Below are 56,049 nucleotides of genomic sequence, written 5' to 3'. Positions count from 1 at the left end.
ACCCACCTCGGGGCCGTCGTCGCCGAGCCGCACCTGCGAGATCCTGCTGTCCGTCATCGGGGCCTCTCCGACGCCAGGGCGCGCCCGGCGTCCGCGTAGAAATCGATCTTCCGGTTGAGCACCGCGAGCGTGTCCTGGAGCTCCGCGATCCGGGCGAGCACGTCCCGGCGGGTCGCCTCCAGGAGTTCGTACCGCTCGGCGTAGGTATGGTCTCCGGCGCGCACCAGTTCCGCGTAGCGCACCATGTCGGCCACGGGCATGCCGGTGAGCCGGAGCTTGCCGACGAGGTCGAGCCAGTCCAGGTCGGCGTTGCAGTAGCGGCGCTGGCCGGTGTGCGAGCGGTCCACATGGGGCATCAGCCCGATCCGCTCGTACCAGCGCAAGGTGTGCGCCGTCAGACCGGTGAAGGCGACGACCTCGCTGATCGTGTAACTGTCCTGCCCGTCGGGGCGGGGGTGCCGCCCGGGCGGTACGCCGCAGATGTCGGTCCCGTTTTCGGCCGCCTCGGCCAAGGTCTCGATCACCGTCATGGCCCCCACGCTAGGGCCTTCGAGTGCACTCCAAGCAAGCGGAATGTAATGAAAATGGCGAGACCCGGACGACGGGCTGTGGCTAGCGTGCGGGACATGAGTCTCGTACGCCGGGCCGTGCCCGAGGACGCCGAAGAAGTGCTGCGCCTGCGCCAGGTGATGATCGATTCGGTCTTCTCCTCCGACCCCTCCGACTCCTCCACAAAGTGGCACGCGGAGTCCCTACCGGCCCTGCGCGGCCGGCTCGCCGATCCGGACGGCGGCTTCGCGGCGTTCGTCGTGGACCATCCGGAGCGGCCGGGGGCGCTGGCGGCGCTGGTGGCCGGGACGATCGAGTACCGGATCGGGCGGGCCGGCAATCCGCACGGGCGGGTCGGACACGTCTTCAGCGTGGCCACCGATCCGGACGTGCGCCGCCGGGGCTATGCCCGCGCCTGCATGGAGGAGGTGCTGGGCTGGTTCCGGGAGCAGGGCGTCCCCCAGGTCGACCTGAACGCGTCCGCCGAGGCGGAGCCGCTGTACGCGTCCCTGGGCTTCGTGCGCAAGCCGGACCCCTCGATGCGGCTGCAGCTGTGAGCCGCATAGGCTCGGGGCATGCCCCTGCAGAGCCTGGCCCTGATCACTGACTGGCCCGTCCCCACCGCCGCCGCGGCGGTCGTCCGGGCGGACGGCACCGTGCTCGGGACGCACGGTCCGGTCGAACACCGCTTTCCGCTGGCCTCGGTGACCAAGCCGCTGGCCGCGTACGCGGTGCTCGTCGCGTACGAGGAGGGGGCCATCGAGCTGGACGAACCGGCCGGGCCGTCCGGGGCGACGGTACGCCATCTGCTCGCGCACACGTCCGGGCTGGCCTTCGACGAGCACCGGGTGACGTCGGCGCCCGGAGAGCGTCGGCTGTACTCGAACGCCGGGTTCGAGGTGCTGGGTGACCATGTTGCGAAGGCGACGGACATCCCGTTCGCCGAGTACGCCCGGCAGGCGGTCCTCGAGCCGCTCGGCATGACGTCCACGACCCTCGACGGCTCCCCGGCGAAGGACGGCGTCTCCACGGTGGCGGACCTGGCTCGGTTCGCGGCGGAGGTGCAGGCGCCGCGGCTGCTGGATCCGCGCACGGTGGCGGAGGCGATGACGGTGCAGTACCCCGGGACGAAGGGGGTGCTGCCCGGCTACGGCCACCAGAACCCGAACGACTGGGGACTGGGGTTCGAGATCCGCGACTCCAAGTCACCGCACTGGACGGGCAGTTCGTCGTCCCCGCGGACCTTCGGCCACTTCGGCCAGTCGGGCACGTTCCTGTGGATCGACCCGGACGCGGGGGTGGCGTGCGTGGCGCTGACGGACCGCGCCTTCGGCCCGTGGGCGATCGAGGCGTGGACGCCGTTCACGGACGCGGTGCTGGCGGAGGTACGGGGCTGACGACGCCCTCGGTCACCATGCGCTGGAGGCGCTCAGAGAGGCCGGTTGCTCGTCAGCTCCAGGGAGATGCGGTGAGCCAACTGGTGTCCTGGGCCCACGACGACGGGTTGTCCCAGGCGTTGGAGCCGCCGTTGCCGGCTATGTAGGCCGTGAATTTGTAGTGGCGGATGTACTTGGCCGGGTAGTTGAAGGACTGCAGGGAGTAGCCCGTGCCGCTGTTTCCCGGCTTGGAGCAGAAGGTGGCGTCGGCGGCGAACTGGCCGGTGCCGTCATTGGGCTGGAGATGGAGCTGGAACGCGTAGTGCCTGAGGTAACTGCCGGGTGTGTTGGCCGACTCGAAGGAGACGCAGTTGCTGTTGGCCAGGCCGGCGCGGACGATCCAGGTGGCGTCGCCCTTGTCGGTGGCCGAACTGCTGGAGGTCACCGGCGCGATCACGACCTTGTCGTCGCTGGTGTCGTGCTGCAGGTAGTCGCCGGTGCAGCAGGAGGTGGTGGCCTGCAGCGAGACCTTCGCGCCCGGGGTGAAGGGGGTGGTGGTGCTGTAACCGGCCGCGGCGACGTCGGCCTGGACCGCGGCGTCGGTGGCGTCGGAGGGGTAGCCCCTGACCATGGCGCCCTCGTAGAAGGTGCCCGCGCTCGCGTTGCGGTTGGTCTGGCAGCAGTCACCGCCGCTGCCGAGGATGATGGCGCCCTGCTTGTGCATCGGGTTGTACCCGGTGGGCAGTGAGCCGCTGTAGAACTGGGTCAGGCTCCCGGACTGCGCGTTGGCGCCCTTCAGCGCCATCTGGGTGGTGCCGTTGTTCTTGAGCATCGCGGTGACGAAGTGGCTGGTCTCGGAGACCTGGTTGGGATTCCACGCCTTGCTGCCACCGACGAACAGGCCGTTCTCCAGGTCCGCCTGCACCCACGGCCCGGTTCCGCTGCACCCGCCGAACCAGCATTCCGTGCTGAAGTTGATCGCGTCCATGGCACCGTTGCCGTCGGCATGGTGGTCGATCTCCGTGTTGCCGTAGTCGAAGCAGCAGCCGCCGTTGACGTGGGTGCCGCTGGTGACCATGTACTCGCCCTCGGGTGAGCTGCCGGTCGGCACGCCCCCGGTGGAGCTGTAGGCGAAGTAGCTGTTACCGGGGTTGATGTAAAGCGCGTAAGCCTTCTGGCCGCCCACGCTCAGCGGTTCGGTGTTCGCGGTGGCCGCCGTGTCGGCGCCGCCGGTCCCGCCGGGTCCCTGGTAGACCAGGGTGTTGCCGCCGCCGGTCTGGTCGTAGACGCGGGTGATGGTGCAGGTGGTGCCCGCGCAGAAGGAATCCTGCGCCGCGGCGTTGGCGACGCCTCCGGCGGACAGTACCCCGACGTCCTGCGACGTACTGTCCGACGCGCGCTGCACCTGGTAGAGCGGGCCGTTGTAGGAGGCGAACAGCGCGCGGGTGGTGCTGTGCGCCGCGACGCACGGCGTGCCGCCCGCCGCGTAAATGTCGCAGGGCCCTTGTGTAGCGGCGTGCGAGGCTTCGCTGAAGGCGATAAGGCCGGTGAAGGCGAGCGCCACCGCGGCCAAGGAGACAACGAGCCTCCGGCGCAGTCGGCGGAACATGAGCAACGCAGGCACCAGAACTCCCTTGTTCATCGATATGGGGAAAACAAGCCGCGCCCCGACGGGGTTCGCGGTGGGCTGATGGGGGCCTGAGGGCGGGCGGACGCGTCCGGGCCTGCGGATTTGCCGCCTCGTTTTCTCGAATTGTTAGCGCTAACAATTCGAGGGAACGAGGCGGCTGTCACTCGGCCGTTCGGATCAAGCCATGACTATCGGCGAACTCCAGAGGGGCGTCAAGACATTGAACCGTCCGAACCGTTCGCTCCAGGAGGGTGGACACGACGGACCCCATACGCAGGCGGCGGTCGCAATCTGCCCGTGCAAGTCCTGTCTCTCGGCTCGCCGGAAAGCCCGGAGGTCGACCCGTCTACGGCGCAAGCGCTGCGAAGTTCCGGCTCGCGAATCATGCGAGAGGTATTGACGCCGTTCACCGGTTCTCTATGATCCAGTTTGCTCGACACTTCGACCTTTGTTCGGCATAACGAACATTCCGCCGCCACCACATCGACAGTCCGCGCAGCCTCCGACGGGGCCGACCAGGACCGCTCACTCACGGATTACGAGGTCCCCATGCACAGACGAAGGTGCAGCCGCAGACATGTGTCTGCGGTGCTCGCCGCCGCGGTTGCGGCCCTGGTCTACCAGGGCAAGTCCCCCACCACACCGGTGAACACCCCCTACGAGCAACTGCCGTACCGGCCGGGTCTCCTCACCCTGCAGCGCTGACCTGCCTGATCCACGGTGATCGCGATCGGGTGCGGTCCGCCGGCGCGTGGACGAGCGGCTTACACCTGCGCGGCGCCCTGCCGGCTCAGGTCTCTCCCCCTGCACATCCGGACCCGGACGCGGCACCCCGGCGATCAGCGATCCGTCATCTCCCACACCAGCAGATCCGCCCCCGTCACCGCCACCACCTCCAGGTCCTTGGCGTCCGTGATCCGCGCCGCGTCCCCCGGCCCCAGCTCCTCCCCGTCCAACCGCACTTCGCCCCGCACCACGTGCACATACACATACGCCGCGTCCGGCACCGCCGTCCGCTCCCCCGCCCCCAAGCGCCGTACGTGCAGCATCGCGCCCGCCTCCGGGACCGCATACGGGGTCGAGTCGGCGATACCGTGGACCACCTCGTAGACCGGGTCGCCACCCGGTTCGCGGGGGGCAAGCCACATCTGGACGAAGACCAGCGGAGCCTGCCCGTCGTTGCGTTCCACGTGGCGGACGCCGGCGCCCGCGCTCAGGCGCTGGACGTCGCCGGGGCGGATCAGCGACGTGTGGCCCGTGGAGTCGCGGTGGGTCAGCTCGCCCTCCACCACCCATGTGACGATCTCCGTGTGGCTGTGCGGGTGCTCGTCGAAGCCTGCGCCCGGTGCGAGCCGCTCCTCGTTGCAGGCGATCACAGCGCCGAAGCGGAGATTGTCCGGGTCGTAGTGCGGGCCGAAGCTGAAGGCGTGCAGGGACTCGATCCCGGCGGCAGGGTCCCCTCCGCGGTAGCGCTCGCCGGCGCGCCGTACGTCCGTCACGGTCCCCACCGTAGCCCCGCACCTCCCGCGGTCAGGGACCCCCGCCACACGGTCCCGTCCCGATAAGGCAGTCTTGTCCCCGTGCCCGAACCCGAATCCCGCCTCACCGAGCCCGCAGCGCATTCCATCCATCCGCACGCCGCGACCCTGAAGCGGCTGGAGAAATCGTCCGGAAGCCTCGCCGCGCAGGCCATCGCACGCATGGACGAGACGCTGCCGTGGTACCGGGCGATGCCTCCGGAGAACCGTTCCTGGATCGGGTTGGTGGCTCAGGCGGGTATCGCCGCGTTCACCGAGTGGTTCCGGCACCCCGACGCCCCGCAGGCCATCTCCACCGATGTGTTCGGGACCGCGCCGCGCGAGCTGACCCGGGCGATCACGCTGCGGCAGACCGTGGAGATGGTGCGTACCACCATCGAGGTCATGGAGTCCGCCATCGACGAGGTGGCCGCCCCCGGTGACGAGTCCGTGCTGCGCGAGGCGCTCCTCGTGTACGCGCGGGAGATCGCCTTCGCCACCGCGCAGGTCTACGCCCAGGCCGCCGAGGCCCGCGGCGCCTGGGACGCGCGCCTGGAGTCGCTCGTCGTGAACGCCGTGCTGAGCGGGGAGGCCGACGAGGGGGCCGTCAGCCGGGCCGCCGCACTTGGCTGGAACTCGCCTGAACATGTGTGCGTGGTGCTGGGTACGGCGCCCGACGGTGACAGCGAGTTGACGGTGGAGGCCATTCGACGGGCTGCCCGGCATGCCAAGTTGCAGGTGCTCACCGGAGTGCTCGGCGACCGGCTCGTGGTCATCGCCGGCGGCAGTGACAATCCGCTCGCCGTCGCCAAGTCGCTGATCGGTCCGTTCGCCGCCGGTCCGGTCGTCGCCGGGCCGATCGTGCCCGATCTGCTCGCCGCGACCCGGTCCGCGCAGGCCGCCGCCGCGGGCCTGAAGGCGTGTTCTGCCTGGCAGGACGCACCGCGCCCGGTGCTGGCGGACGATCTGCTGCCGGAGCGCGCGATCGCAGGCGATCCGAGCGCCCGCGAGCAACTGGTGGAGGAGATCTACAGACCGCTGGAGGAAGCGGGCTCGGCGCTCCTGGAAACACTCAGCGTTTATCTGGAGCAGGCGTCCAGTCTCGAAGGCGCCGCGCGCATGCTCTTCGTTCACCCGAACACCGTCCGCTACCGGCTCCGACGTGTGACTGACGTCACCGGTTGGTCGCCCTCTGATGTACGCTCCGCGTTCACGCTGCGGATCGCACTGATCCTGGGGCGTCTGGCCGACGGTGATCCCCAGACCTAGTCTTTTGTCGGGGGCCCACAAAACCCCCTGCGGTTCTTCGTCCTTGTCCCCACGGGCGGCCCCGGCCGTCCCCAAGAGAGAGTGTGAGAGTGCTCGTACTCGTCGCTCCCGGCCAGGGCGCCCAGACGCCCGGCTTCCTGACCCCCTGGCTCGACCTCCCCGGCGCCGCCGACCGCGTCGGCGCCTGGTCGGAGGCCATCGGACTGGACCTCGTCCACTACGGCACGCAGGCCGACGCCGACGCCATCCGGGACACCGCCGTGGCCCAGCCCCTGCTGGTGGCTGCCGGGCTGCTGTCCGCCGCGGCACTCGGTACCGACACATTTGCCGCTGACGTGGCGGGGGCCCCCGGCGCCGTCGCCGGGCACAGCGTCGGTGAGATCACCGCGGCGGCCTTCGCGGGCGTCCTCGGCGACACCGCCGCGCTGACCCTCGTCCGCAAGCGGGGCCTGGCCATGGCGGACGCCGCCGCGATCACGCCCACCGGCATGTCGGCCCTGCTCGGCGGCGACCCCGAGACGACGATCCCGCACCTGGACAAGCTCGGCCTGACCCCGGCGAACGTGAACGGAGCCGGGCAGATCGTGGCCGCCGGCACCCTGGAGCAGCTCGCCGCCCTGGAGGCGGACAAGCCGGAGGGTGTGCGCCGGGTCGTTCCGCTGAAGGTGGCCGGCGCCTTCCACACCCACCACATGGCCCCGGCGGTCGACGCCCTCGCGCACGCCGCCGAGGCGCTGACGCCCGCCGACCCGCAGGTCACGTACGTCTCCAACAAGGACGGGCAGACCGTCGAGACCGGTGCCGAGGTGCTCAAGCGCCTGGTCGGCCAGGTCGCCAACCCGGTCCGCTGGGACCTGTGCATGGAGACCTTCGAGAAGCTGGGCGCGACCGCGCTGATGGAGGTGTGCCCCGGCGGCACCCTCACCGGCATCGCCAAGCGCGCGCTGCCGGGCGTCAAGACCCTCGCCCTGAAGACCCCCGACGACCTCGACGCGGCTCGCGAACTCATCGCCGAGCACAGCGCCTGATCAGGAGAGCGAGAGCATGTCGAAGATCAAGGCACGCAAAGGCGCCCCCTACGCGCGCATCCTCGGCGTCGGCGGGTACCGTCCGGTCCGGGTGGTGCCGAACGAGGTGATCCTGGAGAAGATCGACTCCTCCGACGAGTGGATCCGCTCCCGCTCCGGCATCGAGACCCGGCACTGGGCGAACGACGAGGAGACCGTCGCCGCGATGTCGATCGAGGCGGCCGGCAAGGCGATCGCCGACGCGGGGATCGCCGCCGACCAGATCGGCGCGGTCGTCGTCTCCACCGTCTCCCACTTCAGCCAGACCCCGGCCGTCGCCACCGAGATCGCCGACAAGCTCGGCACGAACAAGGCCGCCGCCTTCGACATCTCGGCGGGCTGCGCGGGCTTCGGCTACGGCCTCACGCTCGCCAAGGGCATGGTGGTGGAAGGTTCCGCCGAGTACGTCCTCGTCATCGGCGTGGAGCGGCTGTCGGACCTGACGGACCTGGAGGACCGGGCCACCGCCTTCCTGTTCGGCGACGGTGCCGGCGCGGTCGTCGTGGGTCCCTCCGAGGAGCCGCACATCGGCCCGACCGTGTGGGGTTCGGAGGGCGACAAGTCCGAGACGATCAAGCAGACGGTGCCGTGGAACGCGTTCCGTCTCGGCGACGTCTCCCAACTCCCGCTGGACAGCCAGGGCAACGTCAAGTTCCCGGCCATCACGCAGGAGGGCCAGGCGGTGTTCCGCTGGGCCGTGTTCGAGATGGCGAAGGTCGCCCAGCAGGCGCTGGACGCGGCCGGGATCACCCCGGACGACCTGGACGTCTTCATCCCGCACCAGGCCAACGTGCGGATCATCGACTCGATGGTGAAGACTCTGGGGCTGCCGGAGCACGTCACGGTCGCCCGTGACATCCGCACCACCGGCAACACCTCGGCCGCCTCGATCCCGCTCGCGATGGAGCGGCTCCTGGCGACCGGCGAGGCGAAGAGCGGCGACACCGCGCTCGTCATCGGCTTCGGGGCGGGTCTCGTGTACGCCGCGACGGTCGTTACCCTCCCCTAGGCACTCCGTGCCGGATCATGCGGTCCGGTGCGGGAACTGCACAACCTGCCGCTGACGCGGTGGGCGCACACATCTGGATATCTACGAAGGAGCGCCTGACATGGCCGCCACTCAGGAAGAGATCGTCGCCGGTCTCGCCGAGATCGTGAACGAGATCGCCGGGATCCCCACCGAGGACGTCCAGCTGGACAAGTCCTTCACCGACGACCTGGACGTCGACTCGCTGTCCATGGTCGAGGTCGTCGTCGCCGCCGAAGAGCGCTTCGACGTCAAGATCCCCGACGACGACGTCAAGAACCTCAAGACGGTCGGTGACGCCGCCGAGTACATCCTCAAGCACCAGGCCTGATCGACCGATCACCTGGGCAGACAGCCAGGCGCCGGGCCGGTGGTCCGGTCGCCGGGCCGTTGCCCCGCCACCCGGCGGTGGCGCCGCTGAATCCTCGTATCCGTTGGAGAAAGAATTCCCGTGAGCTCGACCAATCGCACTGTGGTCGTCACCGGTATCGGCGCAACCACACCGCTGGGTGGCGACGCGGCCTCTACCTGGGAGGGCCTGGTCGCCGGCAAGTCCGGTGTCGGACCCCTGGAGCAGGAGTGGGCCGCCGAGCAGGCGGTCCGCATCGCCGCGCAGATCGCCGTGGAGCCGTCCGAGGTCATCCCACGGCCCCAGGCCCGCCGTCTGGACCGTTCGGCGCAGTTCGCGCTGATCGCGGCCAAAGAGGCCTGGTCGGACGCCGGATTCACCGCCAAGGCGGGCGAGGACGCAAGCGTCGACCCCGACCGGCTCGGCGCGGTCATCGCCTCCGGCATCGGCGGTGTGACCACCCTCCTCGATCAGTACGACGTGCTGAAGGAGAAAGGCGTCCGCCGTGTCTCCCCGCACACCGTGCCGATGCTGATGCCGAACGGCCCGTCCGCGAACGTGGGTCTGGCCGTGGGCGCCCGCGCCGGTGTGCACACCCCGGTCTCCGCCTGCGCTTCGGGCGCGGAGGCCATCGGCTACGCCATCGAGATGATCCGCACCGGGCGCGCCGACGTGGTCGTCGCCGGCGGTACGGAGGCGGCGATCCACCCGCTGCCCATCGCCGCGTTCGGCAACATGATGGCGATGTCCAAGAACAACGACGACCCGCAGGGCGCCTCGCGTCCCTACGACGTCGACCGTGACGGCTTCGTCCTCGGTGAGGGCGCGGGCGTCCTGGTCCTGGAGTCCGCCGAGCACGCCGCCAAGCGCGGTGCCCGCGTCTACGCGGAGGCGGTCGGCCAGGGCATCTCCGCCGACAGCCACGACATCGTGCAGCCCGAGCCCGAGGGCCGCGGCATCTCGCACGCCCTGCACAACCTGCTGGACAACAGCGGCCTCGACCCGGCGGAGATCGTGCACGTCAACGCGCACGCCACCTCGACGCCGGCCGGTGACATCGCCGAACTGAAGGCGCTGCGGAAGGTGTTCGGGGACCACGCGGACCACATCGCGGTCTCCGCGACCAAGTCGATGACCGGGCACCTTCTCGGTGGTGCGGGCGGCGTGGAGTCGGTGGCGACCGTGCTCGCGCTGTACAACCGGGTGGCGCCGCCGACGATCAACGTGCAGAACATCGACCCGGAGGCCGAGGCCAACGCGGACGTCGTCCGTGGGGAGGCCCGGAAGCTGCGGACCGAAGGCCGGATCGCCGCGCTGAACGACTCGTTCGGGTTCGGCGGCCACAACGTGGTGCTGGCGTTCCGGACGGTCTGAGAAACGTCCCGCCGCCAGGGCCCGAGACCCTGCGCATGAGGGGCCCCACCGGCCGGTGGGGCCCCTCATGTCGTGTGCGGAGGTCTTCAGACGACCTGGTGCAGCCAGCGCACCGGCGCTCCCTCGCCCGCGTACCGGAACGGTTCCAGTTCGTCGTCCCACGGCTTGCCCAGGAGCCGGGCCAGTTCCGCCTCCAGGTCGCTCTCGCCGCGCTGGGAGCGGATGAGGGCCGCGCGCAGCCGGTCCTCGGGGATCAGGATGTCGCCGTGGATGCCGGTGACCGCGTGGAAGATGCCCAGGTCGGGGGTGCAGCTGTAGCGCTCGCCCTCGGCGGTCGGGCACGGTTCCGCGGTGACCTCGAAGCGCAGCAGCTGCCATCCGCGCAGCGCGGAGGCGAGCTTGGAGGCGGTGCCGGCCTCGCCCTGCCAGGAGAACTCCGATCTCCAGGTGCCGGGGGCGGCGGGCTGCCGGATCCAGTCGAGGTTGACGCGGGTGCCCAGCACGCCCGCGACGGCCCACTCGACGTGCGGGCACAGTGCGCGGGGCGCGGAGTGCACGTACAGGACTCCACGTGTCGTCACCTGAACCTCCGGGCAGAGCGCCACATCTTGTAACTTTACGGAACGGGCGTGGCAAGGGCGGCCACGGGGCGAGGCTACCGTGCGGCGGGCCGAGGAGTGTGACGTACCGTCGGTCCCGTTGCCCGTGAATGCCGAGGTTTCACCCAAGGGGACGCGGGCTTGACCCAGCGTGTTCGAAGCGCTGCCGAACGAGGGGACCAGGGATGGGGAAGCGAAACCACCGCTTCAGGGCCGTCGCCGCGGTCGCCGCCGCGGTCGTCCTGGGGCTCGCCGGATGCGACGCCTCGGGTGGCGACGGGGGGCGGAGCACCGCGCCGTCGTCGCGGCCGTCCCCGAAGCCGGTGTGGAACCGCTCCCCCGACTCGATCGCCGCCGTCGGCGACTCCATCACGCGCGGCTTCGACGCCTGCACCGTGCTGTCCGACTGTCCTCAGGTGTCGTGGGCGACGGGCACCGACACCGGCGTCGACAGCCTGGCCGTACGGCTGCTCGGGGCGACCGGGGCCACGGAGCGCAGCTGGAACTACGCGGTGACCGGGGCGCGGATGGCCGACCTGGCCGGGCAGGTCGCGCAGGCGGTGCAGCGCAGGCCGGAACTGGTGACGGTGATGGTCGGGGCCAACGACGCCTGCCGCTCCTCCACCTCGGCGATGACCGCGGTCGACGACTTCCGCGAGCAGTTCGAGGACGCGATGGCCGTCCTGCGCCGGTCGCTGCCCAAGGCGCAGGTGTACGTCTCCAGCGTGCCGAACCTGATGCGGCTGTGGTCCGAGGGCCGCACCAGTGCGCTCGGCAAGCAGGTGTGGAAGCTGGGCATCTGCCCCTCGATGCTGGGCGACGCGGACGCGCTGGACGCCGCGTCCACCCAGCGGCGTGCCACGGTGCAGTCGCGGGTGGAGGAGTACAACCGGGTCCTGAAGGAGGTGTGCGCGAAGGACCGGCGGTGCCGCTTCGACGGCAACGCGGTCTTCGACTACCGCTTCGGGCCCGCGCAGTTGAGCCCCTGGGACTGGTTCCACCCCAGCAGGAACGGTCAGGCACGACTCGCCGAGATCGCCTACCGTGCCGTCACCGCCGAGGATCCCGTGACCTAGGGTTTCCCACATGAGCGAACTTTTCGGCACGCTTTCCGACGGCACGGCGGTCCACCGCTGGACGCTGGAGCGGGGCGGGGTGCGGGTGCGCGTCCTGTCGTACGGCGGGATCGTGCAGTCGGCGGAGGTCCCGGACCGGGAGGGGGGCCGGGCGGACGTCGTGCTGGGCTTCCCGGATCTGGACGGCTATCTGCGCCATCCGGAGCCTTACCTCGGGGCTCTGGTCGGGCGTTACGCCAACCGCATCGCGGGCGCCCGCTTCCCGCTCGACGGCCGGACCTACGCGCTGGAGCCGAACAACGGTCCCAACTCGCTGCACGGCGGGTCGCGGGGCTTCGACAAGCGGGTCTGGGACATGGAGCCGGTGGAGCACGGCGTCCGGCTGTCCCGGGTCAGCCCGCACGGTGAGGAGGGCTTCCCGGGCCGGCTGGAGGTCTCCGCGACGTACACCCTCGACGCGGACGGCGCGCTGCGGATCGTGTACGAGGCGGTCGCGGACGCGCCGACCGTGGTGAACCTGACGAACCACTCGTACTGGAACCTGGCCGGTTCCGGGAACGCGGGCGGCCACGAGCTGAGCATCGCGGCCTCCCGGTACACCCCGGTGGACGCGGACCTGATCCCGACGGGAACGCAGGAGACCGTCGAGGGCAGCCGCTTCGACTTTCGGGAGTCCCGGAAGGTGGGCTCCGGCTACGACCACAACTTCGTGCTCGACAAGGGTGTGACGCGCACCCCGGCGGAGGTCGCCGAGCTGCACGACCCGGCGTCCGGACGCCTGCTCACCGTGTCCACGACCGAGCCCGGCCTGCAGCTGTACACGGCGGACCACCTCGGCGCCCCGTTCGCCCCCGGCGACGGCATCGCACTGGAGACCCAGCACTTCCCGGACTCCCCGAACCGCCCGGACTTCCCGAGCACGCGGCTGCGGCCGGGCGAGGTGTACCGGTCGGAGACGGTGTACGGCTTCTCGGTGCGCTAGCGGCCCGGCCCGAACGAGCGACGAGCCCCGGCCCGGCCGTCAGGTTCCGGACCGGGGCTGTTCGTCGAGGGACTCGGTCCCGTGTCAGACGTTAATCGTCGTCGTGACCCGGTGGTCGGCGATCGAGCGCCCGGCCCGGATTTCGTACGAACCCTTCACAACCGTCCACGCCTGCGTGCGCTCGTCCCAGACCTCGACGGCGCGGCGCGCCGGCTCGACGACGGCCTCGGCGCTCTCCCCCACTGCCGCCCCGACGACCGCGAAGCCGGACGGCCGGCAGGCGGGGCGGTCCGGGTCCGGGAGGCGGCGGCGTATGTGCCGGGGGCCGCCGTCAGGGGTGGTGGCTGATCCGCTCGGCCTGGGAGTCCTCCTCCGTCTCCCCGGCGTTCTCCTCGCCCAGCAGGTCCCGGGCCAGCAGCGTGGCGCCCGCGACCGCGCCCGGCATCAGGAAGACGGCGACGAACGGGACGAGGAAAGCGAGGCCGAGGGGTGTGCCGAAGCCCCAGACGAGCAGCTTGCGGGAGCGCAACAGGGTGAGGCGGTCGCGGAGTTCGACGCTCCGGCGCTGCAGCGCCACGGCGGTGAGTTCCTCGGTGAGGAAGAAGCCGGTGACGAAGAAGCCGATGACCGGGACGACGGTCTGGCCGACGAACGGCAGGAAGCCGAGGGCGAAGAGCAGGACGCCCCAGAGTGTGGCCCGTACGAGGACACGGAGGCTGTCGCGGGCCGATATCCACATCTCCCGGTGGAGGGGCAGGTCCGACTCGGCCGCCGTGCCGTCCGGGGAGACGTCGCGGTCGACCTTCTCCGAGAGGTTCTCGTAGAAGGGCTGGCCTATGAGGAGGGTGAGCGCGGTGAAGGTGAGGACGGCGAGGAGGAGGGCGAGGGCGAACAGCACGACGGTGAGGAAACCGCGGAAGAGCCCGAGCCAGGGGTCCGGCCAGCCGTCGGCGAAGGGGGTGGCCCAGGTGACGAGGTCGTCGCCCCACAGGGCGAGTGCGACGAGCGCCGCCGCGTACAGGACGAGGGTGATCAGCCCCGGCAGGATGCCGAAGCCGTACTGTTTGCCGTGGCGGGCCACCCAGCGTTGGCCCTTGAGGAGATAGCCGAGTCCCGCGCCCAGATCATGCATGGGAAAACCCTATCGACGATCGGCCTATTGATTGTCATGGCGGCGTCACCGTCGCCGTGATGCCGTTGTCACCATCGCCTGTCATGCACAGTTTCACCGTGGTCTGTCATGCACAGTTTCACCGTGGTCTGTCATGCCGGTGTCACCGTCACCACGACCGCCCGCTCCGCCGCCGGGCTCATCGCCGCCGACACCCGTACCGCCGTCGCCCTGGTGACGCGGCCCGCGCGCGCAGCCGCCGCCAGGAGCAGCGGCTGGATCTGTTCCAGGCCCGTGACGAGGAGTTCCTCGCCCGCCAGCAGGACCGGGTGGGCCGCCTTCGTCGTCGCGGCGGCCGCTTCCGTGAGGTCGGCCAGGGGAGGCAGGGCCGCCCGGACCAGGGTCGCCCCCGTGGCCGCGGCCCGCCCCGTCAGGTCCTCCTGGAGCGGCAGCAGGGGGGCCAGAGCGGCCGTCAACGCGTCGGCCATCCGCGTGAGTTCGGGCGCCGAGTCCCGCAGGACCTCCGCCGCCGCGCGGACCAGCGGGGTCAGCGCGAGAAGCGTGCCCGCCGCGAGGCCGGCCGCCGCGGGCAGCAGCGGGGCGGTGGCCTCCATCAGTTCCCCGACGACCGCCGCGACCTCCTCCATCGCCGGTTCGACGGCGTCGAGCACCGGCAGCAGGCCCTCGCCGAGGGCTGCCAGCAGGGCCTGCGCCGGTTCGCTCACCGGGTGCACGGCCAGCGGCGCGCCGGTGGCGCCCAGCCGGGTCAGGGTGTCGACGATCCGGTAGAACGCCTCCTGCGCCTGCGGCGACCCGCTCGCGTCCGCCAGCTCCTCCGTCGTCCGCCGCAGCATGCGCAGCGTCTCGGCGCCCGAACCGTCGCGCGGATCGAGGGTGTTGACGGCGATCCTGGTGATGTTCCCTGCCGTGTCCAGGAGCTGGCCTGCGACGTCGGTGGTGCCGCGCGCCAGGCGCACCACGTCGTGCCAGCGGGGAAGCGTCGGAATCGGCGACATGGGCGGCCCTCCTCGCTCCTCAGCATGCCCGCTCGGGGCCGCCGGGGCCGCCGAGTTCGGACATCCGTCACCGCGGGGCCACCGTCCAGTCTCCCGGAGGCGGTCATTCCCCCCAGGCGGACGGCATGGTGAAGGCCGCACCCCACGTCCAAGGGCGCGGCCTTCGCCGTACGCAACGACCGCGGTCAGGCGGGCGTCACGGTGCGTGCGGGTGGTTTTCCGCCGGTCAGAGCTTGACGATCATCTTGCCGACGTTGTCGCCGCGCAGGACGCCGAAGAACGCCTCCAGGTTGTTCTCGATGCCCTCGACGACGGTCTCGCGGTACTTCAGCTCGCCGGAGCGGACCCAGGCGCCGACCTCCTCGACGAACTCCGGCTGCAGGTCGTAGTGGTCGCCGACCAGGAAGCCCTCGATCCGGCCGCGGGTCTGGATGAGCCGGGCGAGGTTCCTCGGGCCGGGGGCGGGCTCGGTGTTGTTGTAGACGGAGATCATGCCGCAGACGGCGATGCGGCCACCGCCGTTGAGGGAGCCGATGGCGGCCTCCAGGTGGTCGCCGCCGACGTTGTCGAAGTAGACGTCGATCCCGTCGGGGGCGGCGGCGCGGAGCTGCTCGCTCACGGGGCCGTTCTTGTAGTTGAAGGCGGCGTCGAAGCCGTACTCCTCCAGCAGCAGCTTGACCTTCTCGTCGGAGCCCGCGGAACCGACGACCCGGGAGGCGCCCTTGAGCTTGGCGATCTGGCCGACCTGGCTGCCGACGGCGCCCGCGGCACCGGAGACGAAGACGGAGTCGCCCTCCTTGAAGGCGGCGGTGCGCAGCAGGCCGGCGTAGGCGGTGAGCCCGGTCATGCCGAGGACACCCAGGTACGTGGACAGGGGCGCGGCCTCAGGGTCGACCTTGACGGCGTTCTTCGCGTCCACTGCCGCGTACTCGCGCCAGCCGAAGAAGTGCAGCACGTGGTCGCCGACGGCCAGGCCCGCGGCGTTGGAGGCCACGACCTCGCCGACCGCTCCGCCCTGCATGACCTTGCCGAGCTCGAAGGGGGCGACGTAGGACTTGGCGGCACTCATACGGCCACGCATGTACGGGTCGACGGAGAGGTACTTGTTCCGCACCAGCACCTGACCCTCGCCCGGCGCCGGGACCTCCGCGTCGACCAGGGCGAAGTCCTCGGGCTTCGGCCAGCCGACCGGTCGGCTGAGCAGGTGCCATTCGCGGTTGATCATGACTACGCCTTTCGGATTTACTTCAGTACCTAAAACAACCATGCGCCTGAATATTTCAGCATGTCAAGTAACCGGGTATCCTGAAGCGCATGGCCACTCCGCGGAAGATCCCTCGCCCCGACGCCCTGACCATGGAAGTCGTCGAGCTCATCGGCGAGGTGGTGGCCCGCTTCTACGAGGACTACGAGACCGCGGCCGGCGAGCACGCGCTGACGGGCGCACAGGCACGCCTGCTCAGCCTTCTGTCGCTGGAGCCGCTGCCGATGCGCAAGCTGGCCCAGAAACTGAAGTGCGAGCCGTCGAACGTCACCGGCATCGTCGACCGCCTGGAGTCCCGCGGCCTGGTCGAACGCCGCCCGGACCCGGCGGACCGCCGTGTGAAGCTGGCCGCGGCGACGGACGACGGGCGCCGCGTCGCCCGCAGCCTGCGCGAGTCACTGCGCTTCGCGAGAGAGCCCTTGGCGGCGCTCACCGAGGAGGAGCGCCACGTGATGCGGGGGCTGTTGCAGCGGATGCTGACCTCGGGCACCCAGGGACACTGAGAACGAGTGGTGCCGCAGGCCCTGTCGGCCCTGCGCGCCACCGGGGCGCAAACGGAGGAGCGGCCCGGTGCACGGCGTGCCCCGGACCGCTCAGACTGGGTACGTCCCTTGGGGGATCAGGTCTTCCTGCGAGTCGTCATGAACCGCTGGACCAGGATGAACACGCACAGCAGCACACCGGTTGCGATCTTCGTCCACCAGGAGCTGAGCGTGCCCTCGAACTGGATGATGCTCTTGATCAGGCCCAGCACCAGCACACCGAACAGGGTTCCCAGCACGTAGCCGGAGCCACCCGTCAGCAGCGTGCCGCCGATCACGACCGCGGCGATCGCGTCGAGTTCCATGCCGGTGGCGTGCAGCGGGTCACCGGACTGGATGTACAGGGTGAACAGGAGACCGGCGAGCGCCGAGCAGAAGCCGCTCACCGTGTACACAGCGATCTTCGTGCCGCCCTGCGGGAGACCCATCAGCATGGCCGACTGCTCGTTGCCGCCGATGGCGTACACCCGGCGCCCGAAGCGCGTGTAGTGCAGGACGTAGAACGCCACGGCGAGGACGACCAGCGCGACGATCGCACCGATCGACAGGAAGCCCACTCCCAGCGACACCTGCGCCTGGGCCATGCTGCTCACCGAGGAGTCGCTGATGGAGATCGACTCCTTGCTGATGACCAGGCACAGGCCGCGGAAGAGGAAGAGGCCGGCGAGGGTCACGATGAAGGGCTGGATCTCGAAGTTGTGGATCACATAGCCCATCAGGAAGCCCCCGAAGGCACCCACGGCCAGCGCCATGGGGATCACGAGCGGCAGCGGCACCCCCTGGCGCTCCACCAGCCAGGCCGTGAACATCGTCGTGAAGCCGATCATCGAGCCGACGGACAGGTCGATGCCGCCGGACAGGATGACGAAGGTGGCGCCGACGGCCGCGACCAGAAGATAGCCGTTGTCGATGAACAGGTTCAGGAAGACCTGCGGTTCGGCGAACCCGTAGTACTGGTAGCGGCTCAGGCCCACGCCGTACATCGCGAGGAAGAGCAGTGCCGTCGCCACGACGGGCAGGCGCTGGTCACCGAGCAGGCGCCGGGCCTTGGACGGGGTACGGCTGTCCGGCGCGGTGGGGCTCTGGGTGGTCGCGCTCATCACGACACCTCCATCTTGGGAGCGGCGTCGGCCGTCGCGGCGGTGTCCGCCGGGGCCGCGGCCGGCGTGGCGCTCCCCTTCGTGCCGAACCTGGCACCGAACAGCCTGGTGCGGAACTTCGGGGACTGCAGCAGGCAGACGACGATGACGACGGCGGCCTTGAAGACCAGGTTGGTCTGGGTCGGCACACCGATGGTGTAGATCGTGGTGGTCAGGGTCTGGATGACAAGGGCGCCGACCACCGTGCCGCCGACGGAGAACCGGCCGCCCAGGAGCGAGGTGCCGCCGATCACCACGGCGAGGATCGCGTCGAGTTCGATCCACAGGCCGGCGTTGTTGCCGTCCGCGGCCGAGGTGTTGGAGCTGATCATCAGGCCTGCGATGCCGGCGCACAGCGCGCAGAACACATACACCATGATCTTGATGCGCAGGGACCTGATGCCCACCAGGCGGCTGGCCTCGGCGTTGCCGCCGACCGACTCGACGAGCAGACCGAGTGCCGTGCGGCGGGTCAGCGCGACGGTGACGGCCACGACCACGGCCACCACGAAGATGGAGAACGGCAGCGTCAGCCAGTAGCCGCCGCCGATCAGCTTGTACGGGTCGCTGTTGACGGTGATGATCTGGCCGCCGCTGATCAGCTGGGCGACACCGCGACCGGCGACCATGATGATCAGCGTGGCGATGATCGGCTGGATGCCCATCCTGGCGACCAGGAAGCCGTTCCACAGACCGCAGACGACCGCGGCCAGCAGGCCCAGGCCCATGGCGAGCAGCACCCCTGACAGGGCGTTCTGGTCGGCCTGGTGGCTGATGTACGAGCAGGCCAGCGCTCCGGTGATGGCGACCACCGCGCCGACGGAGAGGTCGATGCCGCCGGTCGCGATGACCAGGGTCATGCCGACCGCCACCAGGATGAGGGGCGATCCGAACAGCACGATCGAGACGAGGCTGCCGTACAGGTGGCCGCCCGACATCCGGACGGAGAAGAAGTCGGGCGTGAAGGGAACGTTGACGAGCAGCAGGAGGACAAGGACCGCTACCGGCCAGAAGAGGTGGTGTTGGGTCAGCGCTCGCCATCGGGAAGGGGTGGTCACTGGTGCTCTCCGCTCGCGATGGTCTCCAGGATCCGGCTGGTGGTGATCTCGGGCCCGTTGGCGATCTGCGCCACCAGCCGGCGGTCGCGCAGCACCCCGATGGTGTGACTGAGCCGGAGTACCTCCTCCAGCTCGGCCGCGATGTACAGGACGGACATGCCGTCCTCGGAGAGTGAGACCACGAGCTTCTGGATCTCCGCCTTCGCCCCGATGTCGATGCCGCGCGTCGGCTCGTCCAGGATCAGCAGTTTCGGCTGGGTGATGAGCCAGCGGGCCAGCAGCACCTTCTGCTGGTTGCCGCCGCTGAGCTGTCCGACCCGGGCCTCGGGATTGGCGGGGCGGATGTCCAGCGCCTTGATGTACTTGGCGACGAGTTCGTCGCGCTGCGAGACCGGGATGGGCCGGGTCCAGCCGCGCGAGGCCTGCAGGGCCAGGATGATGTTCTCCCGCACCGTCAGATCCGGCACCAGGCCCTCGGTCTTGCGATTCTCGGAGCAGAACGCGACGCCGGCGCCGATCGCGTCGTTGGGAGCGCTCATCGACACCTGCTTGCCGCCGATGGACACCTTGCCGCTGTCCGGCTGGTCGGCGCCGAAGAGCAACCGGGCGAGTTCGGTCCGGCCCGATCCGAGCAGGCCGGCGAGTCCGACCACCTCGCCCTTCTTGATCTCCAGGTCGAAGGGGGCGATGCCACCGGTCCTGCCGAGACCGTCCGCCTGGAGCAGCGTCTCGCCGAGGTCGGAGTGCAGCTGCTGGTCGTGGAGCTCCTCCAGCTGGTCCAGTGCCTTGCCGAGCATGAGCTGGACGAGACCGACCTGATCGAGGTCGCGCACCATGTGCTCGCCGACGAGGGTGCCGTTGCGCAGCACGGTCATCCGGTCGCAGACCTCGTAGATCTGGTCGAGGAAGTGCGAGACGAACAGAATCGCGACGCCTTCGTCCTTCAACCGCCGCATCAGTGCGAACAGTTCGAGGACCTCGTCCCGGTCCAGGCTGGAGGTCGGCTCGTCGAGGATCAGCACCTTGGTGCCCGGCCCCTCGTCGCCGCTGTCGCCGGTGCCCACGGACCGCACGATCGCGACCAGTTGCTGCACGGCCAGCGGGTACGAGGACAGGGGAGCGGTGACGTCGATGTCGAGGCCGAGCCGGTCGACGAGCTCTGCCGCCTCCTTGCGCAGCCGCTTCCACTGGATGCGGCCCATGCGGGTCGGTTCGCGCCCGATGAAGATGTTCTCCGCCACCGACAGGTTCGGGCAGAGGTTGACCTCCTGGTAGACCGTGCTGATGCCGGCCTGCTGTGCCTGCAGCGGGCTGCCGAACCGCACGGACTTCCCGTCCAGCGTGACCGTGCCGCCGTCCAGGGAGTAGACCCCCGTAAGCACCTTGATCAAGGTGGACTTGCCCGCGCCGTTCTCGCCGATCAGGGCGTGGATCTCGCCGGGGAAGAGCCGGAAGTCGACGTCCGACAGAGCCCGTACCCCCGGGAACTCTTTGACAATGCCCGTCATTTCCAGGACGGGCCGCGGCTCTGCCATGGCAGCGCTCCTCATTGAGACTGGTTCAGGCCCGCAGGGAGCCCCGTGACCGAGGCTCGGCCGGACGGAGGCTCCCTACCGGTGGGCGCGGTCGGTCAGTACTTGCGGTTCGGGAGCGCGGCTGCGGCCTGGTCCTGCATGTAGTCGCTCTCCTTGGTCTTGATCCAGCGCTCGACCGTCTGACCCTCGTGAACCTTCTTCACGACCTCCATGAGCTGGGGGCCGAGCAGCGGGTTGCACTCGACGATGGCGTTGATCTTGCCCTGGGACATGGCGACGAAGCCGTCGTGGACGCCGTCGATCGAGACGATCAGGATGTCCTTGCCGGGCTTCTTGCCCGCCGCCTCGATGGACTGGATGGCGCCGAGGGCCATGTCGTCGTTGTGCGCGAAGAGCACGTTGACGTCCGGGTTGGACTGCAGGAAGGCCGCCATGACCTGCTTGCCGCCGGCACGGGTGAAGTCACCGGTCTGGCTGACGACGATCTTCCAGTCGTCCTTGTGCTCCGCGTCCATGACCTCCTTGAAGCCCTTGGCACGCTCGATCGCCGGGGCGGCTCCGGTGGTGCCCTCCAGCTGGGCGATCTTCACCGCACCCTTGTGGCCGGCCTTCTCCAGGACCTTCTCCAGGATCTTCGCGGCGCGGCGGCCCTCGTCGGTGAAGTCGGAGCCGACCAGGGTCACGTACAGGGAGTCGTCGGAGGTCTGCACCGAGCGGTCGGTGAGGACCACCGGGATCTTCGCGGCCTTGGCCTCCTTGAGCACCGCGTCCCAGCCGGTGACGACCACCGGCGAGAAGGCGATGACGTCCACCTTCTGCGCGATGTAGCTGCGGATCGCGGAGATCTGGTTCTCCTGCTTCTGCTGGGCGTCGGAGAACTTGAGGGTGTAACCCGCCGCCTTGGCCGCGTCCTTCACCGAGGTGGTGTTCGCGCTGCGCCAGCCGCTCTCCGAACCGACCTGGGAGAAGCCGAGGGTGATGGTCTTGCTGCCGCCCCCGGAGGAGCCGGAGGAACTGTCGTCCTTCTTGGCGCAGGCCGCAAGGCCACCCGCGGCCGCCACGCCGACCGCCGCCGTGAGGAAGTTCCTTCTGTTGAGCATGTTCTTCTCCTTTGAAGAGCCGACCCGGGGGATTGGACTCGCTGGTGCTGGAGGGGGCCGGCCGCTGTGCGTCCAGCCTGTCGATCATTGTTCGAAATATCGGCCACACTCCTGCATGCGGTGCGGCCGACCGGTCGGTCAGTGGGGTACGCCCTCCGTTCGAGCGGCGCACGGGAAGGTGCTGGCGCGGACGACGAGTTGGGGTTCGATCGTGATCCGGGCCGTGGTGGCGGGTGGCCGGCCCTCGATCAACTCCAGGAGCAGCGCGATGCCGCGCTTGCCCACTGCCGAGAAGTCCTGCCGAACGGTGGTGAGAGGAGGAGCGTAGAACTCCGACTCCGGGATGTCATCGAAACCGACCACCGCGACGTCCTGGGGCGTTCGGACCCCCGCCTCACGCAGGGCCCGCAACACCCCCAGTGCCATCTGGTCGTTGGCCACGAAGACGGCGGTCAGCCCTCGGCCCACCCAGCCGGCCAGTTCCTGGCCGGCGCGGTAACCCGACAGCGGACTCCAGTCCCCGCGCAGCGGCACGGGCGCCTCGACACCCGCCGCTTCGAGGGTCGCCCGCCAACCGGCGGCCCGGTCGGCCGCCTCCTGCCAGTCCTCGGGCCCGGCGAGGTGCCAGACCGTGCGGTGGCCGGCGGCCAGCAGATGACTGGTGGCCAGCGTCGCTCCCAGGTGCTGGTCCACACTGACGCCGGGGATGTCGACGCCCGGCGCGCTGCCCACGACCACCACCGGGAAGGGGTAACGGAGTTCGGCAAGAGCGTCCACCGCCGACTGCTGCGGAGCGATGGCGACCACTCCTTCCACTCCGCCCTCGCTGAGGTGGTCCATGGCTTCCGAGAGCGTCTCCATGGTCAGCTTGCGCAGGCTGACCGTCGAGACGAGATATCCCTCGGCGCGTGCCGCCTCTTCGAGCGCGAACAGCGTACTGGCCGGTCCGTAGAGGGTGGTGTCGGAGGCGACCACACCCAGCGTCCGGGTGCGCCGAGTCACCAGGGCCCGTGCGGAGGAGTTGCGGCGATAGCCCATCTCCTCGATCGCCCGCAGCACCCTGGCCCGTGTCGCGTCCCGCACATTGGGGTGGTCCCCCAGCACACGGGACACGGTCTGGTGGGACACACCGGCCACGCGCGCCACGTCCGCCATGGTGGGCGGTCGAAGTTCATTGTCTGGCACGACCACACCTCCCCTGGCGCTCGCCTGCCGGTAAGTCCTGTGATGTGCACGGTCGTTGCTGCGCCGCAGGCTTCACTCCGTGGTTCCGGAAAGCCCAACGATGCCGGTCGGAAGGGTGAGTTGGGGCGTTGTGGACACGACGCTCGTACCTTCCCGTCCTGCGTTGACCGCTGACTGGTGAATGCGGGGGCTATTGTGAGCGCTAACAATTCACGGGAGTCAAGAGGGCTGCACGATATCGTCGTTCACGGTTGAATAACGCACCTGGCGGCGGCGCATCCGCCCTGGCCCGAGGCCCGGGGCAACCCCGGGCACCCGTGTCGAGCGGCGGCTCCGCAACGCCGCAGCGACTGGCACACGCCGGCGCGAGCCCCGCCGGGACGTTCGAGGCACGAGGGCGTCGGACAAGCCGTCTCCTGAACGACAGTGCCGGCCCTCGCCCTACGTGCACCACCACAGGAAGCGCGTGCACGTCTGAGACGGCGAGGGATCCGGGTTCGACGTCGTGGGATCCGCCGTCGGCCTGCCCGTCTCGGCCGGGCGCGTCGTCGTCGGACCCTCCGTCGGCGTGACGGGTGAAGCGCCCGCGGTCGCCGACCGGGTGGCCTTGCCGCCGGGGCTCTTGGACGCGGAGGGCGAAGCGGACTTCGAGGCCGATGCGGACGCCGAGGGGTTCGGGGACGTCGAGCCGGCGCCCTTGCTCGTCGGGTCGTCCAGGGGCCGTGCCGGCCGTGCCGTCTTCTGCGCCTCCGACGACGTACCGCCCTCGGCGTTCGCACCCCCGGCCGCCGGGGGCCTGGAGGCGGCGAAGGGCGCGTCGACGCCGAGTTCCGCGAGGCTCAGGCCGCCCGCCGCGAGGACGAAGCCCGCGGTGATCAGGAGGGTGCGCCGGCGGCGCCGGCGGTGGGCCGCGGCCTTGCGGTCCCGACGACTTGCACTGCCACCGCCGGCCGGTGCGGTCGCCTCCTCATCGGCTTCCCGTCCAGGCCCTCGCCGGCGCCCCTGCGCCCGGCGCCTGGCCGCCCGCCCCTGCGGCACACCTCCGTCGTCGGGACCGTGCGTGTGCTGGTCCGGGCTGCCGGAGTCCTCGTTGCCGTACGACTCGACGGCGATGTCCGACTGCGGAGGCACGTCCGCTTCCTCCGCATGCGCGCGGAGTTCTTCGACTACTGTGCCGCACCCCGGGCAGGCGAGGGCGCCATTGAGGTGCCGTCGGCACGGGTGGCAGAAGTCCATGACGCGCAAAGACTAGGTCCCCATCGGTGACGTTCCTAGGAGTGCCTGTGAAAGTTGTGTGGGAAACAGGCCGTTCCGGCGCGGCAACTTGATACGGGCACTCCGCATTCCGCGCCATCTCGCGGCATCCCCCCGGCAACCCCGGCATCCCCCGTCCATCCCTCCGATGCCACCACAAAACAGGCTTGGGAAAGTATCGAAACCGTTACTCGTTCGCCCCATTGACACTCCCGCCGCGCCAAACTTACTGTCTGGCCAGCATTTCGAACGAGTGACGAAATCTCGAACAGCTGAAAGGCGATCTCCGTGCGCATCACCGGAATCAGCACACACGTGGTCGGGACGCCCTGGCGGAATCTGACGTACGTCCAGGTGCACACCGACGAGGGCATCACGGGCGTCGGCGAGACCCGCATGCTGGGCCACACCGACGCGCTGATCGGCTACCTCAGAGAGGCCGAGGTCAATCACATTCTCGGCTCGGACCCGTTCGCTGTCGAGGACCTGGTCCGCCGTATGAAGTACGGCGACTACGGGCGCGCCGGTGAGATCGTGATGTCCGGCATCGCCGTGGTCGAGATGGCCTGCTGGGACATCAAGGGCAAGGCCCTCGGGGTACCCGTCTGGCAGCTGCTCGGCGGCAAGGTCACCGACAAGGTCAAGGCCTACGCGAACGGGTGGTACACCACCGAGCGGACCCCGGAGGCCTATCACAAGGCCGCCCAGGGGGTCATGGAGCGCGGGTACAAGGCCCTCAAGATCGACCCCTTCGGTACCGGCCACTTCGAGCTCGACCACGAGCAGACCATGTACGCGGTCTCCCTCATCGAAGCCGTGCGCGACGCCATCGGGCCGGAGGCCGAGCTGATGCTGGAGATGCACGGCCGCTTCTCCCCCGCGACCGCCGTGCGGCTCGCCAAGGAGCTGGCGCCGTTCAAGCCCGCCTGGCTGGAGGAGCCGGTCCCGCCGGAGAACCTCAAGGCGCTCGAGAAGGTCGCCGCCAAGGTCGACATGCCGGTCGCCACGGGCGAGCGCATCCACGACCGCATCGAGTTCCGCGAGCTGTTCGACAGCCAGGCCGTGGACATCATCCAGCCCGACCTCGGCCACATCGGCGGCATCTGGGAGACGCGGAAGCTGGCCGCGACCGCCGAGACGCACTACATGCTGGTGGCCCCGCACAACGTTGGCGGCTCGGTACTCACCGCCGCCTCCCTCCAGGTCGGCTTCACCACGCCGAACTTCAAGATCCTCGAGCACTTCAACGACTTCGCGGACGCGGAGATCAAGAAGGTGATCAAGGGTGCTCCACAGGTCAACCCGGAGGACGGCTGCTTCCACATCTCCGACGCCCCGGGCCTCGGTGTCGAACTCGACACCGACGCGGCGGCCGAGTTCCCGCAGCAGCGGGCCCACTTCGACCTGTGGGCCGAGGGCTGGGAGAAGCGGAACCCGAAGGACGGGCAGTGAGCACCGCTGTCGTCGTCGAGGCCCCGGGCGTGCACCGGCTCGAGTCCCACACGCCGCGCGACCCCGGTCCGGGTGAGGCCCTGGTGCGCGTGCACGCCGTAGGCATCTGCGGAAGCGACCGCGAGGTCTACCAGGGCAACCGACCCGAGGGCTACGTCCGCTACCCCCTCGTCCCCGGCCACGAGTGGTCCGGCACGGTGCAGGCGGTCGGCGCGGGTGTGCCCGAGACGCTCGTCGGCCGCAAGACCGTGGGTGAGGGCTTCCGCAACTGCCAGGTCTGCGACCGCTGCCACGCGGGCGAGACGACCCTGTGCACCTCGGGGTACGAGGAGACGGGCTTCACCCAGCCGGGCGCGATGGCCACCACCCTCACGCTCCCGGCCCGCCTCCTGCACATCCTTCCGGACGAAGCGGATCTCACCGCCGCCGCCCTGCTGGAGCCGGCCGCCTGCATCGCGGCTGCCGCGCTGAAGGGGAACGCACAGCCCGGCGAGCGGGTCGCGGTCGTCGGCACGGGCACGCTGGGCATGTTCGCCGTGCAGTTCCTCAAGGCGATCTCCCCGGCGGAGCTGCTGGTGGTGGGCACCCGGAACGACCGTGAGGCGCTGTCGCGGACGTTCGGCGCCACAGACTTCCGCACCAAGGACCAGGAGCTCCCCGACGACTTCGACGTCGTCATCGAGACGGCCGGGTCCGCGTCCGCCGCGCGCACCGCGGCCTCACTGCTCAGGCGCGGCGGGCGTCTCGTCCTGACGGGCATCCCGGCGCCGGGCGCGGAGGGCCTCGACCCCACCGACCTCGTCGTACGGCAGCTGGAGGTGCACACCGTGTTCGGTGCGCCGCCGGACGCCTGGGCGCACACGGTGCGGGTCTTCGGCGCCGGGCTGCTCGACCCCTCGCCGCTGGTCACGCACGAGCTGCCGCTGGCCGAGTTCCCGCAGGCCATCGAGCTGGTGGGGTCCGGCGATCCGAAGGTGGGCAAGGTCCTGCTCCGGCCCTGACACCCACTACCCAGTCGTACGCCGGTACGGAGCTACCCGACGAGTTCCGTACCGGTGTACCACTCCACCCACCCGCACCCTGCGCCGCGAACTTCGTCCGAAATCCCGAACATTAAGGACTCCTAGTGACCGACTCCGCTACCGCAGCCCGCAGGCCCGGTGAGCAGGCGCTCGCCGCGCTCGGCCTGCGCGCGCCCGACCTCTCTCCCGCCGACGCCTCGCCGCACACCTTCCCCGAAGGCGGCCGCTGGCGCACCGAGATCCCCTCGTGCGAGGGGCCCGAGGCGCTCGCGGTGGTCCTCAAGGAGTCGTCCCGGCTCGACGTGCCGATCCACCGGATCAGCCAGGGCTCCGGCGTATGGATGCTGACCGACGCCGAGATCACCGAGATGGTCGGGGCCACGGCCGAGCGTGACATCGAGCTCTGCCTGTTCACGGGCCCGCGTGGCACATGGGACATCGGCGGCTCGGTCCGCTCCGACTCGCGGGGCGCCGGCCTCAGGGCACGCGGCCACGACGCGGTCGCCGGCTGTGTCGAGGACGCCGTCCGGGCAACCGAACTCGGCGTCAAGTGCCTGCTCGTCGCCGACGAAGGCGTGCTGTGGACGCTGCACCGGGCCCGCGAGAAGGGCATCATCCCGGCCGACACCACGCTCAAGGTCTCGGCGCTGATCGGCCCGGTCAATCCGGCGGCGTACGCCGTGTACGAGCACCTGGGCGCTGACTCGATCAACGTGCCCAGCGACCTCACGCTGAACCACCTCACCGAGATCCGCAGGGTTTCCGGGGCACCGATGGACATGTACATCGAGGCCCCGGACGACCTCGGCGGCTACGTCCGCATGTACGAGGTCGCCGAACTGATCAGACGCGGCGCGCCGCTCTACCTGAAGTTCGGTCTGTCCAAGGCACCCGGAATCTACCCGTACGGAAACCACCTGCGGGAGCTGACCCTGGCCACCGCCAAGGAACGGGTACGGCGTGGCCGGCTCGCTCTTGACCTGCTGGCACGCCACGGCGCGGACGGCGACATGGCGCCGCTCGGTTCGCGGCTGCCGGGGTCGCTCAGCCGGTTCGACATTCCGTCATAACGTTCCGGAAACGCGGCTTCACAGCAGCTGACAGACCCGCGCAGAATCCCACACATCTCTTCTCGGTCGACAGACCGCACGGCATTCGTGCGGCCGAACCGCCCCGCCCCGCCCGCCCCGCACAGCAAGGACTGATCATCATGCGCACTCGCCGAGCCGCTCTCACCGCGATAGCCGGAGCCGCCTCCCTCGCCCTCACCCTGACCGCCTGCGGCCAGAACAGCGAGGGCGGAAGCAAGGAGAAGGCGGGCAGCGCCAAGGGCGGCACCATCGGCATCGCGATGCCGACCAAGTCGTCCGAGCGCTGGATCAACGACGGCAACAACGTCGTCAAGGACCTCCAGGCCAAGGGCTACAAGACCAAGCTGGTCTACGGCGAGGACGACCCCGACACCCAGGTCTCCCAGATCGAGAACCTGATCACCCAGGGCGTCAAGGGCCTGATCATCGCGGCCATCGACAACAAGTCCCTGAACAACGTCCTCCAGCAGGCCGCCGACGCGCACATCCCGGTGATCTCCTACGACCGCCTCATCCTCGGCACCAGGAACGTCGACTACTACGCCTCGTTCGACAACGAGAAGGTCGGCGTGCTGCAGGGCACGTACATCGTGCACAAGCTCGGCCTGGACAGCGGCAAGCAGGGCCCGTTCAACATCGAGCTGTTCGCCGGCTCCAACGACGACAACAACACCAAGTACTTCTTCGGCGGCGCGATGAAGGTGCTGCAGCCGTACATCGACAAGAAGCAGCTGGTGGTCAAGTCCGGGCAGACCAACCTCAACCAGGTCACCACCCTGCGCTGGGACGGCACCACCGCGCAGAAGCGCATGGAGGACATCCTCACCTCCGCCTACAAGAGCGGCCGGGTCGACGCGGTGCTCTCGCCCTACGACGGCATCTCCATCGGCATCCTGTCCGCGCTGAAGTCGGACGGCTACGGCTCCGCGAGCAAGCCGCTGCCGGTCATCACCGGCCAGGACGCCGAGCTCGCCTCGGTGAAGTCGATCATCGCCGGCCAGCAGACGCAGACCGTCTACAAGGACCTGCGCAAGCTCGCCGATGTCGCCTCGACGATGATGGACGACGCCCTCGACGGCAAGAAGCCGCAGATCAACGACACCAAGACCTACGACAACGGCACCAAGGTCGTGCCCGCCTACCTGCTCCAGCCGGTGAGCGTCGACAAGTCGAACTACGAGGACGTGCTGGTCAAGGGCGGCTACTACACCGACGCCCAGCTCAAGTAACCGGCGCACCACCCCCACCGACCGCACACGACTGGAAGGCACGACCATGGCGGGACCCGTCCTGGAAATGCGCTCGATCGTCAAGACCTTTCCCGGCGTCAAGGCGCTGTCGGACGTCAATCTGACCGTCCGTCAAGGCGAGGTCCACGCCATCTGCGGGGAGAACGGCGCCGGCAAGTCGACCCTGATGAAGGTCCTCTCCGGCGTCCACCCGCACGGCAGTTACGAGGGGGAGATCCTCTTCGAAGGAGAGATCTGCCGCTTCAAGGACATCCGGGCGAGCGAACAGCACGGCATCGTGATCATCCACCAGGAGCTGGCGCTGGTGCCGTTTCTCTCCATCGCCGAGAACATCTTCCTCGGCAACGAACACGCCACGCGCGGGTTCATCGACTGGAACGACACGCTCAAGCACGCCACCGAACTGCTGCGCCGCGTCGGTCTCGACGAGCACCCGGAGACCCGGATCGCCGACATCGGCGTGGGCAAGCAGCAGCTAGTGGAGATCGCCAAGGCGCTCTCCAAGGACGTCAAGCTCCTCATCCTGGACGAGCCGACGGCGGCCCTGAACGACGAGGACAGCGGCAAGCTCCTCGAGCTCATCCTGGAGCTGAAGAACCAGGGCATCACCTCGATCATCATCTCCCACAAGCTGAACGAGATCCGCAAGGTCGCCGACTCGGTGACGATCCTGCGCGACGGCCGCACCATCGAGACGCTGGACGTCAAGGCTCAGGAGACCACCGAGGAGCGGATCATCGCCGGCATGGTCGGCCGCGACCTCGACCACCGGTTCCCCGAGCGCTCCCCGCACAAGGCGGAGGAGGGCGCGGCGCCGGCCCTGGAGATCCGCAACTGGACCGTGTTCCACCCGATCGACCAGCAGCGCAAGGTCGTCGACGACGTGTCGATCCAGGTGCGGCGCGGGGAGATCGTCGGCATCGCGGGACTGATGGGCGCGGGCCGTACCGAGCTGGCCATGAACGTCTTCGGGCGCACCTACGGCCGGTACGCGGGCGGCACGGTCCTCAAGGACGGCAAGGAGATCCGTACGAAGACGGTCGCGGAGGCGGTCGCGCACGGCATCGCGTACGTCACCGAGGACCGCAAGCACTACGGCCTGAACCTCATCGACACCATCAACCGGAACATCTCGCTGACCGCCCTGAACAAGGTCGCCAAGCGGGGTGTGGTCGACGAGCAGGAGGAGCGGCAGGTCGCCGAGGGCTTCCGCAAGTCCATGAACATCAAGGCGCCGACTGTCTTCGAGCCGGTGGGCAAGCTGTCGGGCGGCAACCAGCAGAAGGTCGTCCTCAGCAAGTGGATCTTCGCGGGCCCGGACGTGCTGATCCTGGACGAGCCCACCCGCGGCATCGACGTGGGCGCCAAGTACGAGATCTACACGGTGATCGACCAGTTGGCCGCGCAGGGCAAGGCGGTCGTCTTCATCTCCTCCGAGCTGCCGGAGCTGCTCGGCATGTGCGACCGCATCTACACCATGGCCGCGGGGCGGCTGACCGGAGAGGTTCCACGGGCCGAGGCCACCCAGGAAGTGCTGATGCGCCAGATGACGAAGGACAAAGAGGTAACCCGATGAGCACGGATGTGACCGCCAAGACCCCGGCCCCCGCGCCGCCGGGCAAGAGCGGATCGGCGACCGGCGGGGGCCTGCTCCGGCTGGTGCTGGGCGGACTGCGCCGCAACATGCGGCAGTACGGCATGCTGATCGCGCTCGGCCTGATCGTCATCCTGTTCGAGGTCTGGACCGGCGGCGACCTGCTGCTGCCGCGCAACGTCTCGAACCTGGTCCTGCAGAACAGCTACATCCTGATCCTCGCGATCGGCATGATGCTGGTCATCATCGCCGGGCACATCGACCTCTCGGTCGGCTCGCTGACGGCATTCGTGGGCGCTTTCGCGGCCGTACTGACCGTCGAACACAGCGTGGCGTGGCCCATCGCACTGGTGCTGTGCCTGCTGGTGGGCGCGGTGGCCGGCTCGGTGCAGGGCTATCTGATCGCGTATCTCGGCATACCGTCGTTCATCGTCACCCTCGCCGGGATGCTGCTCTTCCGCGGTCTGACGGAGATCCTGCTCAAGGGCCAGACCCTCGGCCCCTTCCCGGACGGGCTGCAGAAGCTCGGCAACGGCTTCCTGCCCGAGGTCGGCCCGAACACCAACTACCACAACCTCACGCTGCTGCTCGGTCTCGTCATGGTCGCCGCCGTGGTCTGGCAGGAGGTCCGTGACCGGCGCCGGCAGCGGGAGTTCTCCCTCGACGTGCTGCCCGCCCGGCTGTTCGCGCTGAAGCTCGTCGCCCTGGTCGCCGCGGTCCTGGCCCTCACGATGCTGCTCGCCAGCTACCAGGGCGCGCCGATCATCCTCATCATCCTGGGCGTCCTGGTGGTCGGTTACGGCTACGTCATGCGCAACGCCGTCTTCGGCCGCCACATCTACGCGATCGGCGGCAACCTGCCGGCCGCGAAGCTGTCCGGCGTGAAGGACAAGCGGGTCACCTTCCAGGTGTTCCTGAACATGGGCGTGCTCGCGGCCCTGGCGGGTCTGGTGGTCGCCGCCCGCCTGAACGCGGCCTCGCCGAAGGCGGGCGTGAACTTCGAGCTCGAGGCGATCGCCTCCTCGTTCATCGGTGGCGCGTCCATGAGCGGCGGTGTCGGTACCGTCCTCGGCGCGATCATCGGTGGTCTGGTGCTCGGTGTGCTGAACAACGGCATGAACCTCCTCAGCGTCGGCACCGACTGGCAGCAGGTCATCAAGGGCCTGGCCCTGCTGGTGGCGGTCGGCTTCGACGTGTGGAACAAGCGCAAGTCCGGTTCGTGAGTCGGTAAGGGCCCCCGCCGAAAGGCGGGGGCCCTTTTCCTGTTAAAGGAGCCGCACGTGGAACTGAGCAGACACACGGTCATCGCGGGAGCGGCGGCAGCGGACACGGCCGCGGCCACCGTGGGCACGGCGCAGCAGCAGAAAGCAGGAAGCCCGTGAAGGAACTCTTCGGCGAACTCGCCGACGGCACCGAGGTGCACCGCTGGTCCCTGGAGAACGGCGGCACGCGGCTGAAGGTCCTCTCCTACGGCGGCATCGTCCAGTCCCTGGAGATCCCGGACCGCCACGGCCGCTGCGAGAACGTCTCCCTCGGCTTCGACGACATCGACGACTACGTCGCCGAGAGCCCGTACTTCGGCGCCCTCATCGGCCGCTACGGCAACCGGATGGCCAAGGGACGGTTCACCCTCGACGGCAAGAAGTACCAGCTCTCCGAGAACGACGGCGTGAACAGCCTGCACGGCGGCGCCAAGGGCTTCGACAAGCACGTGTGGGACGTCGAGCCGTTCACCAAGGGCTCCGACGTCGGACTGCACCTGTACTACACGAGCGTCGACGGTGAGATGGGCTACCCGGGCACGCTCAAGGCGAAGGTGACGTACACCCTCACGCGGCACGGGGACTGGCGCATCGACTACGAGGCCACCACCGACAAGGCCACCGTCGTCAACCTCACCAGCCACGTGTACTGGAACCTGGCCGGCGAGGGCAGCGGCACCATCGAGGACCACGAGCTGCAGATCGCCGCCTCCCGCTACACGCCCACCGACTCGGGCCTCATCCCCACCGGCGAGCTGGCGAAGGTCGCCGGCACCCCCTTCGACTTCCGCCATGCCAAGGCGGTCGGCCGGGACATCCGGGCCGGCCATCCGCAGCAGGTGCAGGCCAAGGGCTACGACCACAACTGGGTGCTGGACAAGGGCGTCACGGCGAAGCCCGAGCACGTCGCCACGCTCCGCGACCCGCACTCGGGCCGCAGGATGAAGATCTTCACCGACCAGCCGGGCCTGCAGTTCTACTCGGGCAACTTCCTCGACGGCACCCTGGTCGGCACCGGCGGCCACACCTACCGCCAGGGCGACGCGCTGTGCCTGGAGACGCAGCACTTCCCGGACTCGCCGAACCACGCCGACTTCCCGTCGACCGTACTGCGGCCCGGGCAGACGTACCGGACGACGTCGGTCTTCTCGTTCAGCGTGTAGCGGCCGTCCCGCACGTAACCGCGAGCGAACTCACACTCGACGCACACCAGTTGAACAAGGCCACGTCCGTATCCGTATGAGTGGGTGGCCCGTGCTCCCCCGCACGGGCCACCCATCGTACGGAGGTTGCCTTGGCAGACAACGTCACCTCGCTGTTCCGCAGCTCCGCGGCGCACAGCCCCTCGATGGCGGCGCTGACACGGGAGAACGACGGAGTCGGCCCGGTGGACTTCTGCATCCCCTGCAACCCGTACTTCCCCACGCCCGCCATGTTCGAGGAGATGGCCGGCAAGCTGCGTGAGATCCTCACCTACTACCCGAGCGGCGCGGAGACGATCACGGCCGAGCTGTGCGGTCTGCTCCAGCTGCCGCCGCAGTGCGTCGCCATGGGCAACGGCTCCACGGAGCTGATCACCTGGATCGACCACCTGCTGGTCCGCGAGTCCCTCGCCGTCCCCGTCCCCACCTTCGGCCGCTGGACCGACCAGCCCATGGAGACCGGCAAGCGGGTCGACATGTTCCCGCTCCAGGAGTCCAGCGGCTTCTCCCTGGACCTCAACCGGTACGGCGAGTTCATCCGCAAGCGGGGCACCCGGGTCGCCGTCGTCTGCAACCCGAACAACCCCGACGGCGGCTACCAGTACAAGCACGCCCTGGTGCAGTTCATGGACCAGATGGCCGACCTCGACCTGGTCGTCGTGGACGAGTCCTTCCTGGAGTTCGCGGACGCCGAGGCCGACCCCAGCGTCGTGCAGGAGGCCATGCTGCGGCCCAACGTCGTCGTGCTGCGCAGCCTCGGCAAGAACTTCGGCCTGCACGGCGTCCGCTTCGGCTACCTGGTCGCCAACCCGTCGCTCGCGGGCCGGATCCGCTCCATGCTGCCGAAGTGGAACCTCAACTCCTTCGCCGAGCACGTGGTCTTCATGCTCAGGGAGCACGGGGCGGAGTACCAGCAGAGCCTGCAGCAGGTGCGTCGCGACCGGCTGGATATGGCCGGCCACCTCTCGGCGCTGCCCGGCCTTACGGTCTACCCGTCCCAGGGCAACTTCCTCTTCGTGCGCCTCCCCGTGGGTGCCGAGGGCACCGTGGTCCGCGACCGGCTGCTCGCCGAGCACCGGATCCTGGTCCGCGAGTGCGGCAACAAGATCGGCTCCTCCAGCCGCTTCCTGCGACTCGTGGTGCGCCCCCAGGTGGACGTGCGTCGCCTGGTGTCCGCCCTGGAGCAGGTGCTCTACGGGTCCAGGAGGGGAGCCGCCGTGCCCGAGCTGAGCCAAGGGACCGGCTACAGCTCGGGTACGGCGGCGGTGGACCGCCTGGTCAGCGAGACCAACGGGGCCGGGGTGCGGGGGCTCGCCGCCCAGGCCGCGGGGTCCGCTCCAGGGCTCCCGGCCGCCGCGCCGCTCCCCGCCGCGCAGCCGGCCGTCGGCGGGACGCCGATGCCCGCGGCAGCTCAGGCCGCTCCCCTGCCGCAGGCGCCCGCGCCACTGCTCACACCCGCACCGGCTCCGGCCCCGCTGCCGACCCCCGCGCCCGCTCCGTTCCCGGCGCCCATCCCGGTCCCCGTCCCTGCCGCGGCGACCGGCCCCACCCCGCCGGGCGTCCCCGCGCGCGGCGGTCTGACCGCCGCCCAGGTGCGCGGCGTGACCGCGCCCGCCCCCGGCATCCCCGGCCTGGCACCGGCCCCGGCCACCGGCTGGCCCAGCCCTCCGGCCTGGCCGAACGCGGCGGGGATGGGGCAGGCGGGGTAGGGCCGCGGCGCAGATGCCGTCCGGGTGGCACAAAAGCCACCGAGTTATTCCTTGATGTCCGATTTACTCCTATAAATGCCGCGGCATCACTAAGCGGCTGTTTCGCCCATCGAATAGCCTCACCTTAAATGCCGTTCGACCCCGAGTGACGCAATTCACTTACGATGGGCCATAGTGTCTTACCCGGTCCTTAACCCCCCGATTTTGCTGACGTGGCCCAATCCGAGACACGGGCGACAACTAGCCTGCTTAGTAAAAAGGGGAATTGTCGAGTTATTCCCGGCGGCTAAGAATGTTCCCGCCGCAGCGCACCGCAAACGAAATGCGGTGCTGTTTGTCGAGGGGAACCGGCAACTGCGGGCAATGCAATCCCCGGACCAAGGACCGCACCATGCCCAAACACGCCTTCAACCGCTCGCGCCGGGCCCGCCGGTTCTCGACCGGCGGCGCCGTCACCGCCTGCTCATTCGCCCTGGCCTGCACGGCCGTGCTCGGAGCGGCCCAGGCCGCCCACGCCGCTCCGGCCGCCTCGGCCGTCGCCGCGACCCCGGCCACGTCCGCCGGCACGACCACATACGTCGTCCGGCTCGGCGACCACCTGGCCTCCATCGCACGGGTCCACAATGTGCCGGGCGGCTGGCAGGCCATCGCAGCGGCCAACAAGCTTTCCAGCCCCTACCTCATCCGGCCGGGTCAGGTCCTGGTTCTTCCCACCGGGTCTTCCTCGATCAAGAAAACCGTGTCCTCCCCGGCCACGAAAACCGTGCCGGCTTCCAGCGGCGTGATCTACGCCAACAACCTGGACGGCTGGATCAAGCACTCGCTTGCGGTCATGAAGCAGCACGGTATTCCGGGGTCCTACAACGGCATTTACCGCAATGTCATGCGCGAGTCCTCCGGCAACCCGAAGGCCATCAACCTCTGGGACTCCAACGCCGCGAAGGGCATCCCGTCGAAGGGCCTCCTCCAGGTGATCGACCCGACCTTCCGCGCGTACCACGTGCCGGGCACCTCGTGGGACATCTACGACCCGGTAGCCAACATCACCGCCGCGTGCAACTACGCCTACCACCGCTACGGCTCGATCGACAACGTCAACGGCCCCTACTGACGGGCCTGATCCGCGACTCGGGGTGGTGGCGCAGGGCAGCCACCACCCCTTCCCGTGCCCAACGGGCGGAAAACGCCCGGTGGCCCGGGATGACATGCCAGTGAATTCACCATGGAAGACGACCTTCCCCCTCCCCGTCACCCGCCCGCTCCGGCCACCATGACCTCCCCATCCACCTTGTGACGTAGGGGAGTTGGCCGTGAACGGCTTTCCCTGGGACACCACCCTGGCCGTCGTCGGTCTGGCCGTCTCCGGTGCCGCGGCTCTGTGGGAGTTCGTCGTCGGCAGCCGGAAGCTCCTCGGCTACCGCGTGCAGATGGACACGACCGCCCAGGACGCGGCCGCCGCGCCGTACGCGGGAGTGCTGCGGCAGATGCAGCACAACGGCACGTCCCTGCACGACCCGTCGTTCGTCCTGCTGCGCATCGAGAACAGCGGCCGGGCCCCCATCGTGGAGGACGACTACCTGGCGCCCGACGGCGCCCGGGCCGGCATCCAGGTCATGTTCCGGGGCCGCCGGGTCGTCGGCATGGTCGTCACCGAACTCAGCCGCAGCGAGTTGCGCAGCTTCTTCGTCCCCTCCGGCAACGGCCGGGACACTCCTCAGCCGGTGCCGGGCCTCGGGGTCAGCGACGGGCTCATCGAACTGCCCAAGGTGAAGCTGAACCGCCGCGACCACTACAAGGTGCTGGCGGTGCTGGAACGCGAGGCGGGCTTCACGGAGCAGACGTTCCCGGACCCGGAGGTGGTCGGCGGCATCGTGGGCGGGGTCCGCCGCGGCAGGATGCGGAAGACCGAGTACTACCCCTTCGCCGCGAAGCCGGTCCGGGTGCTGCTCGTCCTCCTGGTCCTGGTGCTCATCGGGCAGTCCCTCTTCATGCTCCTGCGCAGCGACCCGAAGCCCGCGCCGCTGGACTGCGCCAAGGGCACGCTCGCCCTGTCCGGGTCCACCGCGTTCGCGCCGGTTCTGCGGGAGGCCGCGCGGCAGTACGAGAAGACGTGCCCCGACGCGCACATCCCGCTCTCGAACGACACCTTCAAGGGCAGCGTCCCCGGCCTCAACGCCCTCGAGGCGGCAGGGAAGCAGAACCAGCCGAAGGGCGGCCAGGGCCTCGGCGACCGTCTGGCGTTCAGCGACGGCCCCAAGAGCGGGACCGGCCACCCGCAACTGCTGCCCCGCCCTGTGGCCCTCTCCCTCTTCACGCTCGTCGTCAACCCGGACGCGGGCGTGAAGGACCTGTCGCTGAAGCAGATCAGGGACATCTACGCCGGCAGGACGACCAACTGGAAGCAGGTGGGCGGCAACGACGTGCCCATCCACCTCGTGAGCCGCTACCCCGGTTCCGGCACCCGCACCACCCTCGAACTCCGCGTCCTCGGCAACCAGGGGCTGCCGGGCGTCACGGCGAGCGACTGCGCCGCCATGGACACCGCCGGGCCGGGCCGCTGCGAGGTCGGCGACACCCAGACCCTCCTGGACACCGTGGCCTCGACCCCGGGCGCCCTGGGCCACAGCGAGGTCGGCGCGGCCACGGCCCACGCCGGTGTCCAGCCCGTCCGCATCGACGGCTACCCGGCCACGCTGGAGGGCGTCGACGGCGGCGCCTACCCGTACTGGCAGACCGAGTACGCCTACACCTACGGCGAGCCGCCCGCCGACTCCCTCGCCGCCGGCTTCCTGCGCTACCTCTCCGACGAGGTCGGCAAGGACATCATCCGCTCCCACGGCGACCGCCCCTGCACGGAACTGGCCAAACCGCTGCTGTGCCGTCCGAGTGGGTAGCCCGCCTCGGGGCCAGGCCTCAGGGGTTCTCCCACGACGCCGGTTCCGCGGCCAGACGGCGGACCGGTTCCGGGAGGGCGTCCGTCGCGATGTCGGCGAGCGTGACGCCCTCCAGGACCTTGCGTACGTTCGCCCGCAGGGCGATCCACAGGGGCAGGAGGGGCTGCGCCGAGCCCGTGTAGGTGAGGCCCGTGGGCCGCTCCCCCCGTACCGACACGATCGGACCGTCCACCGCGCGGATGACGTCCGCCACGGTGATCGCGGACGGCTCCCGGGCCAGGGCGTAGCCGCCGGTTCCGCCGCGCCGGCTGGTGACCAGGCCCGCGCGGCGCAGATCGCCCAGGATGCCCTCCAGGAACTTGTGCGGGATGCCCTGCGCGGCTGCGACCGTCTCCGCCTTCACCGGGGCCGCGCCCTCGCGCACGGCCAGCTCCAGCGCCGCCCGTACCGCGTAATCCGCCCGTGCCGAGATCCTCATGCGGCCATTCTGATGCCTGCCACGAGTGACAATCCCGACGTGGTGATGAGCAGACGTACATTCCATATGATCACCGGCACTGCCGCGCTCGGTCTGGCGCTCGGCGGCAGCGGTGAGGAGTGCGCCGCCGTGAGCGCCCCGACCGGGCCGCCCCCGGATCCGCCCCGGGCGGACGGACGGGCGCACACCGTCGGCTTCGACCGGTACTCGACGATCGTCGACGGCCGGCGGGTCGTGCTGTGGTCGGGCGAGATGCACCCGTTCCGGCTGCCGAGCCCGTCGCTGTGGCGGGACGTGCTGCAGAAGATGCGCGGCCACGGGTACAACACCGTCAGCGTCTACGTCGCGTGGAACTTCCACTCCTCGGCCCCCGGCCACCATGACTTCACGGGCGTTCGCGACCTGGACGTGTTCCTGCGTACGGCCGCCGAGACCGGTCTGTACGTGATCCTGCGCCCGGGCCCCTACATCAACGCCGAGGTCGACGCGGGCGGCTTCCCCGGCTGGCTGACCGCGACGCCGGGCACGGCCCGCACCTCCGATCCGACGTATCTGGGTCACGTGGACGAGTGGCTGACGGCCGTCAACCGGATCGCCGTGCGGCATCTGTACACGGGCGGCGGCGGCACGATCGTCCTCTACCAGCTCGAGAACGAGTACGCGAACCACGTCACCGAGGCCGCCGGCCGCGACTACATGGCCCACCTGTACGACAAGGTCCGCGCCGACGGCATCGATGTGCCGCTCTTCCACAACGACAAGGGCCGCAACGGCTACTGGGCGCCCGGCACGTGCGACACCGGCGGGGAGCGGGGGCGCTGGCTGTACGGCTTCGACGGGTATCCGTCGCCGTTCCGCCCGCCGCCGGACTGGGGGTACTTCGGACCGGGCGGGACGAAGGGCGGGTCCACCGCGAGTCCTGACACCCCGGGTTTCCTGGCCGAATTCGGGGGCGGCTGGTTCGACCCGTGGGGCGGGGCCGAGTTCGGCGGGAAGGGGTACGCGCAGTCGCGCCGCACCCGGGACGCGGCGTACGAGCGGCGCTTCTACCTGACCAACCTCGCCAACGGCATCAAGATCCACAACGTGTATATGACGTTCGGCGGCACGTCGTGGGGGTGGCTGCCCGCGCCGGTCGTCTACACGTCGTACGACTACGGCGCCGCCCTCGACGAGGCCAGGCAGCCGACCGCCAAGCTGGTCCCGATGCACCAGATGGGGCACCTGCTGCTCACCGTGCCGGACCTGGCCCAGCTGGACCGGGCGGAGGACGTCGACGTCGGCGGCGGCTCGGCGCTCAGGGCGTATCACCTGCTCAATCCGGACACCGGGGCGCACGTGTACGTGCTGCGCAACGACTCGTCCGGTGAAGCCGAGGCCGCCGTCCCCGTCGCCGGGGCCACCGTCCGGGTGCCCGTGCCCGGCCTCGACGCCCGGCTGCTGGCCGCCGGGATCTCGCTCGGGCGGCGGACGCTGCGGTACTCCTCCGCCCAGCCCATGCTGCGGCTGGCCGTCGGGCGGCAGGACGTCGCCGTGTTCACGGGCCGTTCGGGCGAGCCGACGACGACCGTCCTGGAGTGCCCGCGCGAGCCGAGGGTCACCGTGCTGAAGGGGGACGCTGCGCACACGTACGCGCAGGGCGCCCTGCGCCTGGACGTGCGGCTCGGCGGGCTCGCCCGGGTGCTGGTGGAGGGCGGAGGCGTGGCGCGTCCGCTGCTGCTGCTCCTCGCGGACGACGGGACGTCCGTACGGCTATGGCCGCGCCACACGGCGTCGGGGCCGTTCCTGGTGTACGGGCCCGCCCTGCTGCGCACCGCCGAGCGTCGCGGCACCACCGCACAGCTCACCGGCGACACGGTCGACGACGCGGATCTGGAGGTGTGGGCACCGCCCGGGGTGACCGAGGTCGTCTGGAACGGGACTACCGTGCCCGCGCGCGACACCCCGTCCGGCAGTCTGCGCGCCACCCGGCGGCTGCCGGGCGCGGCACCGGTCCGGCTGCCCGCGCTGACCGGGTGGCGCCGCAGGGCGGAGAACCCCGAGGCCGCCGTCGACTTCGACGACTCGGCGTGGCGGACGGCCGACCGGACGACGACGAACGCCACGACTCCCGTGCCGGCCGGACGGCCCGTCCTCTTCGCCGACGACTACGGCTTCCACTACGGGGACGTCTGGTACCGGGGCCGTTTCGGGGGCGCGACCGGCGCCGGGTCCGTGTCTCTCACGTACGTCTCCGGCACCCAGGGGTTGCTGATGGCGTGGCTGGACGGGAAGCCGCTGGGCACGCACCGGATGCCCGTGCCGGACGCGAAGACCGTACGCAAGGGGACGTGGTCGGCCACGGCGGCGTTCCCGATCCCGATCGCGCCGGGTGAGGGAACGCGCGTGCTGTCCGTACTGGTCCGGCGCATGCAGCACGACGAGGACGGCGGGGCGAACGACAGCCACAAGGCGGGCCGGGGCCTGGTCTCGGTCGCCTTCGACGGGGCGTCACCCGCGGTGCGCTGGCGGATCCAGGGCGAGGCGGCCCCGGACCCGGTGCGCGGCCCGCTGAACAACGGCGGGCTGTACGGGGAGCGGCACGGCTGGCATCTGCCCGGGTTCCCGGACGGCGACTGGGAGGCGGTCCCGCTTCCGCGTGCCGAGCGGGGGCAGGGCGTGGTCTGGTACCGGACGCGGTTCCGGTTGGCCGTCGGTCCCGGCACGGACGCGTCCATCGGGCTCACCCTGAGGGACGATCCGGCGCGGGCCTACCGGGCGCAGATCTTCCTCAACGGCTGGAACATGGGCCAGTACGTCAACGACGTGGGCCCCCAGCGCACCTTCGTCCTGCCTAACGGCGTACTCGACACCCGGGGCCCGAACACGCTCGCGCTGGCGGTCCTGGCCGACGGGACCACCCCCTCGGGGCCGGGCGCCGTGGAACTGACGCTGCTGGGGCGGGCGGCCGGAGGAGTCCCGGTGAGGCTGGTGGACTCCCCCGGCTTTTCGGGCTCTCCGGCCGGGTGACCCGCGGGAGTCAGCCGGCGAACGCGGGCTGCGGCAGGCCCTTTCCGGCGCCGGGGACGACGAGGAGCGAGCCGGAGAGCGGGTGCGGGGCCTCCAAGCCCGTGCGGGCGGTGGTGATGTACAGGTCGGCCAGGTCCGCGCCGCCGAACGCGCATGCGGTGGGGCGTTCGACGGGCAGTTCCAGGACGCGGTCCAGGTCCCCGGACGGGGTGTAGCGGTGGATCGCGCCGCCGTCCCACAGGGCGACCCACACACAGCCGTCGGCGTCGACGCTCAGCCCGTCGGGGAAGCCCCGGTCGACGTGGGCGAGGGCGCGCCTGCCCACCGGGAGCCCGTCGTCGCCGACGTCGAAGACGTCGATGCGGCGGGTCGGCGAGTCGATGTAGTACATCAGCCGGCCGTCGGGGCTCCAGCCGGTGCCGTTGCTCACGGCGACGTCGTCGAGGACGGTGCGGACGGTGCCGTCGCCGGTGATCCGGGACAGGGTGCCGCCGCCCGGCGCCTCGTCGTAGCGCATGGTGCCCGCCCACAGGGAGCCATCGGGGGCGACGGCCGCGTCGTTGCCGCGACGGCCGGGGACCGGCTCGTGGTGCAGCCAGCGGAAGGTGCCGTCGGGGTCGCGCAGGCCCACGCCGTCGCGGAGGTTGAGCACCAGACCCCCGCCGGAGCGCGGCTTGGCGGCGCCCACGTGCTGCTCGGTGGTCATGACCGTGCGGCGCCCGGAGGCGGGGTCGTACGTGTGCACCCGCGATCGCAGGATGTCGACCCAGATCAGCCGACCGCCGTCGGCGTCCCACGTCGGGCCCTCGCCGAGGGCCGCCTCCTCGCGTACGGCGAGCTCGTACCTCGTCGTCATGCGACGCTCCGGTGGCCGAGCCGCTCGGAGAGTTCCGCGGCGCCCTTCGCGGCGAGCTGCTCCAGCTCGGCGAGGCGCTCGTCGCTCCAGCGGATCATGGGCACCGAGATGGACAGTGCGGCGACGACCTGCCCGGTGCGGTCGCGCACGGGGGCGGCGACGCAGCTGACGTCGGGGTTGGACTCGCGGCTCTCCACGGCGATGCCGCGGGCGCGGATCCGGGCCAGGGCCTCGCGCAGGGCCGCCGGGTCGGTGATGCTGTTGGGAGTCATCGCGACCAGCTCGGCGTCGTCCGGGACACGGGCGGCGAGTTCCGACTCGGGCAGGGACGCGAGGAGCATCTTGCCGACGGAGGTGCAGTGGGCGGGGAGCCGGCGCCCGGCCGCCGACACCATGCGCACGGCGTGCGTGGAGTCGACCTTGGCGATGTAGATGACGTCGGTGCCCTCGAGGATGGCCACATGGACGGTCTCGTCGCAGGTCTCGGCCACGGACCGGGCGACCTGCAGTCCCTCGGCGGCGAGGTCGAGCTGCTCGGCGTAGCGGCTGCCGAGCTGGTACGGGCGGACGCCGAGGCGGTAGCGTCCCGGCTGTCCCTGCACCGGCACGATGTACGAGCGCGCGGCGAGCGTGGTGACGAGCTCGTGCACGGTGGTGCGCGGCAGCTGGAGCTTGCGCACGATGTCGGGGGCGGACAGCGTGCCGTCCCCGTCGAGGAAGAGCTCCAGGATGTCGAGAGCCCGGGTGACGGCAGGTACGAGGCGTCCCACGACCGGCCCCCTCTCCATGTTCGAAATTTCAACTGGCGATCGGCATGACGAACACAGGCTAGTCATAGTGCGCCGGGGCGGCAATGGTCGTGCGAGGTGCAGGATTCGGCAGGTGGTCAGCGAGGATGGAGAGCATGCCGTCCGCCTTCACGCCCCGCGACTTCCAGCTGGTCCTGCTGCGCCGTATGGCCGACCACAATCCGGACCTGGTGGAGGACGCCCGCCATGAGCTGGGCGTCTCGGTCGCGGACATGCGCGAGGCCAACAAGCGCTGGCAGGCGATGGTCCGCTCACCGCGCTCCCGCGCGGCCCTCTCCCCGCCCCAAGGCCTTAACGGCATGGGAGGTGCCCTCATCCGCTCGGTCCTGGGCGAACCCGAGTCGACGACCCCCCGCCGCATCGGCGACCTGGACTGCGACGCCCTGCTGTGGCCGGTCCCGCTCTGGCCCGACCTGCGCTTCGAGGTCCTGGTGGCGCCGAACGGGGTGGTGTGGAACGAGTGGCTGGTACGGGCCCCGGGCGCACCGTCCCCGCCACTGAAAACCCTGGAGGACCTGACCCCCTGGTCCTGCACGGTCGACGAGGCGGCCCGCGCCTTCGCTCCCGCCCGCCCCCTGGAGGGCACGGCCCCGACCCGCTGGGGCCTGGCCTTCACGGCCCCGGACGCGCGGGGCGTACGCCACCAGGTCGCCGCGGAGTTCACCTGGGGGCTGCTGCAGCGGGTGGGCGTCAGCGGGCAGCGGTGAGGATCGCGTCCACAACCACGGGCAGGGACCCGGTGTGGAGGTCGAGGAACAGGTTCGGCTCGACGAGCTCCAGCTCCATCACGCACGGCTGCCCCTCCGCCCCGTCCACCAGGTCGACGCGGGCGTAGAGGAGCTCCGCCCCGCCCGGTACGGCGGCCAGGGCGCGCTCGGCGGTGGCGAGTTCGGCCGGGGTCGGGGTCCAGGGCTCCAGGCCGGGGTGGGCCACCTTCTTCTCGTCGTACGGGGTTCCGGGCGCGAGGACGGCGCCCTTCCGGCTGGCGTGCAGCAGCCGCCCGCCGAAGAACTGCACCGCACGCTCCCCGCTCACGTCGATGCCCTCCACATAGGGCTGCACCATCGCCGTGAACCCCTCGGCGTGCAGACGGGCGAGCTGCCGTACGGCTGTGTCGTGCTCGCCGGGCGTGTACCGGGCGGCGAACCGCGCGCCCGCGCCCGAGGTGGGCTTGATGACGTACTCGTGGTCGCCGGGCAGGTCGGCGGGGTCGCCGGGGGCGATGTACCGCGTGGGGACGGTGGGGACACCCGCCGCGGCCAGGTCCCCCAGGTACCGCTTGTCGGTGTTCCAGCGCACGACGTCCGCGGGATTGGCCAGCCGCGTGGCCTTCCCGCACCGCTCCGCCCAGACGGTGAACTCGGCCGCCCGCCAGCTGTAGTCCCACGTGGACCGGATCACGGCCAGGTCGTAGCCCGCCCAGTCGACGTCCGCGTCGTCCCAGTACACGGCGTCGGCCTCGGCCCCCGCCGTCCGCAACTCCCTTACGAGCACCGGCAGATCGCGGTCGACACTGACCTCCGGCCCGGGACGGCAGGTGACGAGTGCGACTCGGGCCATTACTGGACTCCTGTTCGAACGACGAATGTTCCGCGACGATTCCTCCGCGCAGGCTAACAACACAGCGCGGAACCGGGCACGGGCCGTTGACCTTCACCTTCTGTGAAGCCCCAGCATGGGTGGCGGAACGGAGCTCGCCCTCGTCCACATCGGTGACTCCCGGGCGTATCTCCTGCGACGGCGAACTGTTCCGCATCACGCACGACCACACGGTCGTCCAGTCGATGATCGACGAGGGTCGGCTGACACCGGAGGAGGCCGCCGCCCATCCTCGACGCACCGTGCTGCTGCGTGGTGGCGGAGGTCGTGGAGGCCGCATGGCGGACGGGGCTGTGCGGCACGATGGGTCCGTAGGTCCCGTCCGCGTGTCCGCCTCGACGCAAGGAGTGTCCGCGTGTCCTCCCTCTTTCCGGCACTGTCCGATCCCTCGGCCGGGCGGCGGCCCGCCCTGCGGTTCGGGGAGCGGGCTCTGACCTATGCGGAGCTGGCCTCGGCGGCGGGTGCGCTCGCCGGGCGGATCGGCGATCGGATCGGCGGGGAGGGGAGGGTGGCCGTGTGGGCCACGCCCTCCCTGGAGACCGCCGTCGCCGCGGTCGCCGCGCTGAGTGCCGGTGTGCCCTTCGTCCCGCTCAACCCGAAGTCCGGGGAGGGTGAGCTCGGGCACATCCTGGCGGACAGCGCGCCGTCGCTGGTGCTCGCCGGGCCGGGCGTCGAACTGCCCGGCCCGGTCGGCGCACTGGAGCGCGTCGACGTCGATGTGCGCGGCTCCGGGACTCTCCCGCAGGACGGGACCGGCGACGAGGATCCCGCCCTCGTCGTCTACACCTCCGGCACCACCGGCCCGCCCAAGGGCGCCGTCATCCCCCGCCGTGCCGTCGCCACCACCCTCGACGCGCTCGCTGACGCCTGGTGGTGGACCGGCGACGACGTGCTCGTGCACGGGCTGCCGTTGTTCCATGTGCACGGGCTGGTGCTGGGCGTCCTCGGGCCGCTGCGGCGCGGCGGGTCCGTGCGGCACCTGGGGCGGTTCAGTACGGACGGTGTGGCGCGGGAGCTCGGCGAGGGCGCGACCATGCTGTTCGGTGTGCCGACGATGTATCACCGCATCGCCGAGGCCCTGCCGACCGACCCGGAGCTGGCCAAGGCGCTCGCCGGGGCCCGGCTGCTGGTCTCCGGGTCCGCCGCGCTGCCGGTGCACGACCATGAGCGGATCGCCGCCGCGACCGGCCGCAGGGTCGTCGAGCGGTACGGCATGACCGAGACGCTGATGAACACCAGCGTGCGGGTGGACGGGGAGGCGCGCGCGGGGACGGTGGGGGTTCCGCTGCCGGGTGTGGAGTTGCGGCTGGTCGAGGAGGACGGGTCCGTCATCGCCGCCTGCGACGGGGAGAGCGTCGGGGAGATCCAGGTGCGCGGGCCGAACCTGTTCACCGAGTACCTCAACCGGCCCGACGCCACCGCCGCCGCGTTCACCCCGGACGGCTGGTTCCGCACCGGGGACATGGCGGTGCGCGAGCCCGACGGGTACGTGCGGATCGTGGGGCGCAAGGCGACCGATCTCATCAAGAGCGGCGGCTACAAGATCGGGGCCGGGGAGATCGAGAACGCGCTTCTCGAGCACCCGGGTGTCCGGGAGGCCGCCGTCGCCGGGGAGCCCGACGACGACCTGGGCGAGCGGATCGTCGCCTGGGTGGTGCCCACGGACCCCGCGGCGCCGCCCGGTGCCGACGAGCTGGCCGGCCACGTGGCCCGCCGGCTCGCCCCGCACAAACGTCCGCGCGTGGTGCGGTACCTGGACGCCCTGCCCCGCAACGACATGGGGAAGATCATGAAGCGGGCCCTGCGGGATGCCTGAGCGCCTGCCCGCGCGAGACGCCCTCGCCCTTCTCGCCGACGACTTCGCGCAGCTCCCCTCCCCCACGCGCGACGGGCGGCCCGACGGTCCGTTGGCCTGGCCCGGCTACGACGCCTCCCGCGCCCGCGCCGCCGCGCGCACCGGCGAGGAGGAGTCCGTCGTCTGCGGGCACGCCACCGTCGGCGGCGCCCCGGTCGTGCTGATCGCGTTCGAGTTCGGTTTCCTCGGCGGCTCCCTGGGCGAACGCACCGGGGACCGGCTGGAGGCAGCCCACGTCCACGCCCGTGAGCGACGGCTGCCGGTGGTCTCGCTCGTCGCGACGGGCGGCAGCCGGATGCAGGAGGGGATGCTCGCGCTGACCCAGTTGCAGCGCGTGGCCCGCCAGTCGGCGCTCACCCGCGCGGCCGGCCTGCCCCAGCTCGCGGTGTTGCGGGACCCGACGACGGGTGGCGGCTGGGCCACGCTGGGCGCGGGCGCCGACGTGGTGCTGGCCCTGCCGGGCGCCCAGGTCGGCTTCGCGGGCTCCCGGGTGCGCCCACCGGATGCCGACCCGGCGGCGTACACCGCTCAGGCGCAGCTCGCGGCGGGCACCGTCGACGCGGTCGTACGGCCCGGAGAGCTGCGCGAGACGCTGGGCCGGTGGCTGGCGCTGCTGACGGCGCCCTCGACCGAGCCCGCGCCCGTGCCCGGCGCGCTCGGCCGGGCGGACCTCCCGGCCACCGGCTGGGACGCGGTGCGGCGCGCCCGCGCCCCGGAGCGCCCTCGCGCGCACGCCTACCTGGACGCCTACTTCACCTGCCGGGCGACCATCAGCGGCGACCGGTGCGGCGGCACCGACCGGGACGGCATGCTGTGCGGCTTCGGCACCCACGACGGCCGGACCATCGCCTACGCCGCCCAGACCGGCACGGCGACCCGGCCCGCCGGTTACCGTACGGCCGCCCGGCTGATCCGCCTGGCGGACCGGCTGTCCCTGCCGGTGCTGACGCTGGTGGACACACCGGGCGCCGCCAACGACGCCGAGGCCGAACGGCAAGGGGCGGGCGCCGCGATCGCCGACCTGTTCGCCGCGGTGGCCACCGCCCGTACGCCGATCACCACGCTGGTCATCGGCGAGGGCGGCTCAGGCGGCGCCCTCGCGCTCGCCGCCCCCGGCAACACGTGGGTCACGCCGGACAGCTACTTCTCCGTCATCGCCCCGGAGCTCGCCGCCGCGATACTCAAGCGCCCGCCGGAGCAGGTGCGGGAGACGGCGGACCAGCTCCGGGTTCGGCCCCAGGACCTGGTCGACCTGGGGGTGGTACGGGGGATCGCCGGCGCCGCTACGTGACGAGCCGACCCCGGACAGGGTCCCCCGTGCGAGACGCGCCCAGGACCACCCGCCCGGACCACCCCGAGGGGCGCGGGCCCGTGTCACGGCAGAGGATGCGGAGAAGAGGCCCGCCGCCCGGCGGCCCGCCCGCGGTCCGTTCTCGGGAGGTACCGCCATGACCGTCAGCCTGGACCAGCTGCGCCGCTGCCACTTCGCCGTCGACCTGGGCGCGGCGAGGACCCGCGTCTACGTCAAGGGCGCCGGTCTGGTGGTGGACCAGCCCAGTGCGGCGGCCGTGAACACCCGCACGGGCGCGCTGATCGCGGTCGGTGAGTTCGCCGAGAAGATGACCGGCCGCACGCCCGAGTACATCCGCGTCGTACGGCCCGTCTCCGGCGGCACCGTCGTCGACATCGAGATGGCCCAGCGCATGCTGCGCCATCTGCTCGGCGAGAAGCTCCGCCGCAGCCTGCGCCGCAAGCCCCGGCTGCGGGCCGCAGCCTGCACCCCGCACGACGCGGACCCGCTGGCCCAGCGCGCGGCCGTCGAGACGCTGGTCGGACTGGGGGCGCGCAGGGTGGAGCTGGTGGACACGCTCGTCGCGGCGGCCGTGGGGTGCGGGCTGCCCGTCGAGCAGCCCGAAGCCTCCATGATCATGGTGTGCGGGGCCGCCGCCACGCAGATCGCGGTGCTGTCGCTGGGGAACATCGTGACCGCCGAGCGCATCCCGGTGGGCGGCGAGGCCGTCGATCACGCCATAGTGCAACACCTGCGCCACGAGCACGCGTTGATGCTGCCGAGCCAGTCCGTACGGCCGTTGCGGCTCGCCCTGTGCGCGGGCGGGTTCACCTCGGACGGGCCCGCCTCCACCGAGATCATGGGGCGGGACGTGGCGACCGGGCTCGCGCGCTCGGTCAAGGTCGACACGGCGGCCGTGCGGAACGCCATCCGGACCCCGCTGACCGCCGTCCTGGACGGCATCGGCAAGGTGCTGCGGGACTGCCCGCCCGATCTGGTGGCCGACCTCGCCGACCGCGGGATCATGATGGTCGGTGGCAGCGCGCTACTGCCGGGGCTCGACGAGATGCTGCGCCAGGCGACCGGCATGCCCGTGCACATCGCCGAACGGCCCGACATCTGCGCGGTGCAGGGCCTGGGCGCGATGCTGGAGGGCAGGATCCAGCCTCTGACGCTGGATCCACTGGCGGCCTGAACCTCCCGGGCCGCGCTGAAGGCCGGACGGTCTCCGCAGGGAGCGGCGGGCGGCGTCCGGGGGTCTGCGCAGGGAGCGGCGGGTGGTTCCGTACGATGGGCGCCATGACGTCCGGCGTGCGCACCCGCTCCTCTGTGAGCCGTGTCCGCCGGGTGCCGCTGGTGATGGCGGTGCTGGCCGGGGTGCTGGCCATGCACGCGCTGTCGCCGTCCGGGACGCCGTCGGCGGGGCAGCACGTCATGGTGGGGGCTCCGGGTACGGCAGGGCATCGGACCGCAGCCGCACCCGCTCCCGCGGACGACTGCGCGTGCCCCCATCTGTCGAACGCCGGCCATGGCGGGATGGCCATGGACCACTCCGGCGGCACGTGCGCGGCCGGGGGCACCGCCGCCTCCTACGTCCCGCCCGCCCTGCTGCCCGCGCTCACGGTCCCCGGGGAGTGCGCCGCGGCCTTCTCCGGTGACCCGGTCGCACGGACGGCCGACGGCCGGGCTCCGCCCGACCTGTCCGAACTACAGCTTCTGCGGATCTAGAGGCGCCCGCACGACACCTCCCCTCCCAGGTGGCGTGCTCCGGTCCGTCTCACGATCCGTTCTTCCCGCGCGCCCGCGCGGGTTCTCCAAGGAGCTGTACTTCTCATGGCACTTCGCCGTTCCTCGATCCGCCGTACCGCCGTGCTGGTCGCGGCCGCGACCGCAGCGGTGGTGCTGACCGCCTGCGGCGGCAGCGACTCCTCCTCGCCCTCCTCCTCGTCGGGGCACTCCGGCCACGGCATGGGGTCGATGTCCCCGGCCGCCCCCTCGGCCGCCCCCTCGGGCGCCGCCTCCGCGTCGCAGGGCGGCCACAACGCGCAGGACGTGACGTTCGCGCAGGAGATGATCCCGCACCACCGCCAGGCCGTGGCCATGGCCGATCTGGCCCCGTCGCGGGCCTCCTCCCAGGACGTCAAGGACCTCGCCGCGAGGATCCGGAAGGCACAGGACCCGGAGATCGCCACCATGTCGGGCTGGCTGAAGGCGTGGGGCGAGAAGGTCCCCGACGGCAGCGGGTCCGGCATGGAGAGCATGCCGGGCATGGACCACTCCGGCTCGTCGATGCCCGGCATGATGTCCGACGGGGACATGAAGAAGCTTCAGAACCTGTCGGGTGGCGCCTTCGACAAGGCCTTCCTCCAGATGATGATCGGCCACCACGAGGGCGCGATCGCCATGGCGAGGACCGAGGGGGCCAAGGGCACCTACGGTCCCGCGCAGACGATGGCGAAGTCGATCGTCACGTCGCAGTCGGCCGAGATCACGGAGATGAAGAAGATGCTCGGCGAGCAGTAGTCACCGGGCAGTAGTCACTGGGCGGTGGTCAGTAGGTCCAGGGGCCGGTTCGGGGGAGCGGCGGTACGGCCGCTGCCCCGAACCGGGTATCCCTTCGCACCTCGCCCGACGACGGTGTGTCAGGTGACGGCGCGGAGCCTGCCGTGGGGCCGGTGGCCGAAGGACTCGTGGCGGAGCTGATCGACGCTCCGGGCGGTCTCCTCGTCCGCGGGCAGGTGAACGACCAGTTGCTGCGCGTCCGCGGAGAGTTCGAGCGTCTCCCGGTGGAAGCGGAGTTCGTGTGCCGTGGGGTGGTTCAGTCGGAGGACGCCGCGCTTCGGGACCATGTGCCGGTTCAAGCGCCGCGTGAAGTCGGGACCGGCGAGGGGCGCGAGTTCCGCGGTGAACCACTCGGAGTTCTCGACGGACGGCCCGAGCCACAGGTCGAAGGCCTGCTGGTCCGCGATGTCGTCCCAGTCGGCGAAGAAGGTGCGGGCGCGGGGGTCGGTGAACACATAGCGGGTGAGGTTGGGTGCGCCGGACTCCAGCAACCCGGTTCCGTCCATCAGCCACGCGTAGCCGCCGGTCTGGGCGAGGACGTCGCCCAGACGGTTCGTCACCAGCGCGATCCCCGGCTCGAGGAGGCGCAGGGTCTCCAGTACGGACGGCCGGACCTCGCGCCGAGGCGGCGCCGGCCGGGTGTGGGCGACACACTCACCGCCGCTGATCTTCGCGAGGTAGCGCAGGTGGTTGCGCTCCGCGGGGTCGAGACTGAGGGCGTCCGCGAGCGCGTTCACCACCGCCACGGAGGGGTTGCGGTCGCGGCCCTGCTCGATACGGGTCAGGTACTCGACGCTGATGCCGGCCCGCACGGCCACGTCCGTGCGCCGCAGACCGGGTGAACGGCGGCGGCCGTGATCCGGTATCCCCAACTCGTCCGGCTGGATGCTGTCGCGCTTGGCCCGGACGAAGTCACCCAACGGTGTACCCATGCCGTGAGCATACGGTGACGCGTTGCTCCTCGCGGAGTGCTGAGGGTGGCCCTGCGGGGGCCAGCCTGAGCCCGGCCTGGTCGGGGTCGCCGCGGCGGCCGATGGTGGTGGGCATGGAGAACACGCACAAGCTGGTGATCGTCGTTGGCAGCGTCCGGGAGGGCCGGTTCGGTCCCGTGGTGGCCTCATGGGTCGCCGGTCAGGCCCGTGCCCACGGGGCATTCGACGTCGAGGTCGTCGATCTGGCCGATGTCGAGGTGCCGTTGGCCCTGCCCGCCGTGTCGCCGAAGTTCGCGGGCGACGACTACCCCCGTCCGGCCGGGATGGAGCCCCTGACGTCGGCACTCGACGGCGCGGACGCGTTCGTCATCGTCACGCCGGAGTACAACCACAGCTATCCGGCGTCGTTGAAGGCGGCCATCGACTGGCATTTCACCCACTGGACCGCCAAGCCGGTCGCGTTCGTCAGCTACGGCGGCGCGGCAGGCGGCCGACATGCCGTACTGCATCTGGAGAACGTTCTGACCGAGTTGCACGCGGTGACGATCCGCGACGGTCTCGCCTTCCCGAACTACTTCACGGCGTGGCAGGACGGTCAGCCGCTCGACCCCCAGGCCCCCGGGTACGCCAAGACGTTGCTGGACCAACTCACCTGGTGGGCGGGCGCACTTCGGACGGCACGCGAGGCCGCCCCCTACCCGGCGTGAGCCGGGGCGGCACGACAAGAAGGGGCCGTCCGCCCCGCGCGAGGAGCGCGGGCCGGACGGCCCCCTTCGAGCCGGCGATCAGAAGGAGACGTTGACTCCGGCCTGGTGGTAGGCGCCGAGGGTGCCGACGGTGCCCAGGGCAACGCCCTCGACGGTGCCGACCTGGGCCAGGACGTCCGCGTCGCTGACCGTCGTCGGGCCGACGACCGCGCTGGCGTGCGGGGCCAGGCCGCCGGAGACGTTGTCGAGCTCGGCGTCGGACAGCTCGGCGGTGTGAACCTGGGGAGCGGAGTTCATGATGGAACTTCCCTTCGCATGTGGTGTTCCGCAAGGGGGGAGCGTCCCGCTGGGGACAGGTGGCGGGCCGCGACCGCGGACGTGCGGCATCCGTTACCGGCCACCCTTCGCACGACCCCGCGGCGCCAGAGATCAAAGCACGGAGCGCGCCGGCTATCCAATCAATCGGCGCCTCCACCAGGGCGGTTGACCGCGCAGGCGTCGCATACGTAAAGGCGCGCGCACGAATTGGTGGCGGTTTCTCCACACGCCGCACCGAGCCGGGGCGGGACCGGCGTTTCCCCCGTGATGCGGGACCAGACATTCCGCGCCAATGGAACGCGCGTCGGCAGCCCGTCGTGGAGATCCCTCGCACCTCGTGCCGCAGTTGCGCATTCGCAGTGCAGATTCACCGAACCCGGGGTGACCGACGGCCCGACCTGCCGAAGAGGAGCCCGGGCCCGTCCGTGAGGCGAAGTGGGCCACTTCGCCGACTTGACGACACGTCACTGGTTGGCCGGGTAGTTGTCCGGTCCCGCCGACACGCAACCCTGGTTGGACGCCGCCACCAGCCAGGGCAGGAGGCCGTTGTCCTGCCGCAGGTCGATGTAGAGGGCCACCGTGCGGATCAGGTACCGGTGCTTCCAGGTCGTGTAGCCGAACTGGGTCGCCTGGAGCGCGCCGGAGTCGCGGCACACGGCGGAGCCGGTGCCCTCCAGCGGGCACCAGTAGGACCAATCGCCGGTGGGTGTGTCCTTGAACTGCTCATAGGCACTGCCTGCGGTGCCCTTGTCGGCGAACGGGACAACCACCGCCGAGACCATGATGTTTCCACCCGCGTCGATGTACGTCCCGGTGACGATGTCACCGCCGGAGCAGCCCAGGCGCTCGAGCGTGGCGCGCACTTGGGCGCTGCGGCCCGCCTGGGCGCAGGAGTGCACGCCCTGGCTGCGGCGCGTGTAATGCACGCCTTTGGAGTCCGTGAAGGAGGCCGCGAGCAGTGCCGAGGGGGTGACCGGGGTGCCGTCGGTGGCCTCGTCGTCGAGCGTCGTGACGTCGAAGGCCGTGGGGCTCGGCGACTCGGAGACGGGTTCTTCGCTGTCCTCCGGGGTCGCTTCGGATTTCTGCTCGGAGGGGGCCGGGGAGTCGGTGGTCGGGGCGGACTCCGGCTTCCAGGACGACGACGCCTGCGAGACGGGCGTCTCGGACGGCGACGCCTTCGACCGCGCGTCCTTGTCGTACACCGCGAACACGAGCGTCCCCACGGCGGCGACGGCCGCCACCAGCACCACGGTCAGCAGAGTCCGGGCGCCGACCACGATCCACTGGTTGTTCTGGGTGTTGTTGTCGCCGTTCAGCACGCCCTGGGCGCCGGAGGCGTTCACATCGAACTGCGAGGGCATGGATGAGTACCGTCAGTTGAACGTGTTGTTCTGAGTGCTGTGGTCGCCGTTCAGCACCCCCCGGGCGCCGCGCGCGTCCACGACGACGGCCCCGGACCGGCGTTCCACGCCGAGCAGGACGCGGCGGGAGGCGGCGAGGATCTCCTCGTCCCGCTCCACCCCCATGCCGGTGAGCACCTCGGTCAGCCGTCTCCCCCACGCGTCGGGGTCCGACTCATGCGCGTCCAGGACGCGTACGCCGTAATCCCCCTTACCGGCCAGCCGGTCGCGCAGCCGGGCGTACAGATCGCGGACGGCTTCGCGAGCCGCGTCCGTGAGCCCCGCCGAGGCTCCCGCGGCCAGGGCGGCGGCCACCAACTCCACTTCGCTCACCAGGACTCCCTTCGTTCCCCGCGATTCGCGGCGGCACACTGTCAGGTCTGCGACCATGGCAGGCGGCGATGTACTGGCGATGAAGCGCCGCTGGTGCGCGGGGCGGGGGTTCTGGGGTGGTGGACGGCGAAGCTCCTCAGCGGCTGCGGATCGAGCTGCTCGGGCCGTTGCGGGCCTGGCGGGACGGCACACTCCTGGAGTTGGGATCGGTCAAGGCGCAGGCCCTCCTGGCCGCTCTGCTGCTCGGCCGATGGGGCAGGGCCGGCCATGAGCGGCTGCTCGACGCGGTGTGGGGCACGGAAGCTCCCTTGTCCGGGCGCAATGTGCTGGCCATCTACGTCAAGCAACTGCGCAGCAGGCTCGACCCCGAGAACACGCCGCCCGCCGAATCGGTGATCCGAAGCGGACAGGGTTGGTACGGCTTCGTCGCCGGCACGGCCGTACTCGATGTGACGGACCTGGAGGAACGGGCCGTAGAGGCGCTGCGCACCAAGATGAACGGCGACCCGGCCACCGCCGCCGGCCAACTGGCCGCCGCGCTGGCTCTGTTCCGGGGCGAGCCGCTGGCCGGCCTGCCCGGTCCGTTCGCCGATGCCGAGCGGGACCGGCTGGCCAAGCGCCGGCGGGAGCTCAGGCTCGCCCGCCTGGAGTGCCTGATGCTGCTCGGCCGGTACGCGGACGCGCTGGACGACTTCGCCGCCCCTTCCACCGCCGATCTGCTCGATGAGTCGCTGGCTGCCTACCGCATGCGTGCCCTGTACGGCAGCGGACGCCAGGGCGAGGCGCTGCGGGTCTTCGAGGAGATGCGCGGGCGCCTGGAGGAGGAACTGGGGGTGGATCCAGGGCCGGAACTGGCCGGGGTGCACCTGGCCGTGCTGCGCCGGGACGCCGGGTTACTGCCGCGTGTCCAAGCCGCCGCCTGCGAACGGTCCCACGCCGGCCGTGCCGCCGACGAGCTGCCCCACGCTCACCGCACCGCCGACCACCCACCCCACCCCCGGCCCGCCGTCGACCAACCGCCCCACGTCCGCCGTACTGTCAACCAATTGCCGGGCGACGCCGGGTATTTGATCGGCCGCAACGATGCACTACGGCTACTCACGGAGCCGTTTCCGCCGGAGTCGGTGGCCGTCCTGACCGTGGACGGCCCGGCCGGTGTCGGCAAGAGCGCCCTCGTCGTCCGCGCGGCCCGCGAAATCTGCACCGAGTACCCGGACGGCTGCCTCTTCGTCGACCTGCGCGCCCACAGCACCCAGCGGCGGCAGTCCCCGGAGCAGGCCCTGCACCGCCTGCTGCGCTCGCTCGGCGCGGCCAAAGGCGAGCTGCCGGCCGACCTCGACGAACTCACCGCCGCCTGGCGGACCGCGACGAGCGGGCTACGGCTGCTGCTGGTCCTGGACGACGCCCTGGACGCCGATCAGGTACGGCCGTTGCTTCCGGCCGGGGCCGGCAGCAGGGTGCTGGTGGGAAGCCGGCGTCGGCTCACCGAACTCGACGCCGACCGCCGGATCACCCTGGAGCCCCTGACCAGCGCGGACGCGGTTGCCCTGCTCACCCATCTCATCGGCGCGGAGCGCGCGAACGACGACCTGGAGGCCGTGAACCGACTGGCCGAACTCTGCGACGGCCTGCCGCTGGCGCTGCGCATCGCCGGGTCGCGGCTGCAGAACCGACGGAGCTGGCCGGTGCGGGGGCAGGTGGACCGGATGGCGGGCGACGAGGCACGCATGGAGGAGCTGACCGCCGGGAAGCGCAGTGTGGAGGCCAACTTCCTGCTGTCGTACGACCAGCATCTGACCCCTTCGCAGCAACGCGCCTTCCGCAGCCTGGGGTTGGTGCCGACCGTCGAGTTCGACGCGCTGATGCCCGCGGCCATGCTCGGCCTGCCGGCCCGCGCGACCGAGCGGGTCCTGGCGAGCCTGGTCGATGTGAGCCTGCTCCAGGAGCCACGGCCGGGCCGCTACCGGCTGCACGACCTGGTGCGGGTGTTCGCCCGCCGGGTCGCGGAAAGGGTGCCGGAGGAGGCGGCCGTCGCGCGCCGCGCGGCGCTGCGAGTGGTCCTCGACGCGGCGCGGACCGCCAGTGACTGGGGCGCGGTGAGTTTCCCCACCGGACCCCGGCCCGCCGAGGCACTGTTCGAGGGCTGGCGGGACGCGGAGGCCTGGCTGGACGCGGCAGGCGGCGAACTCCCCGATGTCGTCGGGAACGCGGTCGCCTACGGCGAGATCGACTTCGCCTGCTGGATCGCGGAGGCCCTGTGCGACTACTTCACCCGGCAGGGCCGCTATCCCGAGTCGCAGGCGGCGCTGGAGATCGCGCTGGCGCGCGTGTCGGAGAGCACCGACGACCGGATGGCCACGTCGCTCAGGGGCTGCCTGGCCTACACCGCCGTGTACCAGCGCCGG

At 70.7% G+C, this 56,049-nt stretch carries 52 protein-coding genes and 2 pseudogenes (2 of these 54 running past the window's edge); 31 read left to right on the top strand and 23 right to left on the bottom strand.

Annotation, left to right across the window (positions count from 1 at the left end):
- On the bottom strand, positions 1–57 hold the 5' end (the start) of the coding sequence (locus ACZ7L1_RS18380; RefSeq protein ID WP_471438318.1) for an aldo/keto reductase. The gene continues 960 nt to the left of window position 1, outside the view; only the first 57 of its 1,017 coding nucleotides appear in the window; its start codon is at positions 55–57; its stop codon lies beyond the left edge, outside the window.
- Positions 54–530 (bottom strand): MerR family transcriptional regulator, encoded by a 477-nt coding sequence (locus ACZ7L1_RS18375; protein WP_181139046.1) that lies wholly within the window; start codon positions 528–530, stop codon positions 54–56. Before ACZ7L1_RS18375 ends, ACZ7L1_RS18380 begins: the two co-directional genes overlap by 4 nt.
- 96 nt (positions 531–626) lie before the next feature.
- Between ACZ7L1_RS18375 and ACZ7L1_RS18370 the strand changes: the two genes are divergently transcribed.
- Both ACZ7L1_RS18370 and ACZ7L1_RS18365 read left to right on the top strand, forming a co-directional pair.
- Positions 627–1,106 carry a GNAT family N-acetyltransferase gene (locus ACZ7L1_RS18370; RefSeq protein ID WP_471438316.1) on the top strand — a complete coding sequence of 160 codons (480 nt, stop codon included), beginning with the start codon at positions 627–629 and terminating at the stop codon, positions 1,104–1,106.
- Between the two features lie 18 nt (positions 1,107–1,124).
- Positions 1,125–1,946 carry a serine hydrolase domain-containing protein gene (locus tag ACZ7L1_RS18365; RefSeq protein ID WP_471438314.1) on the top strand — a complete coding sequence of 274 codons (822 nt, stop codon included), beginning with the start codon at positions 1,125–1,127 and terminating at the stop codon, positions 1,944–1,946.
- A gap of 52 nt (positions 1,947–1,998) precedes the next feature.
- Here the strand turns inward: ACZ7L1_RS18365 and ACZ7L1_RS18360 are convergent, their stop codons facing one another.
- Positions 1,999–3,534 carry an alpha-L-arabinofuranosidase B gene (locus ACZ7L1_RS18360; RefSeq protein ID WP_471438530.1) on the bottom strand — a complete coding sequence of 512 codons (1,536 nt, stop codon included), beginning with the start codon at positions 3,532–3,534 and terminating at the stop codon, positions 1,999–2,001.
- A gap of 600 nt (positions 3,535–4,134) precedes the next feature.
- Between ACZ7L1_RS18360 and ACZ7L1_RS18355 the strand changes: the two genes are divergently transcribed.
- Entirely contained in the window at positions 4,135–4,260 is a 126-nt protein-coding gene (locus ACZ7L1_RS18355; protein ID WP_471438312.1) for a hypothetical protein, read from the top strand.
- 134 nt (positions 4,261–4,394) lie between these two features.
- Here the strand turns inward: ACZ7L1_RS18355 and ACZ7L1_RS18350 are convergent, their stop codons facing one another.
- The gene (locus ACZ7L1_RS18350) at positions 4,395–5,054 is read right to left on the bottom strand and encodes a pirin family protein (protein ID WP_471438310.1); all 660 of its coding nucleotides are present in this window, start codon (positions 5,052–5,054) and stop codon (positions 4,395–4,397) included.
- A gap of 81 nt (positions 5,055–5,135) precedes the next feature.
- On the opposite strand from ACZ7L1_RS18350, the gene fasR reads away from it, so the two are divergent.
- The 5 genes from fasR (at position 5,136) to fabF (ending at position 10,158) form a co-directional block, all read left to right on the top strand.
- Entirely contained in the window at positions 5,136–6,341 is a 1,206-nt protein-coding gene (gene fasR / locus ACZ7L1_RS18345; RefSeq protein ID WP_471438308.1) for a fatty acid biosynthesis transcriptional regulator FasR, read from the top strand.
- An 89-nt stretch (positions 6,342–6,430) separates the two neighbouring features.
- Positions 6,431–7,369: an ACP S-malonyltransferase gene (locus ACZ7L1_RS18340; protein ID WP_471438306.1), complete on the top strand. Its 939-nt coding sequence runs from the start codon at positions 6,431–6,433 to the stop codon at positions 7,367–7,369.
- A 16-nt stretch (positions 7,370–7,385) separates the two neighbouring features.
- Positions 7,386–8,417 (top strand): beta-ketoacyl-ACP synthase 3, encoded by a 1,032-nt coding sequence (locus tag ACZ7L1_RS18335; RefSeq protein WP_471438304.1) that lies wholly within the window; start codon positions 7,386–7,388, stop codon positions 8,415–8,417.
- Positions 8,418–8,517: 100 nt separating this feature from the next.
- Positions 8,518–8,766 (top strand): acyl carrier protein, encoded by a 249-nt coding sequence (locus ACZ7L1_RS18330; RefSeq protein ID WP_043440034.1) that lies wholly within the window; start codon positions 8,518–8,520, stop codon positions 8,764–8,766.
- A gap of 120 nt (positions 8,767–8,886) precedes the next feature.
- On the top strand, positions 8,887–10,158 hold the full coding sequence (fabF, locus tag ACZ7L1_RS18325) for a beta-ketoacyl-ACP synthase II (RefSeq protein WP_471438302.1): 1,272 nt from the start codon (positions 8,887–8,889) through the stop codon (positions 10,156–10,158).
- Positions 10,159–10,244: 86 nt separating this feature from the next.
- Here the strand turns inward: fabF and ACZ7L1_RS18320 are convergent, their stop codons facing one another.
- Positions 10,245–10,739 carry a DUF3145 domain-containing protein gene (locus ACZ7L1_RS18320; protein WP_263229724.1) on the bottom strand — a complete coding sequence of 165 codons (495 nt, stop codon included), beginning with the start codon at positions 10,737–10,739 and terminating at the stop codon, positions 10,245–10,247.
- Between the two features lie 203 nt (positions 10,740–10,942).
- On the opposite strand from ACZ7L1_RS18320, the gene ACZ7L1_RS18315 reads away from it, so the two are divergent.
- Both ACZ7L1_RS18315 and ACZ7L1_RS18310 read left to right on the top strand, forming a co-directional pair.
- On the top strand, positions 10,943–11,833 hold the full coding sequence (locus ACZ7L1_RS18315) for an SGNH/GDSL hydrolase family protein (RefSeq protein ID WP_471438300.1): 891 nt from the start codon (positions 10,943–10,945) through the stop codon (positions 11,831–11,833).
- A gap of 10 nt (positions 11,834–11,843) precedes the next feature.
- A complete protein-coding gene (locus ACZ7L1_RS18310; protein WP_471438298.1) occupies positions 11,844–12,815 on the top strand; it encodes an aldose epimerase family protein in 972 nt (323 codons plus the stop codon).
- Between the two features lie 84 nt (positions 12,816–12,899).
- Here ACZ7L1_RS18310 and ACZ7L1_RS18305 read toward each other — a convergent pair whose 3' ends face one another.
- The 4 genes from ACZ7L1_RS18305 to ACZ7L1_RS18290 all read right to left on the bottom strand — a co-directional run bounded on the left by ACZ7L1_RS18305 (position 12,900) and on the right by ACZ7L1_RS18290 (position 16,167).
- The gene (locus ACZ7L1_RS18305; protein ID WP_471438528.1) at positions 12,900–13,130 is read right to left on the bottom strand and encodes a fibronectin type III-like domain-contianing protein; all 231 of its coding nucleotides are present in this window, start codon (positions 13,128–13,130) and stop codon (positions 12,900–12,902) included.
- Between the two features lie 16 nt (positions 13,131–13,146).
- A complete protein-coding gene (locus ACZ7L1_RS18300) occupies positions 13,147–13,947 on the bottom strand; it encodes an EI24 domain-containing protein (RefSeq protein WP_471438296.1) in 801 nt (266 codons plus the stop codon).
- Between the two features lie 131 nt (positions 13,948–14,078).
- A complete protein-coding gene (locus tag ACZ7L1_RS18295) occupies positions 14,079–14,942 on the bottom strand; it encodes a hypothetical protein (RefSeq protein ID WP_471438294.1) in 864 nt (287 codons plus the stop codon).
- A 226-nt stretch (positions 14,943–15,168) separates the two neighbouring features.
- A complete protein-coding gene (locus ACZ7L1_RS18290) occupies positions 15,169–16,167 on the bottom strand; it encodes an NADP-dependent oxidoreductase (RefSeq protein ID WP_471438292.1) in 999 nt (332 codons plus the stop codon).
- A gap of 89 nt (positions 16,168–16,256) precedes the next feature.
- Here ACZ7L1_RS18290 and ACZ7L1_RS18285 point away from each other — a divergent pair, with 89 nt between their 5' ends.
- On the top strand, positions 16,257–16,709 hold the full coding sequence (locus tag ACZ7L1_RS18285; RefSeq protein ID WP_471438290.1) for a MarR family winged helix-turn-helix transcriptional regulator: 453 nt from the start codon (positions 16,257–16,259) through the stop codon (positions 16,707–16,709).
- 116 nt (positions 16,710–16,825) lie between these two features.
- Here ACZ7L1_RS18285 and yjfF read toward each other — a convergent pair whose 3' ends face one another.
- The 6 genes from yjfF to ACZ7L1_RS18255 form a co-directional block, all read right to left on the bottom strand.
- Entirely contained in the window at positions 16,826–17,848 is a 1,023-nt protein-coding gene (gene yjfF / locus ACZ7L1_RS18280) for a galactofuranose ABC transporter, permease protein YjfF (protein WP_471438288.1), read from the bottom strand.
- Positions 17,848–18,945 (bottom strand): ABC transporter permease, encoded by a 1,098-nt coding sequence (locus ACZ7L1_RS18275; protein WP_471438286.1) that lies wholly within the window; start codon positions 18,943–18,945, stop codon positions 17,848–17,850. The genes yjfF and ACZ7L1_RS18275 overlap by 1 nt, the downstream gene beginning before the upstream one ends.
- Positions 18,942–20,480 carry a sugar ABC transporter ATP-binding protein gene (locus ACZ7L1_RS18270; protein WP_471438284.1) on the bottom strand — a complete coding sequence of 513 codons (1,539 nt, stop codon included), beginning with the start codon at positions 20,478–20,480 and terminating at the stop codon, positions 18,942–18,944. The genes ACZ7L1_RS18275 and ACZ7L1_RS18270 overlap by 4 nt, the downstream gene beginning before the upstream one ends.
- Before the next feature lie 95 nt (positions 20,481–20,575).
- The gene (locus tag ACZ7L1_RS18265; RefSeq protein WP_471438282.1) at positions 20,576–21,580 is read right to left on the bottom strand and encodes an ABC transporter substrate-binding protein; all 1,005 of its coding nucleotides are present in this window, start codon (positions 21,578–21,580) and stop codon (positions 20,576–20,578) included.
- Positions 21,581–21,718: 138 nt separating this feature from the next.
- Positions 21,719–22,735: a LacI family DNA-binding transcriptional regulator gene (locus ACZ7L1_RS18260; RefSeq protein WP_471438527.1), complete on the bottom strand. Its 1,017-nt coding sequence runs from the start codon at positions 22,733–22,735 to the stop codon at positions 21,719–21,721.
- A gap of 471 nt (positions 22,736–23,206) precedes the next feature.
- On the bottom strand, positions 23,207–24,001 hold the full coding sequence (locus ACZ7L1_RS18255; protein WP_471438280.1) for an SCO2400 family protein: 795 nt from the start codon (positions 23,999–24,001) through the stop codon (positions 23,207–23,209).
- Between the two features lie 306 nt (positions 24,002–24,307).
- Here ACZ7L1_RS18255 and ACZ7L1_RS18250 point away from each other — a divergent pair, with 306 nt between their 5' ends.
- The 10 genes and pseudogenes from ACZ7L1_RS18250 (at position 24,308) to ACZ7L1_RS18205 (ending at position 37,495) form a co-directional block, all read left to right on the top strand.
- On the top strand, positions 24,308–25,471 hold the full coding sequence (locus ACZ7L1_RS18250) for a mandelate racemase/muconate lactonizing enzyme family protein (protein ID WP_471438278.1): 1,164 nt from the start codon (positions 24,308–24,310) through the stop codon (positions 25,469–25,471).
- Positions 25,468–26,472, top strand: coding sequence for a zinc-dependent alcohol dehydrogenase (locus ACZ7L1_RS18245; protein WP_471438276.1), 1,005 nt, complete (start codon positions 25,468–25,470; stop codon positions 26,470–26,472). Before ACZ7L1_RS18250 ends, ACZ7L1_RS18245 begins: the two co-directional genes overlap by 4 nt.
- Before the next feature lie 125 nt (positions 26,473–26,597).
- Entirely contained in the window at positions 26,598–27,563 is a 966-nt protein-coding gene (locus ACZ7L1_RS18240; protein ID WP_471438274.1) for a hypothetical protein, read from the top strand.
- 140 nt (positions 27,564–27,703) lie between these two features.
- Complete coding sequence (chvE, locus tag ACZ7L1_RS18235; protein WP_471438272.1) at positions 27,704–28,813, top strand: multiple monosaccharide ABC transporter substrate-binding protein; 1,110 nt, start codon at positions 27,704–27,706, stop codon at positions 28,811–28,813.
- 46 nt (positions 28,814–28,859) lie between these two features.
- A complete protein-coding gene (gene mmsA / locus ACZ7L1_RS18230; RefSeq protein ID WP_471438270.1) occupies positions 28,860–30,410 on the top strand; it encodes a multiple monosaccharide ABC transporter ATP-binding protein in 1,551 nt (516 codons plus the stop codon).
- Entirely contained in the window at positions 30,407–31,651 is a 1,245-nt protein-coding gene (mmsB, locus tag ACZ7L1_RS18225) for a multiple monosaccharide ABC transporter permease (RefSeq protein ID WP_471438268.1), read from the top strand. Before mmsA ends, mmsB begins: the two co-directional genes overlap by 4 nt.
- 57 nt (positions 31,652–31,708) lie before the next feature.
- Positions 31,709–32,853 (top strand): annotated as a pseudogene (locus ACZ7L1_RS18220) (aldose epimerase family protein).
- 131 nt (positions 32,854–32,984) lie between these two features.
- Positions 32,985–34,601: a pyridoxal phosphate-dependent aminotransferase gene (locus ACZ7L1_RS18215; protein WP_471438267.1), complete on the top strand. Its 1,617-nt coding sequence runs from the start codon at positions 32,985–32,987 to the stop codon at positions 34,599–34,601.
- 391 nt (positions 34,602–34,992) lie between these two features.
- A complete protein-coding gene (locus tag ACZ7L1_RS18210; RefSeq protein WP_471438265.1) occupies positions 34,993–35,712 on the top strand; it encodes a transglycosylase SLT domain-containing protein in 720 nt (239 codons plus the stop codon).
- A 199-nt stretch (positions 35,713–35,911) separates the two neighbouring features.
- Positions 35,912–37,495, top strand: a complete 1,584-nt coding sequence (locus ACZ7L1_RS18205; RefSeq protein WP_471438263.1) for a substrate-binding domain-containing protein — start codon at positions 35,912–35,914, stop codon at positions 37,493–37,495.
- A 19-nt stretch (positions 37,496–37,514) separates the two neighbouring features.
- Here ACZ7L1_RS18205 and ACZ7L1_RS18200 read toward each other — a convergent pair whose 3' ends face one another.
- Entirely contained in the window at positions 37,515–37,973 is a 459-nt protein-coding gene (locus ACZ7L1_RS18200; RefSeq protein ID WP_388986703.1) for an RrF2 family transcriptional regulator, read from the bottom strand.
- Positions 37,974–38,039: 66 nt separating this feature from the next.
- Here ACZ7L1_RS18200 and ACZ7L1_RS18195 point away from each other — a divergent pair, with 66 nt between their 5' ends.
- Positions 38,040–40,982, top strand: coding sequence for a beta-galactosidase (locus tag ACZ7L1_RS18195; protein ID WP_471438261.1), 2,943 nt, complete (start codon positions 38,040–38,042; stop codon positions 40,980–40,982).
- Between the two features lie 10 nt (positions 40,983–40,992).
- Here the strand turns inward: ACZ7L1_RS18195 and ACZ7L1_RS18190 are convergent, their stop codons facing one another.
- Positions 40,993–41,838 carry an SMP-30/gluconolactonase/LRE family protein gene (locus ACZ7L1_RS18190; RefSeq protein ID WP_471438260.1) on the bottom strand — a complete coding sequence of 282 codons (846 nt, stop codon included), beginning with the start codon at positions 41,836–41,838 and terminating at the stop codon, positions 40,993–40,995.
- The gene (locus ACZ7L1_RS18185) at positions 41,835–42,608 is read right to left on the bottom strand and encodes an IclR family transcriptional regulator (protein WP_471438258.1); all 774 of its coding nucleotides are present in this window, start codon (positions 42,606–42,608) and stop codon (positions 41,835–41,837) included. Before ACZ7L1_RS18185 ends, ACZ7L1_RS18190 begins: the two co-directional genes overlap by 4 nt.
- A 125-nt stretch (positions 42,609–42,733) precedes the next feature.
- On the opposite strand from ACZ7L1_RS18185, the gene ACZ7L1_RS18180 reads away from it, so the two are divergent.
- Positions 42,734–43,354 (top strand): hypothetical protein, encoded by a 621-nt coding sequence (locus ACZ7L1_RS18180; RefSeq protein ID WP_471438256.1) that lies wholly within the window; start codon positions 42,734–42,736, stop codon positions 43,352–43,354.
- On the opposite strand, the gene ACZ7L1_RS18175 is transcribed toward ACZ7L1_RS18180, so the two are convergent.
- Positions 43,338–44,207, bottom strand: a complete 870-nt coding sequence (locus ACZ7L1_RS18175; protein WP_471438254.1) for an ATP-grasp domain-containing protein — start codon at positions 44,205–44,207, stop codon at positions 43,338–43,340. The genes ACZ7L1_RS18180 and ACZ7L1_RS18175 overlap by 17 nt on opposite strands.
- Before the next feature lie 124 nt (positions 44,208–44,331).
- Here ACZ7L1_RS18175 and ACZ7L1_RS18170 point away from each other — a divergent pair.
- The 6 genes and pseudogenes from ACZ7L1_RS18170 to ACZ7L1_RS18145 all read left to right on the top strand — a co-directional run.
- A pseudogene (locus ACZ7L1_RS18170) lies at positions 44,332–44,500 on the top strand (PP2C family protein-serine/threonine phosphatase); the annotation flags it as partial.
- A gap of 101 nt (positions 44,501–44,601) precedes the next feature.
- Positions 44,602–46,062: an acyl-CoA synthetase gene (locus tag ACZ7L1_RS18165; protein WP_471438253.1), complete on the top strand. Its 1,461-nt coding sequence runs from the start codon at positions 44,602–44,604 to the stop codon at positions 46,060–46,062.
- The gene (locus ACZ7L1_RS18160) at positions 46,055–47,392 is read left to right on the top strand and encodes a carboxyl transferase domain-containing protein (protein WP_471438251.1); all 1,338 of its coding nucleotides are present in this window, start codon (positions 46,055–46,057) and stop codon (positions 47,390–47,392) included. The genes ACZ7L1_RS18165 and ACZ7L1_RS18160 overlap by 8 nt, the downstream gene beginning before the upstream one ends.
- Before the next feature lie 157 nt (positions 47,393–47,549).
- Positions 47,550–48,587 carry a rod shape-determining protein gene (locus ACZ7L1_RS18155; RefSeq protein ID WP_471438249.1) on the top strand — a complete coding sequence of 346 codons (1,038 nt, stop codon included), beginning with the start codon at positions 47,550–47,552 and terminating at the stop codon, positions 48,585–48,587.
- A 104-nt stretch (positions 48,588–48,691) separates the two neighbouring features.
- A complete protein-coding gene (locus tag ACZ7L1_RS18150) occupies positions 48,692–49,120 on the top strand; it encodes a DUF6153 family protein (RefSeq protein ID WP_471438247.1) in 429 nt (142 codons plus the stop codon).
- A gap of 105 nt (positions 49,121–49,225) precedes the next feature.
- Entirely contained in the window at positions 49,226–49,915 is a 690-nt protein-coding gene (locus tag ACZ7L1_RS18145) for a DUF305 domain-containing protein (protein ID WP_471438245.1), read from the top strand.
- 119 nt (positions 49,916–50,034) lie between these two features.
- Here the strand turns inward: ACZ7L1_RS18145 and ACZ7L1_RS18140 are convergent, their stop codons facing one another.
- A complete protein-coding gene (locus ACZ7L1_RS18140) occupies positions 50,035–50,886 on the bottom strand; it encodes a helix-turn-helix domain-containing protein (RefSeq protein WP_471438243.1) in 852 nt (283 codons plus the stop codon).
- 113 nt (positions 50,887–50,999) lie between these two features.
- Between ACZ7L1_RS18140 and ACZ7L1_RS18135 the strand changes: the two genes are divergently transcribed.
- Complete coding sequence (locus ACZ7L1_RS18135) at positions 51,000–51,593, top strand: NADPH-dependent FMN reductase (RefSeq protein WP_471438241.1); 594 nt, start codon at positions 51,000–51,002, stop codon at positions 51,591–51,593.
- Positions 51,594–51,671: 78 nt separating this feature from the next.
- On the opposite strand, the gene ACZ7L1_RS18130 is transcribed toward ACZ7L1_RS18135, so the two are convergent.
- The 3 genes from ACZ7L1_RS18130 to ACZ7L1_RS18120 all read right to left on the bottom strand — a co-directional run bounded on the left by ACZ7L1_RS18130 (position 51,672) and on the right by ACZ7L1_RS18120 (position 53,644).
- Positions 51,672–51,890, bottom strand: a complete 219-nt coding sequence (locus ACZ7L1_RS18130; protein WP_403616137.1) for a class IIb bacteriocin, lactobin A/cerein 7B family — start codon at positions 51,888–51,890, stop codon at positions 51,672–51,674.
- Between the two features lie 485 nt (positions 51,891–52,375).
- Positions 52,376–53,272, bottom strand: a complete 897-nt coding sequence (locus ACZ7L1_RS18125) for a hypothetical protein (protein ID WP_471438239.1) — start codon at positions 53,270–53,272, stop codon at positions 52,376–52,378.
- Positions 53,273–53,284: 12 nt separating this feature from the next.
- Positions 53,285–53,644, bottom strand: a complete 360-nt coding sequence (locus ACZ7L1_RS18120; protein ID WP_471438237.1) for a hypothetical protein — start codon at positions 53,642–53,644, stop codon at positions 53,285–53,287.
- Between the two features lie 116 nt (positions 53,645–53,760).
- Here ACZ7L1_RS18120 and ACZ7L1_RS18115 point away from each other — a divergent pair, with 116 nt between their 5' ends.
- A protein-coding gene (locus ACZ7L1_RS18115) for an AfsR/SARP family transcriptional regulator (protein ID WP_471438236.1) crosses the window boundary here: on the top strand, positions 53,761–56,049 show its 5' portion. The gene runs 675 nt beyond the window's last position; 2,289 of the gene's 2,964 nt are visible here — the first part of the coding sequence; it begins with the start codon at positions 53,761–53,763; its stop codon lies beyond the right edge, outside the window.

The organism is Streptomyces sp. NPDC107546, from assembly GCF_055639175.1.
This window is presented reverse-complemented; position numbering and strand designations above follow the sequence as displayed.

Excerpts from the sequence above, each read along its gene's own strand:
- ACZ7L1_RS18375 (WP_181139046.1), bottom strand. The coding sequence starts at position 530 with ATGACGGTGATCGAGACCTTGGCCGAGGCGGCCGAAAACGGGACCGAC.
- ACZ7L1_RS18370 (WP_471438316.1), top strand. The coding sequence starts at position 627 with ATGAGTCTCGTACGCCGGGCCGTGCCCGAGGACGCCGAAGAAGTGCTG.
- ACZ7L1_RS18365 (WP_471438314.1), top strand. The coding sequence starts at position 1,125 with ATGCCCCTGCAGAGCCTGGCCCTGATCACTGACTGGCCCGTCCCCACC.
- ACZ7L1_RS18360 (WP_471438530.1), bottom strand. The coding sequence starts at position 3,534 with ATGTTCCGCCGACTGCGCCGGAGGCTCGTTGTCTCCTTGGCCGCGGTG.
- ACZ7L1_RS18335 (WP_471438304.1), top strand. The coding sequence starts at position 7,386 with ATGTCGAAGATCAAGGCACGCAAAGGCGCCCCCTACGCGCGCATCCTC.
- ACZ7L1_RS18330 (WP_043440034.1), top strand. The coding sequence starts at position 8,518 with ATGGCCGCCACTCAGGAAGAGATCGTCGCCGGTCTCGCCGAGATCGTG.
- ACZ7L1_RS18315 (WP_471438300.1), top strand. The coding sequence starts at position 10,943 with ATGGGGAAGCGAAACCACCGCTTCAGGGCCGTCGCCGCGGTCGCCGCC.
- ACZ7L1_RS18310 (WP_471438298.1), top strand. The coding sequence starts at position 11,844 with ATGAGCGAACTTTTCGGCACGCTTTCCGACGGCACGGCGGTCCACCGC.
- ACZ7L1_RS18300 (WP_471438296.1), bottom strand. The coding sequence starts at position 13,947 with ATGCATGATCTGGGCGCGGGACTCGGCTATCTCCTCAAGGGCCAACGC.
- ACZ7L1_RS18295 (WP_471438294.1), bottom strand. The coding sequence starts at position 14,942 with ATGTCGCCGATTCCGACGCTTCCCCGCTGGCACGACGTGGTGCGCCTG.
- ACZ7L1_RS18290 (WP_471438292.1), bottom strand. The coding sequence starts at position 16,167 with ATGATCAACCGCGAATGGCACCTGCTCAGCCGACCGGTCGGCTGGCCG.
- ACZ7L1_RS18285 (WP_471438290.1), top strand. The coding sequence starts at position 16,257 with ATGGCCACTCCGCGGAAGATCCCTCGCCCCGACGCCCTGACCATGGAA.
- yjfF (WP_471438288.1), bottom strand. The coding sequence starts at position 17,848 with ATGAGCGCGACCACCCAGAGCCCCACCGCGCCGGACAGCCGTACCCCG.
- ACZ7L1_RS18270 (WP_471438284.1), bottom strand. The coding sequence starts at position 20,480 with ATGGCAGAGCCGCGGCCCGTCCTGGAAATGACGGGCATTGTCAAAGAG.
- ACZ7L1_RS18265 (WP_471438282.1), bottom strand. The coding sequence starts at position 21,580 with ATGCTCAACAGAAGGAACTTCCTCACGGCGGCGGTCGGCGTGGCGGCC.
- ACZ7L1_RS18260 (WP_471438527.1), bottom strand. The coding sequence starts at position 22,735 with ATGGCGGACGTGGCGCGCGTGGCCGGTGTGTCCCACCAGACCGTGTCC.
- ACZ7L1_RS18255 (WP_471438280.1), bottom strand. The coding sequence starts at position 24,001 with ATGGACTTCTGCCACCCGTGCCGACGGCACCTCAATGGCGCCCTCGCC.
- chvE (WP_471438272.1), top strand. The coding sequence starts at position 27,704 with ATGCGCACTCGCCGAGCCGCTCTCACCGCGATAGCCGGAGCCGCCTCC.
- mmsA (WP_471438270.1), top strand. The coding sequence starts at position 28,860 with ATGGCGGGACCCGTCCTGGAAATGCGCTCGATCGTCAAGACCTTTCCC.
- mmsB (WP_471438268.1), top strand. The coding sequence starts at position 30,407 with ATGAGCACGGATGTGACCGCCAAGACCCCGGCCCCCGCGCCGCCGGGC.
- ACZ7L1_RS18210 (WP_471438265.1), top strand. The coding sequence starts at position 34,993 with ATGCCCAAACACGCCTTCAACCGCTCGCGCCGGGCCCGCCGGTTCTCG.
- ACZ7L1_RS18200 (WP_388986703.1), bottom strand. The coding sequence starts at position 37,973 with ATGAGGATCTCGGCACGGGCGGATTACGCGGTACGGGCGGCGCTGGAG.
- ACZ7L1_RS18195 (WP_471438261.1), top strand. The coding sequence starts at position 38,040 with ATGATCACCGGCACTGCCGCGCTCGGTCTGGCGCTCGGCGGCAGCGGT.
- ACZ7L1_RS18190 (WP_471438260.1), bottom strand. The coding sequence starts at position 41,838 with ATGACGACGAGGTACGAGCTCGCCGTACGCGAGGAGGCGGCCCTCGGC.
- ACZ7L1_RS18180 (WP_471438256.1), top strand. The coding sequence starts at position 42,734 with ATGGAGAGCATGCCGTCCGCCTTCACGCCCCGCGACTTCCAGCTGGTC.
- ACZ7L1_RS18175 (WP_471438254.1), bottom strand. The coding sequence starts at position 44,207 with ATGGCCCGAGTCGCACTCGTCACCTGCCGTCCCGGGCCGGAGGTCAGT.
- ACZ7L1_RS18160 (WP_471438251.1), top strand. The coding sequence starts at position 46,055 with ATGCCTGAGCGCCTGCCCGCGCGAGACGCCCTCGCCCTTCTCGCCGAC.
- ACZ7L1_RS18155 (WP_471438249.1), top strand. The coding sequence starts at position 47,550 with ATGACCGTCAGCCTGGACCAGCTGCGCCGCTGCCACTTCGCCGTCGAC.
- ACZ7L1_RS18150 (WP_471438247.1), top strand. The coding sequence starts at position 48,692 with ATGACGTCCGGCGTGCGCACCCGCTCCTCTGTGAGCCGTGTCCGCCGG.
- ACZ7L1_RS18145 (WP_471438245.1), top strand. The coding sequence starts at position 49,226 with ATGGCACTTCGCCGTTCCTCGATCCGCCGTACCGCCGTGCTGGTCGCG.
- ACZ7L1_RS18140 (WP_471438243.1), bottom strand. The coding sequence starts at position 50,886 with ATGGGTACACCGTTGGGTGACTTCGTCCGGGCCAAGCGCGACAGCATC.
- ACZ7L1_RS18135 (WP_471438241.1), top strand. The coding sequence starts at position 51,000 with ATGGAGAACACGCACAAGCTGGTGATCGTCGTTGGCAGCGTCCGGGAG.
- ACZ7L1_RS18130 (WP_403616137.1), bottom strand. The coding sequence starts at position 51,890 with ATGAACTCCGCTCCCCAGGTTCACACCGCCGAGCTGTCCGACGCCGAG.
- ACZ7L1_RS18125 (WP_471438239.1), bottom strand. The coding sequence starts at position 53,272 with ATGCCCTCGCAGTTCGATGTGAACGCCTCCGGCGCCCAGGGCGTGCTG.